Here is a 54427-nt window from a genome sequence, read left to right on the forward strand (position 1 = left end):
ACGCCGCCGCTCTGGGCCAGCCAGCCGAAGGTGTGGTCGAGCGCGGCGTGTTCCGAGGCGCAGTAGATCTCGGTGCGGTTGCAGGTGGAGATGATCGCGGCCTCGACCTGGGGATGGCGGCCGGAGGCGAAGGAACTGCGCAGGCTCTGCAGCGTGGGGGCGATCTGGTCGAGCGCGAACGCGAAACGACCGCGCAGATCGAGCGGCGCGGTCGTGTGGTTCAACCCGAGGGCCCAGACTGACATGCCCATGATTATAAAATCAGCAGCCTTGCGGGGCTTGACGAGGGACAAATGGCTTTCCCTATGACAGCCATAACCCCAGCCGAATGTTCCTGCCCCCGCGCCACCCCTCCCGATGGACCTGCCGGCCCTTCTCGACCACCTTCTCAACTTCGTCGCCCCTGCCGCCTTCATGGCGCTGGTGCTGGCCTTTGTCGGGCGTTTCCTCGGCGGCCGGCGCGACGGCGCCCCGCGCTGGTGGGTGCAGTGGGCGCTGACCTTCGCGGCCGGCGTGGCGGTGCTGGCGGCCGGGCTGGCCGTGTTCGGGCGCGACGGGGCGATGGCGACCTATGCCGCGCTCGTCGTGGTCTGCGGCACGGTCCAGTGGCTGGCGATGCGCGGCTGGCGCCGCTGAAGGGGCCGCCGCCCGCTCAGCCGAGCCGGCGGATCATGTAGACCGACTCGCCCGGGTAGGTGGCCAGCCGGGCCTGCTGTTGCGGGCCGTCGGGCAGCGCGGCCGCATAGCCCTGACGCTCCCAGAATCCCACCGAGGATTGCACCGACACCAGCGTCGACTGCCGCCAGCCGGCCTGCAGCGCATGAGCCCAGGCATGGCGCACCAGCAGCGGCCCCAGCCGGAGGCCCGAGGCGCCCGGGTGCACCGCAAGGTCGTGCAGATAGAGCGAATCGGGCTGCTGTGCCACCTCGAACTCGCCGTGCAGCGGCGTCAGCTTGCCGACCACCGACGGATAGCCCGCCAGGTAGGCCCGCACGCCGCCTTCGTGTTCCACCACCCACCCGGTATGGGGCGCGGCAGCGAGCCGCCTCGCGATGAGCGCGCCGTCTTCCACGAAGCCCGCGCCGTAGCAGGCGAGCTGGATCGCCAGCACCGCGTCGAGGTCGGCGGCGCGCATGCCGCGCACGAAAGGCGTCGCCATCAGGCCAGCAGCAGCTTGTCGTCGTCGAGCTTCTCGCCGCGGGTCTGCTCGAACATGCGCAGCAGGTCGGGCACATCGAGCCCCGAGCGCTGCGGCCCGGCTACGTCGAGGATCACCTGGCCCTCGTGCAGCATCACCGTGCGCGAGCCGTAGTCCAGCGCCTGGCGCATGCTGTGCGTGACCATCATCGCGGTGAGCTGGCCGGCCTCCACGATCTTCGCGGTCAGCTCCAGCACGAAGGCGGCGGTCTTGGGATCGAGCGCGGCCGTGTGCTCGTCGAGCAGCAGGATGCGCGAGGGCCTGAGCGATGCCATCAGCAGGCTCACCGCCTGCCGCTGCCCGCCCGAGAGCAGGCCGATGCGGTCGGCCAGGCGGTTCTCCAGCCCCAGCTTCAGGATCGACAGCTTCTCGCGGAACATCTCGCGCAGGTTGCGGTTGAGCGCGAAGCCGAAGGCCCGGCGCTCGCCGCGCTTCCAGGCCAGCGCCATGTTCTCCTCGATGGTCAGCGCCTCGCAGGTGCCGGCCATCGGGTCCTGGAACACGCGCGCCACCATGCCCGAGCGCTGCCAGGCGTTCATGCGCGTCACGTCCTTGCCGTCGATCTCGATGCGGCCCTTGTCGACGATCAGGTCGCCGCTCACCGCATTGAGGAAGGTCGACTTGCCCGCGCCGTTCGAGCCGATCACGGTGACGAACTGGCCCGTCGGAATCTCCAGGCTCAGGCCGCGCAGCACGCGGTTCTCGATCGGCGTGCCCGGGTTGAAGGTCATCTCGAGTTGTTGGGCACGCAGCATCAGTTCTTCCCCTTGAACAGGCCACCCAGCCTGCGCTTGTAGGCGGGCACCAGCAGCGCGAAGGCCACCAGCACGGCGGTCACCAGGTTCAGGTCCTGCGCCTGCAGTCCCATGAAGTCGGTGTTCAACGCCATCGCGATGAAGAAGCGGTAGAGCAGTGCACCCAGCACGCAGGCCAGCGTGGTGATGACCATGCTGCGCGCCGGAATCAGCGTCTCGCCGATGATCACCGCGGCCAGGCCGATCACGATCGTGCCCACGCCCATCGAGATGTCGGCCGTGCCCTGGCTCTGCGCGAACAGCGCGCCGGCCAGTGCCACCAGCGCGTTCGACAGCGCCAGGCCGGCCATGGTGTGGAAGTCGGTGGAAATGCCCTGCGCCCGCGCCATGCGCGCGTTGCCGCCGGTGGCGCGCATCGCGAGGCCGGCCTCGGAAGCGAAGAACATGTCGACCACGATCTTCGCGACGACCACGATCAGGAGCAGCAGAAGCGGCTTGGCCCACTGCTCGGGCATGCCGCCGAAGCTGGCCATGCTGAACACCGTGGGTTCGGTGATGAGCGCCACGTTGGGCTTGCCCATCACGCGCAGGTTGATGGAGTACAGCGCGATCATCACCAGGATGCTCGCGAGCAGCTGCATGATCTTGAGCTTGACGTTGAGCCAGGCCGTGACCCAGCCCGAGGCGGCGCCGGCTACGCAGGCCACCGCGGTGGCGGCGACCGGATTCCAGCCCGCCACGATCAGCGTCGCGGCCACGGCAGCGCCCAGCGGGAAGCTGCCGTCCACCGTGAGGTCGGGGAAGTTGATGATGCGGAACGACAGGAAGACGCCCAGCGCGACCAGCCCGAATATCAGGCCGATCTCGATGGCGCCCAGCGAAGCGATGAGCGACATGGGAAAGAGGAAGACGGGTTCGGCTTCTTACTTCGTGCTCACGACCTTGGCGGTCTTCAGCAGCTCGTCGGACAGCGTCACGCCCTGCAGCTTGGCCGCGCCCGGGTTCACCACCAGCTCGAAGTTGGCGCTGGTCTGCGACGCGATGGCGCCGGGCTTCTCGCCCTTGAGGATGCGCACCACGACCTTGCCGGTCTGGCGGCCGATGTCGGTGTAATTCAGGCCCAGCGCGGCCACGGCGCCACGCTCGACGGTGGCGGTGTCGGCAGCCACCACCGGCAGCTTGGCCTGCTGCGCCACCTTCACGATGCCCTCGAAGGCCGAGACCACGTTGTTGTCGGTGGGCGTGTAGATCACGTCGGCCTTGCCGACCAGGCTCTGCGCGGCGGTCGGGACGTCCACCGTGCGGGCCGCGGCGGCTTCCACCACCGTCATGCCGGCTGCCGAGGCCGCCTTCTTGAGCGAGTCGACGATGGCCACCGAGTTGGCTTCACCGGGGCTGTAGATCACGCCGATGCGCTTGGCGGCGGGCACCACCTGCTTGATGAGGGCGATGTGCTTTTCCAGCGGCGAGAGGTCGGACACGCCCGTCACGTTCGTGCCCGTGGGCTCCCAGCTCTTCACCAGCTTGGCCGCGACCGGGTCGGTGACCGCCGAATACACCACCGGAATGCTCTTGGTGGCCGCCACCATGGCCTGCGCCGACGGCGTGGCGATGGCGACGATCGCGTCGGGCTGGTCGCCCACGTACTTGCGGGCGATCTGTGCTGCGGTGCCCACGTTGCCCTGCGCGCTCTGGTAGGTGAACTTGAGGTTCTTGCCTTCCTCGTAGCCCGAAGCCTTCAGCTCGGCCTTCACGCCGTCGCGCACCGCATCCAGCGCGGGGTGCTCGACGATGGCGGTCACGGCCACCGACTTGGTGTCGGCCGCGAACGAAGGCGCTGCGGCCAGCATGCCGAGGGCCAGGGCCACTGCGCTGAAGGGGGTGCGAAGCAAAGCGTTTTTCACGGGAAAGGGTCTCCGGGTGGGGATTGGGATGCGTCTGAAGCCGCAGGCAGGTGCCGGCGGCAGGGGGTTCAGCGGCTGGACATCGCGTCGTGCGATCCGGGCGCCAGGGAGTCTAGATCGTACTTTGCACAATTAAGGTGCATGAAAGCCTCGGGCTTACCCCGCTTTGCGCCATAAAATTGCATCGACTTGGTGCATTGGGAGAAGAAATTGCATGACATCGCCCTCGACCGGATCGACCGGAGAATTCTCGAGCACCTGCAGGCCCACGGCCGTGCCACCAACCTGGAGCTGGCGGAAGCGGCCAATCTCTCGCCTGCCCAGTGCCTGCGGCGCCACAGGCGGCTGGAGGAACTGGGGCTGATCCATGGCTACGCGGCGCGGCTGAATGCCCGCCACATCGGCCTGGGCGTGACCGCCTTCATCCACGTGACCATGGCCCGCGGCCATGTCGATGAGCTGCCCAAGTTCCAGGACCTGATCGCCGACATGAAGCAGATCCTGGAGTGCTACTCGGTGACCGGCGACTTCGACTACGTGCTCAAGGTCGTCGCCCAGGACCTGGAGTCGCTCTCGCAGTTCCTGATGCACACCCTGATGCACATGCCGGCCGTCTCGGCGGTGCGCTCCAGCGTGTGTCTCAACGAGGTCAAGTTCACGACCGCGCTGCCGCTGGAGTGAACGCCTTCAACCCGCCACGCCGGGCGCCGGCGGCGGCGCCGTCATCACCATCGTCGGCACCGCCAGCGGAAGCGACGCCTTCTTCAGTTCGTCGAGGATGGTGAACAGCAGGTCGCTTCGCACGCCTCCCGCCAGCCGCGGGCTCGCCACGTAGGCGATCGCCTGGAAGATCAAGAGCCCGTTCTCGATGCCCTCCAGCGTGAGCGAGGGCGCCGGCGTCTCCAGCACGCCCTCGTGCCCCTTGCAGGCCGCGAGGATCAGCTCGCGCACGCGCTGCGCGTCGGTGGTCAGCGGCATCGGCAGGCGGATCAGCACGCGGCCCTCGGCGTTGGCCAGCGTCATGTTGCGCACGGTCTTGGTGATGAACTCCGAGTTCGGCACGATCAGCGTCGAGCGGTCGCCCAGCTGGATCTCGGTGGCGCGCACGTTGATGCGCCGCACGTCGCCCTCGGCCGTGCCCAGCACGACCCAGTCGCCCACCTTCACCGGCTGCTCGGCCAGCAGGATCAGCCCGGAGATGAAGTTCTGCACGATGGCCTGCAGGCCGAAGCCGATGCCCACCGACAGCGCGCTCGCCACCCACGCGATGCGCTCGATGCCGATGCCCAGCGCCGACAGCGAGAAGGCGATCACCAGGATGCCGCCCACGTAGCCCAGCAGCGTGGTGATGGAGCTCTGCATGCCCGGCTCGAACTTCGTGTTGGGCAGGTAGCTGCGCGCGAGCCAGCGCTTGAAGATCCGCAGCCCCACGAAGCCGATCACCGCCACCGCGATCGCGCTGAAGATCGCACCCGGCACCAGCTGGAACTCGCCCACCTTCACGCCGGTGCCGAACTTGCCGCTGCGCTGGAAAACCTCGCCCGGCCCCGTGCCCAGCGGCGCGGCCAGCGCCACCAGCATGTAGAAGAAGAGCGCCACGCGGCTGATCGCCGAAAGCACCGTGGCCGCCTGGTCCAGCGTCTGCGGTGCGAGGTTGAAGCTCTTCTGCAGCCGCTGCCCGAAGCCGGCGCGCGACGACACCGTGGCCATGAACACGTCGTCCGCGAACTTGAAGAGCACGTAGAAGGCCGCCGCGACGATGCCGCTCCAGGCCAGCTGCGATGCGAGGAAGCTGGCGAGCGCCACGTAGCCCACCGCCACCAGCACCCAGATCGCGATCATCAGCGCGCCGATCAGCGCCACCAGCATGCCGACCCACATCGGCCGCTCGGGCAGGCCGGCCTCGGCGGCGTCGGCGCGCAGCGGCTTCACCAGGTAGAGCACCGAGGCGACCAGCGCCGTCAGCACCAGCGCGGTGAGCACGTGCGTGGCCACCACCGCGGCGAAACTGGCGTCGATCAGCGCGTTGACCTCGGCCGGCGTCCACGCCAGCACCGCCACCAGCGCCACCAGCCAGGGCAGCGGTGCGAGCCGGGTGGCCATGGCGTCGGGGATGGGCGGCAGCCGCCACGAGGGCCGGCGCGTGGCCAGCAGCCCGCGGCCCAGCCCGATCACGAAGGCCATGAACACCAGCAGCTGCGCCGCCGACTGCAGCACCTTGCGCGCCTGCGGCTCCCAGGTGGCGAACTCCTTCAGCACCTCGACGAAGCCGTGCGCCGCCACCGCCACCAGCAGCACATGGCTGGCGACGATGCCGATCACCAGCAGCGAGCGCCGCAGCCGCCCTGCAGGCAGGTAGCGCGCGGCCAGCCAGGTGAGCAGCGCCTCGGCACCCCAGATGCCGAACACCGTGAGCAGCAGCGCCCCGACCAGCGCGGCGATCACCGGCAGGCGGGTCTCGGGCTGCGTGGCGGCCAGCAGGCCATCGTTCACCGACGAGGCCATCGCCTTCAGGCGCTCCAAGTCGTCGGGCCACGCCTCGCGCAGGCTGCTCCAGAACTCGCCCGTCAGCGGCGAGGCCGCGCGCTCGGTGAGCTGCGCCTCGAACAGTGCCCGGCGCTGCGTCACCAGCTCGGTGCCGCGCTGCCGCACGTCGACCGACAGCAGCCGCGCGAGGCGGATGTCGGCATCCAGCGCATTGCGCTCCTTCGTGAGGCGGGCGCGCTGGCGGGTGATGTCGGGGTCTTCGGTGGCGCCGGCGGCGGGCGGATTGCCGAGTTCGCCGAGCTTGGCGTTCAGGTCGGCCAGGTCGCCGGTGCGCGCTGCAACGAACTTGTCGGCCTGCACGCCGATGTCGTTGATCTGGGCGAGCAGCTTGCGCGCGTCGTCGTCCGTCTCGGCGGCGTTGCTGAGCTTGGTGAACTGCGCGCGCAGCTCGGCGATCGTGGGGGCGGGGGCTGCGGCAGCCGCGGCGGCACTGTTGCCGTTGTTTCCGTTGCCGATGTCCGGCTGCGCCTGGGCGCCACCGCAGATGAACAGGGCCGCGAGGCAGAAGCTCGCGAAGCGTTGGGTCCAACTCATGGCTGCATCATAGAAGCCGCCATTTCGTAAGGACTGGTAAGAACTCCGCGTCAGGCGGCTGGCGGAAAGAGATCGACCCTGTCGGTGATGATGCCGTCGGTGCCCAGCTCGAGCAGCCGCTGCGCGGTCCGGTCGTCGTTCACCGTGTAGCTCAGCGCGCGCATGCCGGCATCGTGCACCATCGAAACCACCGTGGCGTCCCACAGCGCGTGGTTGCAGACGATGGCGACGCAGCCTAGCTGCCTGGCGGCATCGAGCCAGCCGTCCCAGAGCTTGTCGAGCAGCAGGCCGCGCGGCAGCTCGGGCTGCACCGCCTGGGCGCCCTTGAGCGACTCGACCTGGAAGGATGTGAGCAGCGGCGGCACCGCCGCGCCCTGCCACAGCCGGGCCGCTTCGCGCGCCACCGCCTCGCCGGTTTCACGCTCGGTGCCCGGCGTGGGCTTGATCTCGATGTTGAGCAGATGGCCGTTGGCCAGGCAGAAGCGCGCCAGGTTCTCCAGCGTGGGCAGCGGCTCGCCCGCATAGGCCCGCGAGTGCCAGCCGCCCGCATCGAGCTGCGCCAGCGCGCTCCAGGGCTGCGCGCCGCCGATGCCGCGGCCGCTGGTGGTGCGGTCGAGCGCGGCGTCGTGCATCAGGAACACCACGCCGTCGGCGCTGAGCTTGGCGTCGCACTCGAACATGCGGTAGCCATGCGAGGCGCCGAGCCGGAAGGCGGCCAGCGTGTTCTCGGGCGCGAGCTTGCCGGCGCCGCGGTGGGCGACCCAGCGTGGGTAAGGCCAGGAATTCATGATCATTCTTTGAGTGAAGCCCCAGTTTCTTCGAGGAGCACCGCGGAACCGGCTTTGCCGGGCCGCCGGTGCCGCCCCCGGCAGGGGGTTGGCGACACGAAGTGCGCGCAGCCTGGGGGCGAGATTAATCAGCGCGCTTGCCGGAGCCGGCGTCGAACCAGTGCAGCTTGTCTTCGCGCGCCGCGATCTTCACCGTGTCGCCGGCCACGGGCGGATGGTCGGCCTCGTCGGTGCGCATGATGATCTGCTCGTCGCCGATGCGGCCGTACACCAGCCGTTCGGCACCCAGCAGCTCGACCTGCTCGACCTGCACCGACCAGCCGCTCTCGTCGAGCTTCAGGTGCTCGGGGCGGATGCCCAGGATCTGGCCCGGGCGCACGCCCGGCGCGTGCTTGAGCAGGTTCATCGGCGGCGAGCCGATGAAGCTCGCGACGAAGGTGGTGGCGGGGCGCGAGTACACCTCCTCGGGCGTGGCGAACTGGTCCATCACGCCGCCGTTCATCACGATGATGCGCTGCGCCAGCGTCATGGCCTCGACCTGGTCGTGCGTGACGAACAGCGAGGTGATGCCGAGCTCGCGGTGCAGCTTCTGGATCTCGAGACGGGTCTGGGCACGCAGCTTGGCGTCGAGGTTCGACAGCGGCTCGTCGAACAGGAACACCTGCGGCTGGCGCACGATGGCGCGGCCCATGGCCACGCGCTGGCGCTGGCCGCCCGAGAGCTCGCGCGGCTTGCGCTCCAGAAGGTGGCCCAGCTCGAGGATCTTCGCGGCCTTGTCGACGCGCACCTTGATCTCGGCAGGCGGCACCTTCGCGATCTTCAGGCCGTAGGCCATGTTCGCGTACACGCTCATGTGCGGATAGAGCGCGTAGTTCTGGAACACCATGGCGATGTCGCGCTCGGAGGGCTCCAGGTTGTTCACCACCCTGTTGCCGATGGCGATCTCGCCGGCGGAGACTTCCTCCAGGCCGGCCACCATGCGCAGCAGCGTCGACTTGCCGCAGCCCGAGGGCCCGACGATGACGATGAACTCGTGGTCGGCGATCTCGGCGCTCACGCCGTGGATGACCTGGTTGGCCTTGGGCCCGTGGCCGTAGCGCTTGATGACGTTGCGTAGGGAGAGGGAAGCCATGTCTATTCGAGTTCTCCGATGTTTTTCAGGAACACCGCGCAGCCGGCTCTGCCGGGCCGCAGGTGTTGCCCCCGGAAGGGGGTTGGCGCAGCGACACGAAGTGCGTGCAGCCTGGGGGCGAGCGTCATTTCTCAGTGTCCACGAGGCCCTTGACGAACCACTTCTGCATCAGAACCACCACCAGCGCCGGCGGCAGCATCGCGAGGATCGCGGTGGCCATCACCACGTTCCATTCGTTCTGGCCGTCGCCGCCGGCGATCAGCCGCTTGATGCCGACCACGATCGGGTACATGTCCTCGTTGGTCACCGCCAGCAGCGGCCAGAGGTACTGGTTCCAGCCGTAGATGAACTGGATCACGAAGAGCGCGGCGATGCTGGTCTTCGACAGCGGCAGCAGCACGTCAAAGAAGAAGCGCATCGGGCTCGCGCCGTCCATGCGCGAGGCCTCGGTGAGCTCCTCGGGCACCGTCAGGAAGAACTGCCGGAACAGGAAGGTGGCGGTGGCCGAGGCGATCAGCGGCACCGTGAGGCCCGCGTAGCTGTTGAGCATGCTCAGGTCCGACAGCACCTTGTAGGTGGGCAGGATGCGGACCTCCACCGGCAGCATCAGCGTGACGAAGATCGCCCAGAAGCAGATCTTCTTGAACGGGAAGCGGAAGTACACGATGGCGAACGCCGACAGCAGCGAGATCGCGATCTTGCCGACCGCGATGACCAGCGCCGTCACCAGGCTCACCCACATCATGTGGGCGACCGGGGCGTTGGAGCCCGCACTGCTCGCGCGGCCGAAGAGCGCGCCCTTGTAGCTCTCGAGCATGTGCGAGCCGGGCAGCAGCGGCATCGGCCGCTGCACGATCTCCTGTGCGGTGTGGGTGGACGCCACGAACGCGAGGTAGATGGGGAAGGCGACGATCAGGACGCCCAGGATCATCACCACGTGGGCCAGGATGCCCTGGGTGCTTCTTCTTTCAACCATGTCAGTACTGCACCTTCTTCTCGACGTAGCGGAATTGCACGATGGTCAGCGCGATCACGATCACCATCAGCACCACCGACTGCGCGGCCGAGCCGCCCAGGTCCAGGGCCTTGAAGCCGTCGTGGTAGACCTTGTAGACGAGGATCTCCGTGTCCTTGCCCGGGCCGCCCTCGGTGGCGGCGTGCACGATGGCGAAGGTGTCGAAGAACGCGTAGACCACGTTCATCACCAGCAGGAAGAAGGTGGTGGGCGACAGCAGCGGGAACTGCACCGTCCAGAAGCGCCGCCACGGGCGCGCGCCGTCGATGGCGGCAGCCTCGATCAGCGACTTCGGGATGGACTGCAGCCCGGCCAGGAAGAACAGGAAGTTGTAGGAGATCTGCTTCCACACGGCGGCCATCACGATCAGCGTCATGGCGTGCTTCGAGTTGAGCAGGTGGTTCCAGTCGATGCCGATCTTGCCCAGCGCATAGGCGACCACGCCCAGCGACGGGGAGAACATGAAGACCCACAGCACGGCGGCCACCGCGGGCGCCACGGCGTACGGCAGGATCAGCATGGTCTTGTAGAACATGCCGCCGCGCACGATGCGGTCGGCGAACACCGCCAGCGTCAGCGACAGCGTCAGTCCGATGCTGGCCACCAGCACCGAGAAAATGGCGGTGGTCTTGAACGACTCGGCATAGGCCGGGTCCTCGAAGAGGTCCTTGAAGTTCTGCAGGCCGACGAAATCGACCGAGGTGCCGAAGGCGTCCTGCTGCTGGAGCGACTGCAGCAGGGCCTGCCCCGCCGGCCAGAAGAAAAACACGAATATCACCGCCATCTGCGGTGCGAGCAGCAGCCACGGCAGCCAGCCCGAACGAAAGAAAACGCGTTTTTCCATGAACCCTCTACGTAAAAAATCCCGCCGCGCCCGCTCTTTCGCAAGAGCCGACGGGGGCGGGCGATATTAGCCGGACACGGACGCCGTCCGGCGGCCGGGCGTCAGCTCTTGTTGGCCTTCTGGAAGCGTTCGAGCTGCTCGTTGCCTCGGGTCACGATGGCGTCGAGGGCTTCCTTGGCGGTCTTCTTGCCGTTCCAGACCTGTTCGAGCTCTTCGTCCTCGATGGCGCGGATCTGCACGTAGTTGCCCAGGCGGATGCCGCGGCTCTTGTCGGTGACCTTGCGGATCATCTGCGTCACGGCCACGTCGGTGCCGGGGTTCTGCTTGTAGAAGCCGGAATCCTCGGTGAGCTTGTACGAGGCCGTGGTCACGGGCAGGTAGCCCGTGCGCTTGTGGCTGGCGGACTGCACTTCAGGCGTGGAGATGAAGCTGAAGAACTTGGCCACGCCCTTGTACTCGGCCGGCTTCTTGCCCGACATGACCCACAGGCTGGCGCCGCCGATCACGGTGTTCTGCGGTGCGCCCGGCACGTCCGGGTAGTAGGGCAGGGGAGCCAGGCCGTAGGCGAACTTGGCGTTCTTGGCCACGTTGCCGTAGAAGCCCGAGGAGGTGTTGATCATGGCGCACTCGCCCGACACGAACGAAGCCTCGGGCACGTTGCCGCGGCCCTTGTAGACGAAGAGGCCCTGCTTGGCCATGCTCGCCAGGTTCTCGATGTGGCGCAGGTGCAGCGGCGAATTGACCTTCAGGCGCGCGTCCAGGCCCGACAGGCCGTTGTTCTTGGACGCGAACTCGACGTTGTGCCAGGCCGAGAAGCTCTCGACCTGCGTCCAGTTCTGCCATGCCGTGGTGAACGGGCACTTGTGGCCGCTGGCCTTGAGCTTGGCGGCGGCGGCGACCACTTCGGGCCAGGTGGCGGGCGCCTTGTCGGTGGGCAGGCCGGCGGCCTTGAAGGCGTCCTTGTTGAAATAGAAGATGGTGGTCGAGCTGTTGAACGGGAAGCTCAGCATCTGGCCGTTGGGGGCGGTGTAGTAGCCGGCCACGGCAGGGATGTAGGCGGCCGGGTCGAATTTCTCGCCCGCGTCCTTCATGACCTGGCCCACCGGGACGATCGCGCCCTTGCTGGCCATCATGGTGGCGGTGCCCACCTCGAACACCTGCAGGATGTGCGGGGCGTTGCCGGCGCGGAAGGCCGCGATGGAGGCCGTCATCGATTCGTCGTAGGTGCCCTTGAACGTCGGGACGACCTTGTATTCCTTCTGGCTCTCGTTGAACTGCTTCGCCAGGTCGTTGACCCACTCGTTGTTGACGGCAGTCATGGAATGCCACCACTGGATCTCGATCTGGGCGTGCGCCACGTTGAAAAGCGTGGTGGCGGCCAGCGCCGATGCCAGAGCGAGCGTCTTGAATCGCATGAAGACTCCTGAAGGGAAAAATGGAAAGCGCGGATGCTAGGGCATGTGCATGACACAGCCGCGTCACATTGGCGCACGGGGGGCGGGTTTCTTCCAATCGGGGAAACCCCTTTGGGGCCTTCGGCTGCTCCTTGCCTTCCCTCGCGGATTTGGCCCTGTTCGCATCAGGCCCGGCACGGGTCGCTGCCCTTCTTGCTGCGCCGCACCATGCTAGCATCGCCCTCCCTTTTTTCGGCCTAGCCTGTCGCCGTGGCCGGGGCTTCGAAGAGAACCTCCATGAGCAGCAAAACCTCCCTCGACAAAAGCAGGATCAAGTTCCTCTTGCTCGAAGGCATCCATCCCTCGGCCGTGGAGGTGCTGCGCGCCGCCGGCTACACCAACGTGGAGTCGCTGCCCGGTGCGCTGCCCGATGCCGAGCTGAAGGAAAAGATCGCCGACGTGCATTTCCTGGGCATCCGCTCGCGCACCCAGCTCACCGCCGAGGTGTTCGCTGCGGCGCACAAGCTGGTGGCGGCAGGCTGCTTCTGCATCGGCACCAACCAGGTCGACCTCGAAGCCGCCCGCGAGCATGGCGTGGCGGTGTTCAACGCACCGTACTCCAACACCCGATCGGTGGCCGAACTGGTGCTTGCCGAAGCCATCCTGCTGCTGCGCGGCGTGCCCGAGAAGAGCGCGGTGGCTCACCGCGGCGGCTGGCTCAAGTCGGCCGACAACGCCTACGAGATCCGAGGCAAGACGCTGGGCATCGTGGGCTACGGCTCGATCGGCGCGCAGCTGTCGGTGCTGGCCGAGGCGCTGGGCATGCACGTGGCCTTCTACGACGTGGTCACCAAGCTTCCGCTGGGCAATGCGCGCCAGGTGCGCGACCTGCACCAGCTGCTGGCCCAGAGCGACATCGTCACGCTGCACGTGCCCGAGACCCAGGCCACCCAGTGGATGATCGGCGCGGCCGAGATCGCGGCGATGAAGCCCGGCGCCATCCTCATCAATGCCTCGCGCGGCACGGTGGTCGAGATCGAGCCGCTGGCCGAGGCCCTGAAGGCCCGCAAGCTGCTGGGCGCCGCCATCGACGTGTTCCCGGTGGAGCCGCGCAGCAACAAGGACGAGTTCCAGTCGCCCCTGCGCGGCCTGGACAACGTGATCCTCACGCCCCACATCGGCGGCTCGACCATGGAGGCGCAGGCCAACATCGGCCTGGAAGTGGCGGAAAAGCTGGTCAAGTACAGCGACAACGGCACCTCGACCTCGTCGGTCAACTTCCCCGAGGTGGCGCTGCCGGCGCACCCTGGCAAGCACCGCCTGCTGCACGTGCACCGCAACGTGCCGGGCGTGCTGTCTGAGATCAACAAGATCTTCTCGGACAACCACATCAACATCTCCTCGCAGTTCCTGCAGACCAACGAGAAGATCGGCTACGTGGTGATGGACATCGACGCCGCCTCGTCCGACCTGGCGCTGGAGAAGCTGGCGAAGGTCGGCGGCACGATCCGCAGCCGCGTGCTGTTCTGAGTTTTTCCGGAGATCCCCGGGGAGGGGCTCCCCGGAACCGGCGCCTACCACAAGGCCGAAGCAACCGCCACGCGGCAAGACCCCAGGCGCTGCAATAAAATCCACAGCCCGGCTATGGGCGCGCAGCGCCCGGCCGAGGCGCCCCACCCGATGAATGCTCCGACCGCGTTGAACGCGCTATTGGCACAGGCCGCAGAGCCGGTACGACTGCGCGAGATCCCCTACAACTACACCAGCTTCTCCGACCGAGAAATCGTGATTCGCCTGCTGGGCGAACGCGGCTGGGACCTGCTTCAGACCCTGCGCGCAGAGCGCCGCACCGGCCGATCGGCGCGCATGCTCTACGAGGTGCTGGGCGACATCTGGGTGGTCCAGCGCAACCCCTACCTCGTCGACGACCTGCTGGACAACCCGCGCCGCCGCGGCCAGCTGGTCGATGCCCTCAGGCACCGCCTTGCCGAGGTGCAGAAGCGCCGCACCCCCGACAGCGACCTGCCGCGCGACCAGCTCGTGGGCGAGCTCACCGCGCTCGTGGGCGAGGCCGTGGCCGCCTTCGACACCAAGTTCCGCGACGTCGCCGCCCTGCGCCGCAAGGCCACCCGTGTGCTGGGCCGCCTCACCGCCAAGGACAACATCAAGTTCGACGGCCTCTCGCGCGTGGCCCACGTCACCGACGCCACCGACTGGCGCGTTGAGTACCCCTTCGTCGTGCTGTGCCCCGACACCGAGGCCGAGATGGCGCTGCTGGTGAAGGGCTGCATCGAGCTGGGCCTGACCATCATCCCGCGCGGAGGCGGCACCGGCTACACCGGAGGCGCCATTCCGCTGACCTGGAACAGCGTCGTCATCAACACCGAGAAGCTCGAGGCGATGACCGAGGTCGAGCACGTCTCGCTGCCCGGCCTGGCCGATCCGGTGCCCACCATCTGGACCGAAGCCGGCGTGGTCACCCAGCGCGTGGCCGATGCGGCCGAGCGCGCGGGCTTCGTCTTCGCGGTCGACCCGACCTCCGCCGAGGCCTCGTGCGTGGGCGGCAACGTCGCCATGAACGCGGGCGGCAAGAAGGCCGTGCTGTGGGGCACGGCGCTCGACAACCTCGCCTCGTGGCGCATGGTCACGCCGCAGGCCGAATGGCTCGAGGTCACGCGCATCGGCCACAACCTCGGCAAGATCCACGACGTCGACAGCGCCGTGTTCGAGCTGCAGTACTACGCCGCCGACGGCAGGACGAAGCTGCGCAGCGAGCGCCTCGAAATCCCGGGCCGCACCTTCCGCAAGGAAGGCCTGGGCAAGGACGTGACCGACAAGTTCCTCTCGGGCCTGCCGGGCATCCAGAAGGAAGGCTGCGACGGTCTCATCACCAGCTGCCGCTGGGTGGTGCACCGCATGCCGGCGCACACGCGCACCGTGTGCCTGGAGTTCTTCGGCAACGCCAAGGACGCGGTGCCCAGCATCGTCGAGATCAAGGACTTCATGTTCGCCGAGCAGAAGCGCTCGGGCGTTCTGCTCGCCGGCCTGGAACACCTGGACGACCGCTACCTCAAGGCCGTGGGCTACGCCACCAAGTCGAAGACGCACGGCGGCCTGCCCAAGATGGTGCTGTTCGGCGACATCGCGGGCGACGACGCGAACGAAGTGGCGCGCGTCACCTCGGAAGTGGTGCGCATCGCCAACTCGCGCAGCGGCGAAGGCTTCATCGCCATCAGCCCCGAGGCGCGCAAGAAGTTCTGGCTCGACCGCAAGCGCACGGCCGCCATCAGCCGCCACACCAACGCCTTCAAGATCAATGAAGACGTGGTGATCCCGCTGCCGCGCATGGCCGAGTACAGCGACGGCATCGAGCGAATCAACATCGAGCTGTCGCTGCAGAACAAGCTCGCCCTCACCGACGAGCTCGAGGCCTTCCTCACGCGCGGCAACCTGCCGCTGGGCAAGACCGACGATGCGCACGAGATCCCCGCGGCCGAGCTGCTGGAAGACCGCGTCGCGCAGGCCGTGGCGCTGGTGCAGGAAACGCGCGCGCTGTGGGCCGGCTGGCTGAAGGATGTCGACACGCTGTTCCCGCAGCTGCAGGACCACTCGCTGCGCGCCAGCTGGAAGACCCAGCTGCGCCAGCCGCTGCAGGCCATCTTCACGGGTGCCGAGTTCGCGCCCATCCTGGCCGAGTGCGCCGCCATCCACAAGCGCGTGCTCAAGGGCCGCGTGTGGGTCGCGCTGCACATGCACGCGGGCGACGGCAACGTGCACACCAACATCCCCGTCAACAGCGACAACTACGACATGCTGCAGACCGCGCATGCCGCGGTGGTGCGCATCATGGCGCTGGCGCGCAGCCTCGACGGCGTGATCTCGGGAGAGCACGGCATCGGCATCACCAAGCTCGAGTTCCTGAGCGACGACGAGCTGCGTCCCTTCACCGAGTACAAGGCCAAGGTCGACCCCGAAGGCCGCTTCAACAAGGGCAAGCTGCTGCGCGCACCTGCCGGCACGCCGCAGACGCTGCATGCCGACCTGACCAACGCCTACACGCCGAGCTTCGGCCTCATGGGGCACGAGTCGCTCATCATGCAGCAGAGCGACATCGGCGCCATCGCCGACAGCGTGAAGGACTGCCTGCGCTGCGGCAAGTGCAAGCCGGTGTGCGCCACGCACGTGCCGCGCGCCAACCTGCTGTACAGCCCGCGCAACAAGATCCTCGCGACCTCGCTGCTGGTGGAGGCCTTCCTCTACGAAGAACAGACCCGGCGCGGCGTGAGCATCAAGCACTGGGAGGAGTTCGAGGACGTGGCCGACCACTGCACCGTGTGCCACAAGTGCCTCACGCCCTGCCCGGTGAAGATCGACTTCGGCGACGTGTCGATGAACATGCGCAACCTGCTGCGCAAGATGGGCCAGAAGAGCTTCCGCCCGGGCAATGCGGCCGCGATGTTCTTCCTCAATGCGACCAATCCGCAGACCATCAAGGCGGTGCGCGCGGGCATGGTCGGCGTGGGCTTCAAGGCGCAGCGCCTGGCCAACGACCTGCTGCGCGGCCTCGCGAAGAAGCAGACCTCGGCGCCGCCGGCCTCGCTGGGGCCCGCGCCCGTCAAGGAGCAGGTGATCCACTTCATCAACAAGAAGATGCCGGGCAACCTGCCGAAGAAGACGGCGCGCGCGCTGCTCGACATCGAGGATGCGGACTACGTGCCGATCATCCGCAACCCGAAGGCGACCACCTCCGAAACCGAGGCGGTCTTCTACTTCCCGGGCTGCGGATCGGAGCGGCTGTTCTCGCAGGTGGGCCTGGCCACGCAGGCGATGCTCTGGCATGCGGGCGTGCAGACCGTGCTGCCGCCGGGCTACCTGTGCTGCGGCTATCCGCAGCGCGGCAGCGGGCAGTTCGACAAGGCCGAGAAGATGATCACGGACAACCGCGTGCTCTTCCACCGCGTGGCCAACACGCTCAACTACCTCGACATCAAGACGGTGGTGGTGAGCTGCGGCACCTGCTACGACCAGCTGCAGGGCTACCAGTTCGACAAGATCTTCCCGGGCTGCCGGATCGTCGACATCCACGAGTACCTGCTCGAGAAGGGCATCACGCTCGCCGATGCGGCCGGCGGCGGCTACCTCTACCACGACCCCTGCCACTCGCCGATGAAGCAGCAGGATCCGATGAAGACGGTGAAGGCGCTGGTGGGCGACAACGTGCTCAAGAACGACCGCTGCTGCGGCGAATCGGGCACGCTGGGCGTGTCGCGGCCCGACATCTCCACGCAGATCCGATTCCGCAAGGAACAGGAGCTGAAGAAGGGCGAAGCCGCACTGCGCGAAGCCGGCAAGGTCGGCGAGAAGGAGAACGTGAAGATCCTCACCAGCTGCCCGAGCTGCCTGCAGGGCCTCTCGCGCTACGGCAACGACCTGAACAACGGCCTGCTCGAAGCCGACTACATCGTGGTCGAGATGGCCAACAAGATCCTCGGCGAAGACTGGATGCCCGACTACGTCGAAGCCGCCAACCGCGGCGGCATCGAGCGGGTGCTGGTGTGACGGCGAAGGTGCAGGGCTGCGTGCTGTGCGAGGGTCCGGGCGGGCGCCTCGTGTTCGAGGGCGCGAAGCTTCGCGTGATCCATGCCGAGGAGGCTGGCTTCCCGGCCTTCTATCGCGTGGTGTGGCGCGAGCACGCGCCGGAGTTCTCCGACCTCGACGCGGCCGATCGCACGTTGTGCATGGAAGCCGTGACGGTGGTGGAGCAGTGCCTGCGCGAGCACCTCAAGCCGGCGAAGGTCAACCTCGCCGCGCTTGGCAACATGGTCGCGCACCTGCACTGGCACGTGATCGCGCGCTTTCCGAGCGACAGCCACTTCCCGGGCTCGGTGTGGGCGCCCGTGCAGCGCGAGCGCAATGCGGCGCTGGAGGCGGACATCGTCGCGCGCCTGCCGGCCATCGAGGCTGCGATGATCGAGCGATTGGGCAACAGGAGCTTCTGATGGCAGGCTTGAAACCCGGCGCACCGACGCCGCAGTCGATCACCGTGCATGGGCAGTCGCGCGTGCTCGAGGTCGGCTTCTCCGATGGCGCGACCTTCCGCATTCCGTTCGAGCTGATGCGCATCTATTCGCCGTCGGCAGAAGTGCAGGGCCACGGCCCCGGGCAGGAAGTGCTTCAGACGGGCAAGCGCGATGTCGAACTCGTCGAGCTCGAGGCAGTGGGCAACTACGCGGTACAGCCGACTTTCAGCGACGGCCACAACACGGGCATCTACTCGTGGGACCTGCTCTACGAACTGGGCGAGAAGCAGGCCGAGCTGTGGGCTGCCTATGAGCGCAGATTGGTCGAGGCGGGTGTCGATCGCGACGCGCCGATGATCGAGAAGGGCGGCCACGCCTGCGGCAGCCATTGAGGCCTTCGGGACGGCGCAAAAGTCCGCCGCTGCTATTGAAAAGATAGCCCTACGCCCAGAAAGGGCGGGGCTGAAAAAGCAACAAATGTCCGCCGTGGTCGCGGGGTCGTCGACTTGATGTGAAGGCTTCCGGCCTAACATCGGTCGCATGAGTACCACACACTTCGGCTTCGAAACGGTCGACGAAAGCGAGAAGGCCCGCCGCGTTCGCGGTGTCTTCGATTCGGTCGCATCGCGCTACGACATCATGAACGACCTGATGTCGGCAGGCCTGCACCGCGCCTGGAAGGCGTACACCGTCATGGTCGCGAACGTGGGCGAAGGCTCGCGCGTCCTCGACATCGCAGGCGGCACCGGCGACCTCGCACTGGCCTTCGCCAAGAAGGTCGGCGCCAGCGGCCAGGTGGTGCACACCGACATCAACGAGGCCATGCTGCGCACCGGTCGCGACCGCCTGCTCGACGCCGGCGTGGTGCTGCCCACCATGGTCTGCGACGCGGAGAAGCTGCCTTTCCCCGACAACCACTTCGACGTGGTCACCGTGGCCTTCGGCCTGCGCAACATGACGCACAAGGACGTCGCGCTCAAGGAGATGAACCGCGTGCTCAAGCCGCGCGGCAAGCTGCTGGTGCTCGAGTTCTCGAAGGTCGCGAAGCCGCTCGCGAAGGCCTACGACTGGTACTCCTTCAACGTGCTGCCGAGGCTCGGCAAGCTCGTGGCTGGCGACGATGCGAGCTATCGCTATCTCGCCGAATCCATCCGGATGCACCCCTCGCAGGAGGAGCTCAAGACCCTCATGAAAGAGGGCGGTTTCGGACATGTGGACTATCACAACATGACTGGGGGCATCGCTGCCCTCCATGTTGGAATCAAGTGTTGATAAAGCGGATCTTTCGCTCGAGAGGAGACGACGATATGAAGAGTTTGGGTTCTTTGTTCCTGGCAGCCGCACTGGTCCTTGGCAGCGTGCAGGCAGAGGCTGCACGCATGGGTGGCGGCAAGTCGATGGGGCGCCAGTCGTCCAACGTGACGCAGCGCGAGTCCGCATCGCCATCGGCACCTTCGCAGCAGAGCGCGACCAATGCTGCAGCTGCGAAACCCGCGACACCTGCACCCGCTGCGGCCGCCGCGCCGAAGCGTCCCTGGGGTGCGATGCTGGGCGGTCTGGCCGCCGGCCTCGGCCTCGCATGGCTCGCGAGTTCGCTGGGCCTGGGCGCAGGCTTCGCCAACATCCTGCTGATCGGCCTGCTGGTGCTCGCCGGTGTGGTGGTGTGGCGCATGATCAAGTCGCGCTCGCAGCCCGCAGGCAACCGTCAGGGCGGCTTCGCCTTCCAGGGCGCGGGTGCCAGCCCGAGCAACGCGAGCTCTCCCGTGCAGTACAGCCCCGCCAACGTCGGCAACGATGCATCGGCGCGTCCCTGGGAGCGCAACAACGCGGCCTTCGACGCCACGCCGCACGGCAGCAGCCTCTCGGCGGCCGGTGCAGCGGCAGGCAGCAGCATGATCGGCTCCGCGCTCGGCGGTTCGCAGTCGTGGGGCATCCCTGCCGGCTTCGACGTCGACGGCTTCCTCGCTGCGGCGAAGCGCAACTTCGTGACGCTGCAGGACGCATGGGACCGCGCCGACGTGTCGACGCTGCGTTCGATGATGACCGACGGCATGGTCGACGAGATCCGCGCGCAGCTGGCCGACCGCGCCAGCCACACGGGCGGTGCCTCCAACAAGACCGAAGTGGTGATGCTCGACGCCAAGCTGCTCGGCATCGAGGAGCTGCCCGACGCCTACATGGCCAGCGTGGAGTTCTCCGGCATGATCCGTGAAGACGCCTCGGCCGGCCCGGGCCCGTTCCGCGAAGTGTGGAACATGACCAAGCCCGTCAGCGGCCACAGCGGCTGGCTGGTGGCAGGCGTGCAGGCTCTGCAATAGTTCACCCCAGGGCTCCGCGTACTTCGTGCCGCTTCTCCCGGCCCTCCCGCCCCCTGATTGGGGGCGGCACCAGCAGACGGGCAAAGCCGGTTCTGCGGTGTTTCTGGAAAAGGGCATGCAGTCCATGAGCCGCGGGGCGCTACAGTGACGGGATAATGGGGACATGGCCACACCATCGTCCCCATTCTCTTTTCTAGGCGACCTCTTCAACAGCATCGGAGAGCGCCTGCAGCCCCCGGACTGGGCGGTGCACGAGATACAGAACCGCGCGGTCCTGTTCCTCAACCACGTGCTGCAGCAGGAGCCCGAGGCCCAGCAGCGGCTGCTGCGCCAGCAGGGGCGGGTGGTGCGCTTCCAGTGGCGCTTCGTGACCATGGAATTGGTGGCCACCCCGGCCGGCCTGCTCGGCCTGGCCCCGGCCGGCTCGGTGCCCGAGCTGACGCTCACCGTCACCGATGAATCCCCCTTCGACATCGCACGCGCCGCGCTGCGCGGCGACAAGCCCGCCGTGCAGATCATCGGCGACGTGCAGCTGGCGGCCGAGGTCAACTGGCTGGTCGACCACGTGCGCTGGGACGTCGAGGACGACCTCGCCCGCGTGATCGGCGACGTGCCCGCGCACACGCTGGGCAATGCCGTGCGGCGAGTGGCGGACGCGCTGCGCAAGTTCGCCGGCAGCCGTAGCGGCGCCGGCAAGGCCGGCGGTTCGGCGGTCGGCCCGGCGGGCAACGCCGAATGAGGCGCTTCTACCGCGGCCTTTTCATCGTCTGGGTCGCGCTGCGCTACGGCCTCGACGAGCTGGTGCTCTCCAGCTTCCAGAAGCCCTGGGTGCGTGGGGTCACGCGCATTCTTTCCTTCGGGCGCAACCTCAATGCGCCGCGCGGCCAGCGGCTGCGCGAGGCACTCGAAAGCCTCGGTCCCATCTTCGTGAAGTTCGGCCAGGTGCTGTCGACGCGGCGCGACCTGCTGCCGCCCGACATCGCCGACGAGCTGGCCTTCCTGCAGGACCGCGTGCCGCCGTTTCCCTCGGCCGTGGCCATCGCGACCATCGAGCGGGCATTCCGCCGGCCGGTGAGCGACGTGTTCGTGCAGTTCGACGAGACGCCGATCGCCAGCGCCTCGATCGCGCAGGTGCACTTCGCGACCATCCGCACCAACGACGGCGAGGAGCGCGAGGTCGCGGTGAAGGTGCTGCGCCCCAGCATGCGCGGCGTCATCGAGAAAGACCTGGCGCTGATGGCCATGATGGCCGGCTGGCTCGAGAACCTCTCGGCCGACGGCAAGCGGCTGAAGCCGCGCGAGGTGGTGGCCGAGTTCGACAAGTACCTGCACGACGAGCTCGACCTGGTGCGCGAGGCCGCCAACGCGGCCCAGCTGCGCCGCAACATGGCCGAGCTCGACCTGGTGCTGATCCCCGAGATGTTCTGGGACTTCTGCCACCCCGAGGTCATCGTGATGGAGCGCATGAAGGGCGTGCCCATCGCACAGATGGACCGCCTGCGCGCTGCCGGCGTCGACATTCCCAAGCTGGCGCGCGACGGCGTGACGATCTTCTTCACGCAGGTGTTCCGCGACGGCTTCTTCCACGCCGACATGCACCCCGGCAACATCCAGGTGAGCCTGGAGCCCGAGACCTTCGGGCGCTACATCTCGCTGGACTTCGGGATCATCGGCACGCTGACCGAGTCGGACAAGGAATACCTCGCGCAGAACTTCGTGGCCTTCTTCCGGCGCGACTACAAGCGCGTGGCCGAGCTGCACCTCGAGAGTGGCTGGGTGCCGGTCGGCACCCGCATCGACGAGCTGGAGGCGGCGATCCGCACCGTGTGCGAGCCGTACTTCGACCGGCCGCTGAAGGAGATCTCGCTGGGCATGGTGCTCATGCGCCTCTTCCAGACCTCGCGGCGCTTCCACGTCGAGATCCAGCCGCAGCTGGTGCTGCTGCAGAAGACGCTGCTCAACATCGAGGGCCTGGGCCGCAACATCGACCCTGAACTCGACCTCTGGGCCACGGCCAAGCCCTTCCTCGAGAAGTGGATGGTCGACCAGATCGGCCCCAAGAAGCTGCTGCAGCAGCTCAAGGCGGAGGCGCCCAGGTACGCCAAATTGCTGCCCCAGTTGCCTCGATTGCTGCACGATTTCCTGGAAAATCGCCCGGTCGACAACCGCCGCGAGCTGCTCGAACTGCTGGCCGAACAGAAGCGCACCAACCGGTTGCTGCAGACCATCGTCTACGGTGGCATAGGTTTTGTATTGGGGTTGCTCGCCATGCAATTGCTGGTGCGCGTGCGTCTGTTCTAGAGGAGTTTGTGCCGTGTTGTTGACGCTGGTCATCGTCTATCTGCTTGTCACCATCGCGATCGGCCTCTACGCGGCCAAGCGGGTGAAGAACACCACCGACTTCGCCATCGCCGGGCGGCACCTGCCGCTCTACATGATCGTCACGACCACCTTCGCGACCTGGTTCGGCTCCGAAACGGTGCTCGGCATCCCGGCCAAGTTCATCGAGGGCGGGCTCAACGGCGTGGTGGAAGACCCCTTCGGCGCCGGCACCTGCCTGATCCTGGTGGGCCTGTTCTTCGCCGGCAAGCTCTACCGCATGACGCTGCTGACCATCAGCGACTACTACCGCGAGCGCTATGGCCGCGGCGTCGAGGTGGCCTGCTCGCTCATCATCATGCTGAGCTACCTGGGCTGGGTGTCGGCGCAGGTCACGGCACTGGGTCTGGTGTTCAACCTGCTGTCGGGCGGCGTGGTCAGCATCCCGGTGGGCATGGTGATCGGGGTGGTCTCGATCCTGGCGTACACGCTCTTCGGCGGCATGTGGTCGGTGGCCGTCACCGACTTCATCCAGATGATCATCCTGGTGGCCGGCCTGGCCGTGATCGCGATGTTCGCGGGCAACATGGCCGGCGGCGCCGACAAGGTGGTGGCCTTCGCGGTCAGCAAGGACCTCTTCAAGTTCTGGCCCGAGCCGAGCCTGCACGACATGGTGTTCTTCTTCGCCGCGGCCATCACGATGATGCTGGGCTCCATCCCGCAGCAGGACGTGTTCCAGCGGGTGATGTCGGCCAACAGCATCAAGGCGGCCCGGCGCGGCCCGGTGATCGGCGGGCTGGCGTACATCCTCTTCGCCTTCGTGCCGATGTTCCTGGTGGCCAGCGCGCTCCTCATCATGCCGGAGCAGACCTCCACGCTGCTGAAGGAAGACCCCCAGAAAGTGCTGCCCACGCTGGTGCTCGAGAAGATGCCCTTCGTGATGCAGGTGCTGTTCTTCGGCGCGCTGCTGTCGGCCATCAAGTCGACTGCATCGGCCACGCTGCTGGCTCCCAGCGTCACCTTCACCGAGAACATCTGGCGCCAGTTCCGCCCGGCCGGCACCGACCGCCAGAACCTGATGACCATGCGCATCACGGTGCTGCTCTTCAGCGCCGCGGTGCTCGCCTACGCGATCCGCATGCAGGGCACGTCAATCTACGAGCAGGTGTCGGGCGCCTACCAGGTGCCGCTGGTGGGGGCCTTCGTGCCGCTGGTCTGCGGCCTCTACTGGCGCCGGGCCACCACGCAGGGGGCGGTGGCCTCGATCGTCCTGGGCATCGGCGTCTGGCTGCTCTTCCTGGGGGTTTCGTCCTGGGGCGCCGTGTTCCCGGCCCAATTGGCCGGCGTGCTGTGCTCCTTCGCGGGCATGGTGGCCGGCTCGCTGCTGCCGCAATGGTTGGCGAACACTCACACGCCGCACCGCCCGCTGGCCACGGAACCGGCCTGAAGCCGGGGCTTGCCGCTCGGGCAGGGCGTCCCCTGGCGGGGGCGCCCCTATAATCGAGGGCTTTGCGAGCGGCCGCTGCGCCGCTTTTTTGACCTCATTTCCCCATGCCCATCTACGCCTACAAGTGCAGCGCCTGCGGCTTCGCCAAGGACGCTTTGCAGAAGATGTCCGACGCTCCCCTCACGGTGTGCCCGGCGTGCGGCGCGAGTGCGTTCGAAAAGCAGGTCACGGCCGCCGGCTTCCAGCTCAAGGGCTCCGGCTGGTACGTGACCGATTTCCGCGATGGCGGCGGCAAGAAGTCCGAGCCGGCCACGTCGTCCGCCTCCGGCGAATCTTCGTCCTCTTCCTCTTCTTCCACCACGACCGCCGCGCCGAGCCCCGCTCCGGCGCCCGCCGCACCGGCTCCCGCGCCGGCCGCGTCGAGCGGCGACTGAAGCCTTCCGACCGCCATGCTCGCCCTGCGCAAATGGTTGCTGTCCGGCCTGCTGGTCATCGTGCCGCTGGTCATCACGCTGGGCGTGCTGAACTGGATCATCGGCACGCTCGACCAGACGCTGTGGCTGCTGCCCGAGCAGTGGCAGACCTGGCTGAGCGACCACAAGGTACGGGGCCTGGGCGTGCTGCTCACGCTGGCGATCCTGCTGGTGGTGGGCGCCACGGCCAGCAACTTCGTCGGCAAGCGCCTGCTCGGCTGGGGCGATGCCGTGGTCCGTCGCATCCCGGTGGTGCGCTCGATCTACTCCAGCGTCAAGCAGGTGTCGGACACGCTGTTCTCCGAGAACGGCAATGCCTTCCGCACCGCGGTGCTGGTGCAATGGCCGCGCGAAGGCGTGTGGACCATCGCCTTCGTGACCGGCGCGCCCGGCAATGAGGTCGCCGCGCACCTTGGCGAGGGCGAGTTCCTCAGCGTCTACGTGCCGACAACGCCCAATCCCACGGGCGGCTACTTCGTGATGCTCAAGCGCAGCGACTGCATCGAACTGAAGATGAGCGTGGACGAAGCGCTCAAGTACATCGTCTCGATGGGGGTGGTCGTTCCAGGCGGCCCCGCTTCGGTGGCGGTGAAGTCTTCCAACTCATAAAAGAACGAACGCGCCCTCGAGGCGCCGGAATGGATTCCTATGGCCATGCGTACTCACTATTGCGGTCTCGTGACCGAAGCCCAGCTGGGCCAGACCGTCACCCTTTGCGGCTGGGTCAACCGTCGCCGCGACCACGGCGGCGTGATCTTTATCGACGTGCGTGACCGCGAAGGCTACGTGCAGGTGGTGTGCGACCCCGACCGCGCCTCCACCTTCGCCGTGGCCGAGAGCCTGCGCAACGAATACTGCGTGCAGATCACCGGCCTGGTGCGCGCTCGCCCCGAAGGCACGACCAACGATCAGCTCAAGAGCGGCAAGATCGAGGTGCTGTGCCACGAGCTGAAGGTGCTGAACCCCTCGGTCACGCCCCCCTTCCTGCTGGACGACGACAACCTGTCGGAAACCACGCGTCTCACGCACCGCGTGCTCGACCTGCGCCGCCCGGTCATGCAGCGCAACATGATGCTGCGCTACAAGGTGACGATGGAAACGCGCAAGTTCCTCGACGCCAACGGCTTCATCGACATCGAGACGCCGATGCTGGGCAAGTCCACGCCCGAGGGTGCGCGCGACTACCTCGTGCCCAGCCGCGTGCACGACGGCAGCTTCTTCGCGCTGCCGCAATCGCCCCAGCTCTTCAAGCAGCTGCTGATGGTGGCCGGCTACGACCGCTACTACCAGATCGTGAAGTGCTTCCGCGACGAGGACCTGCGCGCCGACCGCCAGCCCGAATTCACGCAGATCGACATCGAGACCTCCTTCCTCGCCGAGGAAGAGATCCGCGAGATGTTCGAAGGCATGATCCGCAACGTGTTCCGCAACGCCGCGGGCATCGAGCTGCCGGTGTTCCCGACCATGAGCTATGCGGACGCGATGTTCAAGTACGGCTCGGACAAGCCCGACCTGCGCGTGAAGCTCGAATTCACCGAACTCACCGAGCTGATGAAGCGCGTGGAATTCAAGGTGTTCTCCAACGCTGCCACCATGCCCGGCGGCCGTGTCGTGGCGCTGCGCGTGCCCGGCGGCGGTGCCGAGGGCGGCCTGTCGCGCGGCGAGATCGATGCCTACCAGGAGTTCGTCAAGATCTACGGCGCCAAGGGCCTGGCCTACATCAAGGTCAACGATGCCGCCGCCGGCCGCGAAGGCCTGCAGAGCCCGATCGTGAAGAACCTCGACGACAACGCCCTGGCCGAGATCATCGCCCGCACCGGCGCGCGCAACGGCGACATCCTGTTCTTCGGCGCCGACAAGGCGAAGGTCGTCAACGACGCCATCGGCGCGCTGCGCATCAAGATCGGCCACAGCGCCTTCGGCAAGAAGACGGGCCTGTTCGACGACCGCTGGGCGCCGCTGTGGGTGGTGGACTTCCCGATGTTCGAGTTCGACGAGGAAGGCCAGCGCTGGAGCGCCGTGCACCATCCGTTCACCGCGCCGAAGGACGGCCATGAGGACCTCATGGACACCGCGCCCGAGAAGTGCATCGCCAAGGCCTACGACATGGTGCTCAACGGCATCGAGATGGGCGGCGGCTCGGTGCGTATCCACCGCGAGGAAGTGCAGAGCAAGGTGTTCCGCGCGCTGAAGATCAGCGCCGAGGACGCGCAACTGAAGTTCGGCTTCCTGCTGGACGCGCTCCAGTACGGCGCGCCGCCGCACGGCGGCATCGCCATCGGCCTGGACCGCCTGGTCATGCTGATGACCGGCGCCGAGTCGATCCGCGACGTGATCGCCTTCCCCAAGACCCAGCGCGCACAAGACCTGCTGACGCAGGCGCCCAGCCCGGTCGACGAGAAGCAGCTGCGCGAGCTCCACATCAAGCTGCGCAACAATCCCCAGGCAGCAGCATGATGCTCGCCCCCAGGCTGCGCGCACTTCGTGTCGCTTCGCCAACCCCCTACCGGGGGCAACACCAGAGGCCCGGCAAAGCCGGTTCCTCGGTGTTTCGCGAAGAAGCCTGAGCACCGCACCTCCCATGACGACCAGCCCCCGGCCCTGGAAGATCCCGGAGTCGGTGCTGGTCGTGATCCACACGTCGGCGCTCGATGTGCTGCTGATCCGGCGTGCGGATGCCGAGACCGACTTCTGGCAGTCGGTCACCGGCAGCAAGGACGCGGCCGACGAGCCGCTCGCGCTCACCGCGGCGCGTGAGGTGGCCGAGGAAACCGGCATCCTGTGCGGCGAAGGCACGCCGCTGGCCTCGCTGCTCGTCGACTGGCAGCTGCGCAACGTCTACGAGATCTACCCGCGCTGGCGCGCCCGCTATGCGCCGGGCGTGACCCACAACACCGAGCACCTGTTCGGCCTGCGCGTGCTGGAACGCGTCGTGCCCACGCTCGACCCGCGCGAGCACACCGACTGGCGCTGGCTGCCCTACCGCGAAGCGGCGGACGCCTGCTTTTCCCCGTCGAATGCCGAAGCCATTCTGTTGCTGCCAGAATTTGTGCGATGACGAACCAGCCGGCAGCTACAGCCACAGCGATAGCGGTTCAGCAGAACCTGCGGGTCGCGACCTACAACATCCACAAGGGTGTGCAGGGCATCGGGCCCGCGAGGCGGCTCGAGATCCACAACCTCGGCCACGCCATCGAGCAGCTCGACGCCGACATCGTCTGCCTGCAGGAAGTGCGCAAGATGAACCGGCAGGCAGCGGCCCGATTCGCCCGCTGGCCCGAGCTGCCGCAGGCCGACTTCCTCGCGCCCGAGGGCTACACCGCCGTCTACGAGACCAACGCCGTCACGCGCCACGGCGAGCACGGCAATGCGTTGCTCACGCGCTGGCCGGTGCTGGGCACCAACCACCAGGACATTTCCGACCACCGCTTCGAGCAGCGCGGCCTGCTGCACGTGATGATCGAAGTGGAAGGGCGCCGGGTGCACGCCATCGTGGTGCACCTGGGCCTCATCAAGGGCAGCCGGGTGCGGCAGATCGCGCGGCTGCGCGAGTTCATCGACCGCGAGGTGCCGCCCGGCGAGGCGGTGGTGGTGGCCGGCGACTTCAACGACTGGGGCGCGCGCATGCGCTACGCCATGAACGCCATGGGCCTGCGCGACACCAGCGACCTGCGCGGTCCGCGCACGCTCACTTACCCTTCGCGCCTGCCGGTGACGCAGCTCGACTTCGTCTACGGGCGGGGCCTGGAGCCGGTGTCCTGCGTGGTGCCGCGCGGTCCCATCTGGGCCAGAATGTCCGACCACCTGCCGCTGGTGGCCGATTTTTCGCTCCTTGTTTGATAGCATCGCTCCAAGAAGGGATGGGCCTTGCGGCCCTGAATGTCTGGAGCCATTCACTGGTACGATCCCCGCCATGCTGAGGAAAACCGACGTCGAACCGCTGCCCGATCGAAAAGACGACGACGAGGGTACGCCCGTCTCCGTCAAGATCCGCGAGCGCATCACAGCGGCGCGCAAGCGCTTCAATGCCAACGACAACATCTCGGAGTTCATCGAGCCCGGCGAGCTCGAGAAGCTGCTCGACGAGGTCGAGGTCAAGATGAAGGACGTGCTCCAGAGCCTGGTGATCGACGTCGAGAACGACCACAACACCGACAACACCGCGCGCCGCGTCGCCAAGATGTATGTCAACGAGGTGTTCCGCGGCCGCTACGTGGCGGCGCCCTCGCTCACCGAATTCCCCAACGCCGAGCACCTGAACGAGCTGATGATCGTCGGCCCGATCACCGTGCGCAGCGCCTGCTCGCACCACTTCTGCCCGATCATCGGCAAGCTGTGGATCGGCGTGATGCCCAACGAGCACACCAACGTGATCGGCCTGTCGAAGTACGCGCGCCTGGCCGAGTGGGTCATGGGCCGTCCCCAGATCCAGGAAGAGGCCGTGGTGCAGCTGGCCGACCTGATCCAGGAGAAGACCCAGCCCGACGGCCTCGCGCTGGTCATGGAAGCCGAGCACTTCTGCATGGCCTGGCGCGGCGTCAAGGAAATGGACAGCAAGATGATCAATTCCGTGATGCGCGGCGTGTTCCTGAAAGATCCGAGCCTGCGCCGCGAATTCCTGTCCCTCCTGCCGCGAAAGGACTGAGCCATGCTGGTCCGACTCCTCTACGCCAGCCGCGCCGTCGACACCAGCCCCGAGGCCATCGAGTCGATCCTGACGCAATCGCGCTCCCACAACACCGCCTGCGGCATCACCGGCATCCTCTGCTACGGTGCGGGCACCTTCCTGCAGGCCATCGAAGGCGGCCGCATGGCCATCTCCGAGCTCTACGGCCACATCCAGCGCGATCCGCGCCACAAGGACGTGGTGCTGCTGCACTACGAAGAGATCTCCGAGCGCCGCTTCGGCGGCTGGACGATGGGGCAGGTCAACCTGTCGAAGCTCAACGCCTCGACGCTGCTGAAGTACTCCGAGAAGCCCGAGCTCAACCCCTATGCGGTGTCGGGCAAGGTCTCGCTGGCGCTGCTGGAAGAGCTGATGGCCACCGCAGCCATCGTCGGCCGCCACTGAAAGTGGTGGCCCCCACGCTCGGCACTTCGTGTCCTCGCTGCCCCCCGAGGGGGCCGCTCGCGCCTTGGGGCGGCCCGGCGGCGCCCGGTCTCGCATAGCTCGAGGTGCCGCTCTCCGCATTCGCCCTGATCCTGCTCGCCGGGATCATCCACGCCAGCTGGAACATCGCCGCCAAGAAGGCGAACGGCGACGCGCGCTTCAGCTTCCAGGCGAGCGTGTTCAACATGGTCATCTGGGCGCCGGTGGGCATCGTGCTGGGCTGGAACGTGGTGCCTGGGTGGGGGCGGGCGGAGTGGGGCTTCGTCGTGCTCAGCGGTGTGCTGCACGTCTTCTATTTCATCGTGCTGCTGCGCGGCTACCGCAAGTCGGACCTCACGGTGGTCTATCCTCTGGCGCGCGGCTCGGGGCCGCTGCTTTCGTCGCTGGTGGCGGTGCTCTTCCTGGGCGAGAAGATCAGCCCCGTCGGCGTGGCCGGCATCCTGGGCGTGGTGGCCGGCGTGTTCCTCATCGCCGGCGGCCCGCGCCTGTGGCAGAAGGCGCACGACCCGGCGCAGCGCGCGCGGGTGCACAAGGGTATGCGCTACGGCGTGCTGACCGGCGCCTTCATCGCGGCCTACACGGTGGCCGACAGCTACGCGGTCAAGTTCCTTGCGATGTCGCCGATCCTGCTCGACTACATGGGCAACCTCGTGCGCATCGTCCTGCTGATGCCCGCCGCGCTGCAGGACCGCGCGACCACCGTGCGCATGTGGCGCGAGCAGTGGAAATACGCGCTGCTGGTGGCGGCGATCAGCCCCGTGTCGTACGTGCTCGTGCTCTACGCGGTGCAGCAGGCGCCGATCTCGCACGTGGCGCCAGCGCGCGAGGTGTCGATGCTCTTCGCTGCACTGATCGGCGGCCACCTGCTGCGCGAGGGCGACCGGCTGCTTCGATTGATGGGCGCGACGCTCATCGCCGCCGGCGTGGTGGCGCTCGCGATGGGCTGAGGCCGTGCTGCTGTTCGGCTGCGACTTCTCCAGCGCGCCGACGGCACGCAAGCCCATCGTCGTCGCCACCGGCGGGCTGGGCGGCGCCGACTGCGTCGTGCTCCACGGTCTGCAGCGCTTCTCGACGCTCGACGCATGGGGCGATTGGCTGCGCGCCACGCCGGCGTGGACCGGCGGCTTCGACTTTCCGTTCAGCCTGCCGCGCGAGCTCGTGGAGCACCTGCGGTGGCCGCTGCAGTGGGAGCCGCTGATGGCCCACTACGCCGGCCTGAGCCGCGCCGAGATCCGCGAGACCTTCGCCGCCTTCTGCGCAGGGCGGCCGGTGGGCGGCAAGTTCGCGCACCGTGCGGCCGACGGGCCCGCAGGGTCCAGCCCCTCGATGAAATGGGTCAATCCGCCGGTGGCCTACATGCTCCATGCGGGCGTGCCGCGCCTGCTGGCCGCCGGTGCGCGCATTCCCGGCCTGCATGCCGGCAACGGTGCCGAACGCATCGCGCTGGAGGCCTACCCCGGCCTGCTGGCGCGTGAACTCATCGGCCGTCGCAGCTACAAGAGCGACGATCTCGCAAAGCAGACACCCGAGCGTCGCGCGGCGCGGGTCGATCTGCTGGCTGCGCTCGAAGCGGGTTCGCCCCGCCTCGGACTGAAGCTGGCCGTCACCGCGCCGCAGCGCGCGGAACTGCTGGCGGATGCGCGCGGCGACGACATCGACGCGGTGCTGTGTCTTCTGCAGGCCGCCTGGGGCCAGCAGCGCGCCCTGAGCCCCGGCCCGGGCCATGGGCTGCCGGAGGACATCGATCCGCTTGAAGGATGGATCGTCAGCGCCTGAGCCTCGTTGTCCTACAGCGCTTCGGGCTCCAGTCGGCATTCGCCGCCATCGGGCGGCCCTTAGATTGGCTCCAGTGGGTCATCCCGGCCCACTTTTCAGCATCACTCATCAGGAAGGAAGCGACATGAACAAGGACCAAGTGGCAGGCCGCGTCGAGGAAGCCAAGGGCAAGCTGAAGGAAGTCGCCGGCAAGGTCGTCGGCAACGAGAAACTGCAGGGCGAGGGCCTGGCGGACCAGGCCGCCGGCAAGGTGCAGAAGACCTACGGCGACGTGAAGGAAAAGACCAAGGACGCAATCAAGTCGGGCGCCGACAAGCTGTGATCCGAGCCGCGAAGGCTGCGTGCGCGCGTCGCACCCAGGCCTTCGCATGCGCTCTTTCCGTTCCGAGAAGCGACAGGAGGATTCCCATGAACACATCGAACATTCAACGCACGGGCCGTGCCCCGTACGCCAAGACCCTGAGCGCCGTGCTGCTGGCCGGCGCCGCGCTGGCCCTGGTCGGCTGCGACAAGGCCGACAACCGCACCGCCGGCGAGAAGCTCGACGGCGCGATCGCCAAGACCGAGCAGGCTGCCGACACGGCAGCCGCCAAGACGGGCGAGGCCCTCAAGGACGCCAAGGCCAAGGTCGAGTCGTCCAACACCACCGCCGAGGTGAAGGAGGGCGCCTCCAACGCCAAGGAAGCGCTCAAGGAAGCAGGCGCCGCCGTGAGCGCGACGATGGACGATGCCGCCATCACGGCTTCCGTCTCGGCCGGCCTCGCCAAGGACCCGGACCTGAGCGCCATCAAGATCGACGTCGACACCAAGGCCGGCGCGGTGAGCCTGAAGGGCCCGGCTCCCACGGCTGCTGCCAAGGCACGCGCCGAGGAGATCGCCAAGGGCGTACAGGGCGTGACCTCGGTGAGCAATCAGCTCGAGGTGAAGGGCTGATCCTTCCCTTCTCTGCTCGCCAACGAAAAAGCCCGGCAGCGCCGGGCTTTTCTTTTTCATGAGCGGAAGGTCTTCCGCTCGATGAGGCTCGACCGAGCCGTCTCAGTGGCCGAGCCAGTCCTTCAACTCGTCGGCGTGCTCTTCCTCGTCGGCCAGGATGCCTTCGAGCATGCGGCGGGTGGTCGGGTCCTTGTCGCCGATGAGCGAGATCATCTGGCGATACGACTCCACCGCGACGCGCTCGGCGATCAGGTTGGCGCGCACCATCGACTGCAGGTCGGTCGACTCGTCGTACTGGGCGTGGCTGCGCTCCAGGAGGTGGCCGGGGGCGAAGTCGGGTTCGCCGCCCAGTTGCACGATGCGCTCGGCGATCAGGTCGGCGTGGGCCGATTCCTCGTTGGCGTGCACCAGGAACTCGTCAGCGATGGCGGGCGACTCGACGCCGTTCGCGGTGAAGTAGTGGCGCTTGTATCGCAGCACGCAGACCAGCTCGGTGGCCAGGGCGTCGTTCAGCAGCTTCACCACGTCGTCGCGCCAAGGACCGTAGCTCGGGGTCACGGCACCGTCGTCCAGGCTGCTGCGGGCCGCATCCAGGCCGGCCTGGTCGAGCGCCAGGTGTTGGCGGCCGCCTTCCTTGGCGGAAGCCGAACGGGAAGAAACGTCGTTTTTCATGGAGTGTCCTTTCGTGGGGGGCGGGGTGAACTTGGGCTCTTGCTCATCAGCGTGGTGATGAGGTCGGCCACGTCGGATGTCTTCAGTACCGCCGCAAGCACCGCCGTCGCGGAGAGCAGGCGCCACGGCCTGACCAGCACCAGCAGCGAGCCGGTGGCGGCAGCCACGGCCATCACTTTGACCGGCTCCTTTCGCGCGTAGTGTTCGAGCATCGGCCGCGCCAGCTGGCCGACCGCATGCGCGGGATGCCTGCGCCACCAGCGTTCCAGCACGCTGCGGCCCACGGCGATCCAGACGTTCTGCGGCTTTCTCCTGCCGCGGCCTGCGCCGGCTCCTCTCTGCCCGCCCGGTTCTGCGTCTGCGGAGCCTTGCGGGTGGCCGGTGTGCAGGCCGTCCGGACCGGCCGCTGCATGCGCGTCGTGGTGCGCGTACTCCAGGTCGTCGTCATGAAGACGGGGACCATCCGTGCGATAGCGCCCGTCGTCGTCGTCTTCGACGCCGCCGTTGAGCTGGCGCACCAGCGCCCTTCGGGAGAGGGCCAGCCGCTCCTTCGGGGTGAGGTGCTGCCGGAGTTCGCGGTAGTCGTCAGCGGTCATGGCGTGCTCCGGCTTCGCGAAGGGCTTGCAGGTCGGCGTCGAGCTGCGATCGCAGGTCCTCGAAGGCGTAGGTCACGGTGGGGCGCATCGCGTACCAGATGCAGAAGGCCGCGATCACCACGGCCACGCCCGGCACGGCCACCAGCACCCAGTGGAAGCTGCCATGCATCACCCCGAGCAGCACCGCCACGCCGATCAGCCCCAGGGCCAGGGTGACGGTGGCGACGGCGAGCACCGCAGCGATGATGCGTCCGGCAATGCCGCGACCCGCCTGGGAGGACTCCTCCCTGACGAGCGCGGCGTAGTTGGCGAGATGTTCAGCGACGAGATCCGGATGCCCGAGCACCGTGGAAAAGATGGGATGGAGCATGGTGCCGGAATCGATCGATGACAGACGCCTTCAGCTTGATCAGTAGTCGTCCCGGCTGCGGCGGCTTGCCAGCACGATCAGCGCGGTGATGGCTGCGCCGGCGGCAGCGGCCAGGAGCACCGAGCGCACGGGCTGGTCCGAGATGTATCGGCCGGTGACGTCGGCGGCCTGCTCCAGGCGACGCTGTGCGCGGGCGCTGGTGGTGGAGGCGGCATCGAGGCCGCGCTGCACCGCCTGCTGCACGCGGGCGGCCAGCTGTTCGACGGCCGGCTCCGAATCGCGCCGCAGGTCACGGACCTTCTCGCCCGCCGCATTCACCGCGTTCTGTGCGTAGGCGCGGGTCGTCTCGACCGCGTCACGTGCGGTCTGGCGCGCTTCGTCGGCGAGTTGCGAGGGGGTCTTCGTCGTCGTGTTCATGTGAAAGTCCTTTCCGGAAAAGTGAAATGCGCAAGCCTGTTGATCGTAACGACGCTACTTGCGTCGTAGCAAGCCGGCAAGGAAGCTCGCCAGCGCGAGGATCACGAAGATCACGAAGAGGATCTTGGCGATGCCCACGGCGCTCGCCGCGATGCCGCCAAACCCGAAGAGGGCAGCGATCAGGGCGATGACCAGAAACACCACGGCGTAATGCAGCATGTGGAACTCCTTCGAGACTTGGCTCGTGTCTTGAAAACATCGCATCGGCAGTCCCGGAAGGGAAGTACCGATGCCATGGATGCAACCTTAAGTGGAGGCTCGTTGCAGACCTGTCAGCGGCCGGGGTTGGGGTGCGTAGGAGATGGCCGAGTGGTCTTGCGGCGGCGTGTGAAGGAATGCCCGCGGCCTCGTGGCAGGCCGGGGCCCTTCGTCGTCTCAGGCCGCCTTGACGATCGGCAGCATGGCGCTCAGCCGGGTGCCCTTGCCCGGTGCCGAAGACACCGTGAGCCGCCCGCGCGCGGCTTCCACGCGGTGCCGCATGCCCGCGAGGCCGTGGGTGGAAGGGCGCACGCGCTGGGTGTCGAAGCCCTTGCCGTTGTCGGCCACCTCCACCACCACGTGGTTGTCGTAGTTCTTCAGGACGATGGTGGCTTCGGTGGCCTCGGCGTACTTGCCGATATTGGTGAGGCTCTCCTGCACCATCCGGTAGATGGTGAGCTGGTGCGACTCGTCCATGGTCACCGGCTCGAGCACCATTTCCACCTGCAGGCCCGAGCGCTCGCCGAACTCGCGCCCCAGGATCTCCAGCGACGCGACCAGCCCCAGGTTGGACAGCGACGAGGGCCGCAGGTCCTCGATGATCCGGCGCTTGAGCGCGATGCCGCTGTTGAGCAGCTCGGTCAGATGCTGCAGCCGCTGGATCGCGTCGGGCGCGTCCGCCAGCCGCGACTTCAGCCGGGCCACGTCGAGCTTGGCGGCGGTGAGCAGCGAGCCCAGCTCGTCGTGCAGTTCGCGCGCGAGGAAGCCGCGCTCGGTCTCGCGCACGTCCTGCAGGTGGGTGGCCAGTTCGGCCAGCGAGGCGGTGCGCTCGCGCACTTCGTCCTCCAGGGCGTTGCGCTCGCGCTGCAGTGCCAGCTGCTGGCGCTCGCCGATGGAGCGCAGCACATGCGTCTGGCGCAGGTACAGGAAGAAGGCCAGCAGCGCGGCCAGCGCGACGATGGACGTGCCGATGCGCGCCAGCTTCAGCGACTGCAGCACCTGCGCCTGGCTCTGCTGCAAGGTGCCGTTGCTGAGCTTCACCAGGTCGCCCGCGGCGGCGCGGATGGCTTCCATCTCCTCCTTGCCCACGTCGGTGGTGATGACGAACTTCCAGGCGTCTTCCTTGCCGTCCTGGCGCAGGCGCACGCTCATGTCCATCTCGGCGATCTTGCGCAGCACGTGCTTCGAGAGCTCCGTCAGCCGGGCAAGCTCGGCCGGCCGGTCGGCGTAGAGGCGGCGCAGGGTGCCCAAGTGGCCGTCGACCTGCTTGACCGCGTCGTCGTAGGGCTTTCGGTAGCTCGCCTCGCCGGTCAGCAGGTAGCCTCTCTGGCCGGTTTCGGCGTCAAGCATGTTCTGCAGGAGCTGGTTGAGCGTGCCGCGCACCTGCTGCGCTTCGTCGATGTCGGCGAGCGCGCGGGTGGACTGCCGGTAACCGGCCTCGTTGATGCCGACGAGGGCCAGGGCGGCCAGCGCCGCGAGCAGCAGGCTCACGGCCATTTTTGGTGGGGCTAACCAGTGCATGAAACTTTCAAGGCTGCTTGTGGCGCAAGTTCGTGAATAATTGACAACAATCAGGGACCTGGCATGTTGCGACCCTCGCCTGCGCAACACAACGACGAAAGTAACAGATGATCAAAATCGGAATTGTGGACGACCACGCCATCGTGCGATCGGGCCTCCGGCAGTTCTTCTCCGAGCACGTGGACCTGCGCGTGGCGGGCGAGGCTGCCAGCGGCCGTGAAGCCATCGAACTGGTGCGCACCACGGAGCTGGACGTGCTGGTCATGGACCTTTCGATGCCCGGACAGAGCGGTATCGATGCGCTCGCCATGATCCGCGCCAAGGCGCCGGACGTCGGCATCCTGATCCTGAGCGGCTACCCCGAGGAGCACTACGCGATGAACCTGATCCGTCAGGGCGCGAGTGGCTACCTCAACAAGGAATGCGACCCCATCGAGATCGTCAACGCGATCCGCACCATCGCCCTGGGCCGGCGCTACATCACCCCCGCGGTGGCCGAACTGCTGGCCCGCCAGCTCGACCGCAAGGACGACGCCGCGCCGCACGAGCAGCTCTCCGAGCGCGAATTCCAGGTGTTCCTCAAGCTCGCCAAGGGCGAGACGGCCGGCGACATCGCCAAGACGCTGTCGCTGTCGGTCAAGACCGTGAGCACCTACCGCACGCGCCTGATGGAGAAGATGAACCTCTCCTCCAACAGCGACCTCACCTACTACGCGCTGAAGAACAAGCTGATCGATTGAGATCGGCCATGGGGCAAGGAAGGGGGCCGGGTCGATTTCCTCTTCCGGTCTTTCCTGCGCCCCTTCTTCTTCCAGTCTTTCTTCGTCCACGTCGTCTTTTCTTTCCTCAGCCCGCTTCGGACGAGGAGTGCGCAACACGGTTGCGTGCCTGCAGAAGGCAGAACTCCACCAGGGCTTCGATCTCGTTCGATTTGTCGAACACCGCGTCGACCCCGAATTCCGCGCAGCGCCTGCGGATGTCGGGCGTCGCATAGTTGCTGAGCACGACCACCTTCTGATCCGGCCTGCGGGCCTGGCAGGCCTGCAGCACGCCCAGACCGCTGCCCTGCTTGAGGAAGAGGTCGACGACGAGCAGGTCCCATTCGCCGTCGTGGCCGAGCAGCCATGCGCGCGCACCGCTCTCTGTTTCCGCGAATCCGACAACGGTACTGCAGGTGAGTTCTTCCAGCGTGCCAATGAGGTTTTCACGGATCGTGAGGTTGTCTTCGACAACATAAGTCTGCAATCTTGAATCCATGCCCAACCACTCTTCCTCTGAGGATGGCAGACGCATAAGCGCGCCTCCGTCGGCGTCAAGTGCCTGCGGAAGGACTTTGCTGCTTCTCCCATCCGCATCATGCAAGCTTCGGCGGTGGGAGGCTGTAGGTGGGTTCCGACGCATGGGACGCTTGGCCAGCTCAGTAGGCAATACCTCACGATGTCTGCGGTCGGCGGCCGACCGCGGCGGGGCTTCCACATGGGTTACAAGAGCCCCATGGCAACGACGAACGCACCGATGAAAGGGGGCCGCCTGCGCGGCCTGCCGCTCTGGCAGAAGCTGCTGGCGAGCCTGGTGCTGCTGTTCGCGGTGCTGGCCGTGGTGCTCGCCTTCTTCCCCTGGGACGTGCTTCGCGAGCCGGTCAACCGCTACGTCAGCGAGAAGACCGGGCGCAAGTTCGAGATCACCCGACGGCTGGACGTGGGGCTCGGGTGGCGGCAGGCCACCGTCAGGCTCGACGGCATCGAGTTCGCCAATCCCTCGTGGGCGCGTGATCCCTATCTGGTGAAGGCGGAGCGGGCCGACTTCGACATCCGCCTCTGGCCGCTGATCTCGCGCAGCATCATCATTCCCAGGCTGGCGCTTTCCTCCCCGACTGTGGGCCTGCAGATGGAAGCTGACGGCCGCCGCACCTGGTCGCTGGGCAAAGAAGGCAAGGACAGCTCCGAAGGCGGCACCGTACCGACCATCGGACAGGTGCAGATCGACAGCGGCGCGGTCGATTTCCTCGCCAAGCACCTGGGTGTCGACCTGCACGCCGACCTGAACTACGACAGCAGCCGCGGCGAGATGCCCCTCGACTACCGCATCAAGGGCCGCTACAAGGGACAGCCGCTGACAGCCAGCGGGCGAACCGGCAACGTGCTGCAGATCGAGGCCTCGAACGCGCCGCCGTTTCCGCTGGAGATTCGGGCTGCCGCCGGTCAGACGCAGCTGAAGGCGGCCGGCACTGTCGCCCGCCTGTCCGACCTGGACGGCATCGACGCGAAGTTCGAGATCAAGGGCCAGACGCTGGGCGCGCTGTTCCCGCTGCTGGGCATCGCGCTGCCGCAGACCTCGCCTTACGCCCTCAGCGGCAAGCTCGACAAGAGCGGCAAGCTCTGGAAGGCCAGCGGGCTGCAGGGGCGCCTGGGCCTGTCCGACATCGCGGGCGACATGCGTTTCGACCAGTCGGGCAAGCTGCCGCACCTGGCGGGCGACCTTCGCTCCAAGGTGATGGACATGGACGACCTCGGCCCGCTGATCGGCCTGCCGCCCACGGCGCGCACCGCCGCCACGGTGGAGGGCGTCGCGCCGCCGCCCACCGTTACCCAGGTCAGGCGGCCCGGCGGCAAGGTGCTGCCCACGGCACCGCTGGACTTCGAGCGCCTGCGCGCCATGAATGCCGACGTGAAGTACACGGCCGACCGCATCCGCAACGTGCGAGACGTGCCGCTGGAGCGCGGCAGCGTGCAGGTGAAGCTGAACGAGGGCGTGCTCACTCTCGATCCGCTCGACCTGGGCGTGGCCGGCGGCACGCTGGCCGGCGCGATCCGCATCGACGGCTCGAAGAACCCCGCCGACATCCGCGCCTCGCTCGACGCCCGCGCCATGCAGCTCGCGCGCCTCTTCCCGAAGCTGGAGACCACCGGCAACAGCGTGGGGCGGCTGGACGGGCGCATCAATCTCTCGGGTTCGGGCAGCACCGTCGCCAACTGGCTGGGAGGCGTCTCGGGCGACGTGGCGGTCATCTCGGGGCGCGGGCAGTTCGGCAACCTGCTGCCGGTGTTCGCGACCCTGGTGGGCGGCGACATCATCAAGTTCATCCTGCGCGGCGACCGCAACGTGGAGCTGCGCTGCGCGGCGCTGGCCTTCGATGTCAACAAGGGCCTGATGACCGGCCGCACCCTGGTGGTGGACACCACCAACGCCGTCTTCATCGCCACAGGCCAGGCCAACCTGGCGACGGAGGGGCTGGATTTCGTGATCCGTCCGGAGCCCAAGAGCAAGAACATCCTCTCGATCCGCACCCCGCTGGTGGTGAGCGGCACATTCGGCGATCCCAAGGGCGGACTGGAAGTCGGGCCGCTGGCCGGACGCGGGCTGGCTGCGCTGGCGCTGGGGGCGGTCAATCCGCTGCTCGCGCTGGCCGCGACCATCGAGACGGGGCCGGGCGAGGATTCCGACTGCAAGGGCGTGATCGCGCAGGCGAACAAGCCCACGGCAGGCGCCGCCGCGACCGGCGCAGCCCGCGCGAAGGGCGCGAAGCAGAAGAACTAGGCGGAAGGCGGGGCGGTGCGCTGCGCACAGACGCTGCAGTGCGGGTCGCGCGCCACGCGCAGCGTGTCGAAGGAGGTGCTGCGCCCGTCGAACATCAGCAGCCTGCCGGCCAGCGACGGGCCGATGCCGGCCAGCAGCTTCAGCGCCTCGCTGGCCTGCAGCGTGCCGATGGTGCCCACCACCGGGCCGAACACGCCGAGCACCGCGCAGCGGGTTTCCTCGAAGCTCGCCTCCGGCGGAAACAGGCAGGCGTAGCAGGGCGAGGCTGCGTCGCGGGTGTCGTAGACGCTCAGCTGGCCGTCGAAGCGGATCGCCGCGCCCGCCACCAGCGGCCTGGCATGCGCCACGCAGGCGCGGTTGACGGCCTGGCGGGTCGCGAAGTTGTCGCAGCAATCGACCACCACGTCGGCCTCGGCGACGAGGCGAGACAGCAGCGCCTCGTCCGCGCGCAGCGCATGGGTTTCGATGGAGATCTCGGGGTTGATGTCGCGCATGGCCTGCGCCGCGGATTCGACCTTTGGCAGGCCGACGCGTGCATGGGTATGGGCGACCTGCCGCTGCAGGTTGGTGAGGTCGACCTCGTCGTCGTCGACCAGCACGATGTGGCCCACGCCCGCCGCCGCGAGGTAAAGGGCGACCGGCGAGCCCAGCCCGCCGGCGCCTATGACCAGGACGCGCCCGGCACTGACGCGGGCCTGCCCGTCGATGCCGAACTCTTCGAGGAGGATGTGGCGCGAATAGCGCAGCAGCTGGTGATCATTCATGCTCGCCCCCAGGCCGGCCCGCTCGGTGCGGCCGCCCACCCCCTGCCGGGGTCGATACCGGCGGCCCGGCGAGGCCGGCGCCGCGGTACTCCTGAACTGAACCGACTTGCCCGGTTCAGTTCTCCTTCTTCTCTTCCTTGTTGTCGACGATGACCTGCGTCTTGCTCACGAGCACCGGCTGGCCCTTCAGGCGGTTGAGCGCCTGCACGAGCGGGAAGTCCTTGTCGGAGCCGAATTCGGGCACCTTGCGGTCCTGCGGCGGCTTCTTGGCCTCTTCCTCGAGGCGCTTGCGGGCCTCGTCGCGGGCCTTCTCGCGTTCCGGGTCCTTGACTTCGGGACCCTGGCCGCTGGCCAGGTGCTTCTCGAGGTCGGCCTCGCGCATGCGCAGGGCGGCGAAGGGGCTGCCCTCGGCGCTTTCGTCGACCAGCACGTTCGGCACGATGCCCTTGGCCTGGATCGAGGTGCCGCTGGGCGTGTAGTAGCGTGCAGTGGTGATCTTCAGGCCGGTGTCGGGGCCGAGCGGGCGGACCGTCTGCACCGAGCCCTTGCCGAAGGTCTGGCTGCCCATGATGGTGGCGCGCTTGTGGTCCTGCAGCGCGCCGGCGACGATCTCGCTGGCCGATGCCGAGCCTTCGTTCACGAGCACCACCAGCGGCACCGTCTTGAGCGCGGCCGGCAGGCTGCGCAGCGGGTCGCTGCCCGAGCGGCGCTGGTAGAACTCCGGCGCAGCCTTGTAGACCGCCTTGCTCTCGGCCAGCTGGCCGTCGGTGGTCACCACGGTGACGTTCTCGGGCAGGAAGGCCGACGACACCGCCACGGCCGCGTCGAGCAGGCCGCCCGGGTCGTTGCGCAGGTCGAGTACCAGACCCTTGAGGTTCGGGTCTTCCTTGTACATCTCGTCGATCTTCTTGACGAAGTCGTCGACGGTGCGTTCCTGGAACTGCGACAGGCGGATCCAGCCGTAGCCCGGCTCGATGATCTTGCCGCGGACCGACTGCGTGCGGATTTCCTCGCGCGTGATGGTCACGGGGAAGGTGCGGCTCTCGTCCTTGCGGAAGATGGTCAGCAGCACCTTGGTGTTGGCTTCGCCGCGCATGCGCTTGACCGCCTCGTTCAGCGACAGGCCGCGCACGGCGGTGTCGTCGATCTTGGTGATCAGGTCGTTGGGCTTGAGGCCCGCGCGGAAGGCCGGGGAGCCCTCGATGGGCGAGACGACCTTGATGAGGCCGTCTTCCTGGGAAATCTCGATGCCCACGCCGACGAATCGGCCCGTGGTGCCTTCCCTGAATTCCTTGAAGGACTTCTTGTCGAAGTACTGGGAGTGGGGGTCGAGCCCGGCGACCATGCCGGAGATGGCGTCGGAGATGAGCTTCTTCTCGTCGACCGGCTCCACGTAGTCGCTCTTGACCATTCCGAAGACGGCGGCGAGCTGCTGCAATTCCTCGAGCGGCAGGGGCGCGAGCGAGCCGCGCGCGACGGTCTGCAGCGAGACGGTGGTCAGGACGCCTGCAACGGCGCCGGCGGCGACCCAGCCGGTGATCTTGAGTTTCTGGCCCATCATGAGTGGTTGTCCTTGTCGGCGGCTGTCAGTCCAATATACACAGCTTGGAAGCAAATTGTTTGCCGGGGTTCCACGGGTGGAGCGCCGGACGGGGGCTTTTTCTGGGCGCTCCTGGCGGGCCTTGTCAGCCCTTGCCCTGCGATGCCACCGCGGCGGCAGCCTTCTCGGCGGCCGCGGCATCGCCGAGGTAGTAGTGGCGCAGGGGCTTGAGGTCGTCGTCGAGCTCGTACACCAGCGGGATGCCGTTGGGGATGTTCAGCCCGACGATGTCGTCGTCGGAGATGCCGTCGAGGTACTTCACCAGGGCGCGGATCGAGTTGCCGTGGGCCGCCACCACCAGCCGGCGGCCGGTGCGGATGGCCGGCGCCATCGATTCGTTCCAGAAGGGCAGCACGCGCGCCACCGTGTCCTTCAGGCACTCGGTCAGCGGGATCTGCTCGGGCGAGAGCTTGGCGTAGCGCACGTCGCCGCGCTCGCTGCGCGGATCGTCGGCTTCCAGCGGCGGGGGGGGCGTGTTGTAGCTGCGGCGCCAGATCAGCACCTGCTCGTCGCCGTATTTCTTGGCGGTCTCGGCCTTGTTCAGGCCCTGCAGGCCGCCGTAGTGGCGCTCGTTCAGGCGCCAGGAATGCACCACGGGCAGCCAGGTGCGGTCGAGTTCGTCGAGGGTGTGCCAGAGGGTGCGGGTGGCGCGCTTGAGGACGCTCGTGTAGGCGACGTCGAAGTCGTAGCCCTCGGCCTTGAGCAGCCGGCCGGCCTGCTTGGCCTGTTCGACGCCGGTTTCGGTCAGGTCGACGTCGGTCCATCCGGTGAAGCGGTTTTCGAGATTCCAGGTCGATTCGCCGTGACGGATCAATACCAGTTTGTGCATGTGGGAGGCCTTTGGCTGCGCTTGCGAAACCCCGCATTCTAAAATCCCCGGTTTGCCATTCAAGGAACCCCCGTGAAATTGATCGAATTCGTCACCGCGAACTGGATGCTGATCCTGATCGCGCTCAGCTCGGGCGCCATGCTGGCCTGGCCGCTGGTGCGGGGGGCGGGCGGCGGAACGCTCACGGCACAGGGCGCCGTGCAGCTCATCAACCGCGAGCGCGCGGTGCTGGTCGACGTGCGCGAGCCCGAGGAGTTCGCCACCGGCCACATGATCGGCGCCAAGAACGTTCCCCTGAACCAGCTCGAGGAAAAGCTCGCCGGCGCGGTCAAGAACAAGAACGTGCCGCTGCTGCTGGTGTGTGCCACCGGTGCCCGCGCCCAGCGCGCGGTGGCCGTGGCCAAGAAGCTGGGCTACGAACAGGCCCAAGCGGTATCCGGCGGGCTGAAAGCCTGGAAAGACGCTAACCTGCCTGTCGAAAAAGCCTGAATATCGACTCGTCCCCAGGCTTCGCGCACTTCGTGGCGCTGCGCCAGCCCCCTGCCGGGGGCAACGTACGCGTTCCGGCCAAGCCGGTTCCGCGGCTTTCCCCCAAGGGCCGGTGGGCGAGTTGAATAAATGAAACTTTCCCCAAGGTAGAGCGCATGCAAGCCGTCAAGATGTACACCACCGCCGTTTGCCCTTACTGCATCCGCGCGAAACAGATCCTGAAGTCCAAGGGCGTCGAGCAGATCGAGGAGATCCGCATCGACACCGACCCCCAGGCCCGCAACACCATGATGGAGATCACCCAGCGCCGCACGGTGCCCCAGATCTTCATCGGCGACACCCACGTGGGCGGCTGCGACGACCTGATGGCGCTTGACAGCCGCGGCGGCCTGGTTCCGCTGCTGCAGGGCGCCTGAATCCGGCCCTGCCCCGGAGCCGTCTTCCGGCCGGGCCATAATCGCCAGTTCACTCATCTGCAGCCCGCTGCGGGAGCCCCTCCCCGGCGGGCATTGTTTTGATCCTCGAAAGTTCAGCCATGGCCGACCAGCAAGCCCAAGATCCCGTGTTCCAGATCCAGCGCGTCTACCTCAAGGACCTGTCGCTCGAGCAGCCCAATTCGCCCGCGATCCTGCTGGAGCAGGAGCAGCCCACCGTCGACATCCAGCTCGGCGTGGACGCCCAGCCCGTGGCCGAAGGCATCTTCGAGATCACCGTGGCCGCCACCGTGCAGACCAAGATCGGCGACAAGACCGTGTTCCTGGTCGAGGCCAAGCAGGCTGGCATCTTCGAGATCCGCCACCTGCCCGAAGAGCAGATGGGCGCCATCCTCGGCATCGCCTGCCCGCAGATCGTTTACCCGTACCTGCGCGGCAACGTGGCCGACGTGATCCAGCGCGGCGGCTTCCCGCCAGTGCACCTGGCCGAAATCAACTTCCAGGCCATGTACGAGCAGCAGCAGGCACAGGCCGCCGGCCAGGCTGCGCCCTCGCTGGCACAGTAATCGCGGCACTGCAGCCGTAGCAGCCACTAACGCCGATGAAGATCTGCGTTCATGGCGCCGGCGCCTGGGGCACGGCGGTCGCCGTCAATGCGGCGGCCCGCCACGAAGTCACGCTCTGGGCGCGCGATGCCGCCCAGGCCGACGCCATGTCGGCCGCGCGAGAGAACTCCCGCTACCTGCCCGGGCTGGCCCTGCCGGCCTCGCTGGCCGTGCGCGCCGGCGACATCGGCCAGGCGCAGGCCGGCGCCGACCTCGTCATCGTGGCCACGCCCATGGCGGCCCTGCGTGCGCAGCTCGTTGCGCTGCGCGGCACCAGCGCCGCGGTGGCGTGGCTGTGCAAGGGCGTCGAGCCCGCGCTCGACACGTCGTCCCCCGCATCCTTCGGCCTGCTGGCCCACGAGATCTGGGGCCAGGTTGCTCCTGAATTGAGAGCGGGCGTGCTCAGCGGCCCCAGCTTCGCGCAGGAGGTCGCCGAAGGGCGGCCGACCGCGCTGGTGGCCGCCAGCCCGCACGCCGCCGTGCGCGACATGCTGGTCGACGCCTTCCACGGCCCCGCGCTGCGCGTCTACGCCAACGAGGACATCGTCGGCGTGGAGGTGGGCGGCGCGGTCAAGAACGTGCTGGCCATCGCCACCGGGCTGTGCGACGGCCTCGCGCTCGGGCTCAACGCCCGCGCGGCGCTCATCACCCGCGGCCTTGCCGAAATGACGCGCTTCGGCCTCGCGCTGGGCGCGCGCGCCGAGACCTTCATGGGCCTTTCGGGCCTGGGCGACCTGGTCCTTACTTCCACCGGCGACCTGTCGCGCAACCGCAAGGTCGGCCTGCTGCTCGCGCAGGGCCGCACGCTGGCGCAGGCCGTCGATTCGCTCGGCCATGTGGCCGAGGGCGTCTACTGCGCCCGCACCGTGGTGCAGCGCGCCCGGGGCCTCGGCATCGAGATGCCCATCGCCGAAGGCGTGGTCGCGCTGCTCGACGGCCGCGTGAGCCCGCAGGACGCCGTGGCGGCCCTCGTCGGCCGCGAGCCGGTGCCCGAATCGGTGCAGCTCCAGCAAGCGGGCGCCGCCGCTTCCCCTCGTCAATCCTCCTGAGAAAAACGCAGAGACAAAGAGAGCCATGAGCCTTCGCTTTGATTTTTCAGCGTCGGCCGTGGCCGCGCTGGCCCTGTCCGATGCCACCCGCGCATTGCAGGAAGACGTCGCCGACGGCGACCTCACCGCCTCGCTGGTCGATCCGGCCCGCAGCTCCCGCGCCCGCGTGCTTGCGCGCGAAGCCGCCGTCGTGTGCGGCGCCCCGTGGGTCGAGGCCACGCTGCGGCAGCTCGATCCGCAGGTGCGCATCCAGTGGCTGTGCGCCGAGGGCGAGCGCTGCGAGGCCGGCCAGACCGTGCTCGAGATCGAAGGCTCGGCTCGCGCGCTGCTGACGGCGGAGCGCACTTCGCTCAACTTCCTGCAGCTGCTGAGCGCCGTCGCCACCAAGACCGCCCTCTACGCCGACGCCGTGCGCGGCACCCGCGCGCGCATCGTCGACACCCGCAAGACCATTCCCGGCCTGCGGCTTGCGCAGAAATACGCCGTGCGCACCGGCGGCGGCCTGAACCACCGCATCGGCCTGTACGACGCGGTGCTCATCAAGGAAAACCACATCGCCGCAGCCGGCGGCGTGGCGGCCGCCCTGCGTGCGGTGGCACCCGCCGCCGCGAAGGCGGAGTTCGTCGAGGTCGAGGTCGAGACGCTGGCCCAGCTGCGCGAGGCGCTCGACGCCGGGGCGCGCATGGTGCTGCTCGACAACATGGACCTGCCCACGCTGCGAGAGGCCGTGCGCATCAACGACGAGGCCGGCGAAGACCGCAAGGCCGTGCTCGAGATCTCCGGCGGCGTCACGCTGGACGGCCTGCGCGCCCTGGCCGAAACCGGCGTCGACCGGATCTCCGTCGGTGCCCTGACCAAGGACGTCAAGGCGATCGACTACTCGATGCGTTTCCAGGAAGGCTGATCCGCCCATGTCGTCCACGGTCATCGACGTCGACTACGAGCAGCCCGCCGAAACCAGGGCCGGCGCCATCTGCGACACCCGCCACGCCTGGGCGCGCGTGCCGCCCGAGCCATCGCCCGACGAGCGCATCGCGCTGAAGGAGCGCATCCGCCGCCTGCTGCGCGAGCGCAATGCGGTGATGGTGTCGCACTTCTACGTGCATCCCGACCTGCAGGACCTCGCCGAGGAAACCGGCGGCATCGTGAGCGATTCGCTCGAAATGGCGCGCTTCGGCCGCGACCACGCCGCGCAGACGCTGGTGGTGTCGGGCGTGCGCTTCATGGGCGAGACCTCGAAGATCCTCTCGCCCGACAAGCGCGTGCTGATGCCCGACCTCGACGCGAACTGCTCGCTCGACCTGGGCTGCCCGGTCGACCAGTTCAGCGCCTTCTGCGACCAGCATCCCGACCGCACCGTGGTCGTCTACGCCAACACCAGCGCAGCCGTGAAGGCGCGCGCCGACTGGCTGGTCACCTCCAGCTGCGCGCTCGACGTGGTGAACGCGCTGCATGCGGCGGGGCAGAAGATCCTCTGGGGGCCCGATCGCCACCTGGGCGACTACATCCGCCGCCAGACCGGCGCCGACATGGTCAGCTGGAACGGCGCCTGCATCGTGCACGACGAGTTCAAGGCGCTGGAGCTCGAGCTGCTCATGAAGGAGCACCCGAAGGCCAAGGTGCTGGTGCACCCCGAGTCGCCCTCGGACGTGATCGCGCTGGCCGACGCGGTGGGCTCCACCTCGGCCATCCTGAACGCGGCGCAGCGCATGGACGCCAGGGAGTTCATCGTCGCCACCGACAGCGGCATGCTGCACAAGCTGCGCACGCTGAACCCCGGCAAGGTCTTCATCGAGGCGCCGACGGCCGGCAACGGCGGCACCTGCAAGAGCTGCGCGCATTGCCCGTGGATGGCGATGAACGGGCTGGTGGAGCTCGCGAATGCCCTGGAGACGGGCGCGGGGGAAATCCACGTCGATCCGGCGCTGGGGCTGCGGGCGCGGGTGCCGATCGATCGGATGCTGGCGTTCACGGCCGGGCTGAAGAACGGGCAGGCGCCGGGGAGCCTGGTGGCGGGCATCGGCGCGGCCTGACCCCGCTTCGCTCCTTCCCCCCGCTGGGGGAAGGTTGGGATGGGGGCGGGCAGAGCGCTCGATGGTGGCGCCGCGTGCCCCCACCCCGGCCCTCCCCCAGCGGGGGAGGGAGAAAAACCTAGAAATCGACGGTACAGCTGTCCCCCAGCGCCTCCCGCCACACCTTCACGCGCGCCAGCGAGGCCCGCAGGTCCGGCAGCGCATCGGCGATGAACACGCAAAGGTTCTCCAGCGTCGGCGGGTGCAGCCCCGCCACGTCGTCCAGCAGGTGATGGTCGAGCTGCTCGCGCACATCCTCCAGCCGGCGGCGCAGCAGCCCCAGGTCGATCACCATCCCCGTCACCGGGTCGCGCTCGCCCGTGAGCCACACCTCCGCGTGGTAGGTATGTCCGTGGATACGGCGGCTGCCTTCCACTTCGATCTCGCGCTTGAGCGTATGGGCGGCGTCGAAGAAAAAGCGTTGGCTGATGGTGAATCGCATTGTCGAAAGAGAAACTCGGGAAAAAAAGCGGCCCCCGCCTCAGCGGATGCCGGTGATCTTGTGCGTCTGAACGCTGAGCCGCCACACGGGCTGCTTCATGCATTCGGCGATGCACAGCTCGGTGTTCGCGACGCGGTCGGGTCCGTCCATGGGCTGCAGGAAGCGGTGCGTGAACTCGCCGGTGCGCGCCATGGCGTCGAGGTCGATGCCCTGCTGCGGCCACACCAGCTTGAGCTCCTGGCCGCGCCGCTGCACCCATTGCGCGCCGGCCTTGGGGCTGATGCACAGCCAGTCGATGCCCTCCGGCGCCTCGACCGTGCCGTTGCTCTCGACCGCGATGCGGAAGCGGCGCGCGTGCAGCGCGTCGACCAGCGCAGCGTCCACCTGCAGCAGCGGCTCGCCGCCGGTCAGCACCACCAGCCGGTGGTCTGCGTCGGCAGCGGGCCATTGGGCGGCGATGGTGTCGGCGAGCAGGTCGGCGGTCCTGAACTTGCCGCCCAGCGTGCCGTCGGTGCCGACGAAATCGGTGTCGCAGAAACGGCAGACGGCGCTGGCGCGGTCTTCCTCGCGGCCGCTCCAGAGGTTGCAGCCCGCGAAGCGGCAGAACACCGCGGGCATGCCGGCCTGTCCGCCTTCGCCCTGCAGCGTGTAGAAGATTTCCTTGACGCTGTATGTCATGGGGCGGCCGTTTCGATCTCGAGGTTGTCGATCAGGCGCGTGGCGCCCAGGCGCGCGGCGGCCAGCGCCACCAGCGCGTCGCCGGCGGCGGGCGCCTGCAGGTCGCGGCGGCGGCGCAGCACCAGGTAGTCGGGCTGCCAGCCGCGCGCGGCCAGCGTCTGCATGGCGCGTGCCTCGATGGCGCCCAGGTCGCGCTCGCCCGAGCGCACCGCCTCGGCCATCGCCTTCAGCGCCTTCGACAGCTGCACGGCCTCGGCGCGCTCGCTCTCGCTCAGGTAGCCGTTGCGCGACGAGAGCGCGAGGCCATCGTCGGCGCGGAAGGTCTCGCCGCCCACGATCTCGATCGGCAGCGCGAACTGCCGGACCATGTGGCGGATCATCATCAGCTGCTGGTAGTCCTTCTTGCCGAACACCGCCGCGCGCGGCTGCACGCACTGGAAGAGCTTCATCACCACCGTGCACACGCCGACGAAGAAGCCGGGGCGGAAGTGGCCTTCGAGGATGTCGGCCAGCGCCGGGTCGGGGTGCACCTTGCAGGTCTGGGGCTCGGGATAGAGCGCCTTCTCGTCGGGCGCGAACAGCACGTCGCAGCCGGCCGAGCGCAGCTTCTCGCAGTCGCTCTCCCAGGTGCGCGGGTAGGTGTCGAAATCTTCGTGCGGCAAGAACTGCAGGCGGTTCACGAAGATGCTGGCCACGGTCACCTCGCCGAGCGGCTTCGCCTGCCTCACCAGGGCCAGGTGGCCGTCGTGCAGGTTGCCCATGGTGGGGACGAAGGCGGGGCGCCCGAAGGCGGCCAGGTGGCTGCGCAGGTCGTCGATGGTGTGCGCGATGTACATGGGTTGGTTTCCTTTTCCTTGTCTGCCTACCAGGCGTGGAGGCGGTCGTCGGGGAAGCTGCCGTCCTTGACGGCCTGCACGTAGGCCTTGAGCGCGGGCAGCAGGCCCGGCGCGTCGGCCATGAAGTTGCGCACGAACTTCGGCATCTTCCCGAGGTTGATGCCCAGCATGTCGTGCAGCACGAGCACCTGTCCGGCGGTGGCCCTGCCTGCACCGATGCCGATGGTGGCGCAGTGCTTCAGCTCGCCGGTGAGCTCGGCGGCCAGCGCGGCCGGCACCATCTCGAGCACCAGCATCGCGGCGCCCGCGTCCTGCAGCTCGTGGGCCTGCTGCTTCAGCAGCGCGCCGGCCGTGTCGCCCTTGCCCTGCACGCGGTAGCCGTCGAGCGCGTGCACCGTCTGCGGCGTGAGGCCGAGGTGGGCGCACACCGGAATGCCGCGCTCGACCAGGAAGCGCACCGTGTCGGCGGTCCAGCCGCCGCCTTCGAGCTTGACCATGTGCGCGCCGGCCTGCATCAGCACGGTGGCGCTGCGCAGCGCCTGTTCGCGCGACTCCTGGTAGCTGCCGAAGGGCAGGTCGGCGATGAGCCAGGCCGTGCCCTGCACGCGGCGCAGGCCGCGCGAGACGCTGTCGGTGTGATAGCGCATGGCCTCCAGGCTCACTCCCACCGTGCTGTTCAGGCCCTGGCAGACCATGCCGAGCGAATCGCCGACCAGCAGGCAGTCGACACCGGCTGCGTCGGCCATGGCGGCGAAGGTGGCGTCGTAGGCCGTCAGCATCGCGATCTTCTCGCCGCGCGCATGCATGTCGGCCAGGCGCGGCAGGCTCACGGGCTTGCGCGACGCGGGCGGGGAAGCCGGCGGCAGCGTGCCGTAGGGCGAGGCCGGCGGTGCTTCAGTGGCGGCGGTGGTGGGCGTGGTGTGCGACATGGTTGGGTTTCTCCCTGCGGGCGTCGGTGGCCGGGCATCCTTGAGTGAAGAAAAACGAACGGTGAGGGTTATCGGTCTGCCGGAGGCACCAGCACCGTGGGTGCGGTGGGCTCGGCGAGCGAGGGGTAGTCGCGGCTGAAATGCAGGCCGCGGCTTTCGTGGCGGGCCTGCGCGGAACGCACGATCAGCTCGGCCACCTGCACCAGGTTGCGCAGTTCGAGCAGGTCGCGCGTGACGTGGAAGTTCGCGTAGAACTCCTGGATCTCGGCCTGCAGCAGCGCGATGCGATGACTCGCGCGCTCCAGGCGCTTGTTGGTGCGCACGATGCCGACGTAGTCCCACATGAAGCGGCGCAGCTCGTCCCAGTTGTGGGAGATGACCACGGCTTCGTCGGCGTCGGTGACGCGGCTGTCGTCCCAGGCTGGCAGTTCGGCGAGCTCGCGCGCGGGCGCCGAGGCGATGGCCCCGGCCGCGGCGCGCGCGAACACCATGCATTCGACCAGCGAGTTGCTGGCCAGCCGGTTCGCTCCGTGCAGGCCGGTGCAGGCGGTCTCGCCGATGGCGTAGAGGCCCGGGATGTCGGTGCGCCCGCTCAGGTCGCTGAGCACGCCGCCGCAGGTGTAGTGCGCGGCCGGCACCACCGGAATCGGCTCGCGCGTGATGTCGATGCCCAGTTCCAGGCAGCGCGCCAGGATGTTGGGGAAGTGCTCCTTGAGGAACGCGGCCGGCTGGTGCGAGATGTCGAGGTAGACGCAGTCCAGGCCGTGCTTCTTCATCTCGAAGTCGATGGCGCGGGCCACCACGTCGCGCGGCGCGAGCTCGGCGCGCTCGTCGTGCTTCGGCATGAAGCGCGTTCCGTCGGGCAACTTCAGCAGGCCGCCTTCGCCGCGCACCGCCTCGCTGATGAGGAAGGACTTCGCGTGCGGGTGGTACAGGCAGGTCGGGTGGAACTGGATGAACTCCATGTTCGACACCCGGCAGCCCGCGCGCCACGCGGCGGCGATGCCGTCGCCGGTGGCGGTGTCGGGATTGGTCGTGTAGAGGTACACCTTGCCCGCGCCGCCCGTGGCCAGGATGATGTGCGGCGCGCGGAAGGCCAGCACCTCGTCGGTCTGGTCGTCGAGCGCGTAGAGACCCAGGCAGGCGGGGTCGTCGAGCCCGACCTTCGGGCCGGTGATGAGGTCGACCAGCGTGTGGTGCTCGAAGAGCGAGATGTTCGGCGTGCGCCGTACGCGCTCGATCAGCACCTGCTGCACCGCCGCGCCGGTGGCGTCGGTCACGTGCACGATGCGCCGCTGGCTGTGGCCGCCTTCGCGCGTCAGGTGCAGGCCGCCGCCAGCCTCCTCGGACTCTTCGGAGAAAGGCACGCCCAGTTCGCGCAGCCAGCCGATGGCCTCGGGCGCGTGCTCCACCACGAAGCGCGTGGCCTCGGGGTCGCACAGGCCGGCGCCGGCAATCAGCGTGTCTTCGACGTGCGCATCGAAGCTGTCGCCTGCCGCCAGCACCGCCGCGATGCCGCCCTGCGCCCAGGCGCTGGAGCCGTCGTTCAGCGCGCGCTTGGTCAGCACGGCCACGCGGTGCGTGGGCGCCAGGTGCAGCGCGGCGGAGAGGCCGGCCAGTCCGCTGCCGACGATGAGGACGTCGAAGTCGCGCACGGGATGGATCAGGAAGGTGAGTACGCCAGCCGGACGTAGATGGGAGCAAAGGCTTCCGCCTGCGTGATCTCGATCAGCGTCTCCTTCGCGAGCTCCAGCATCGCGATGAAGGTGACGATCAGCACCGGCACGCCGCGCGACACGTCGAAGAGCTTCTCGAACTCCACGAAGCGCTGCCCCTGCAGGTGGCGCAGCACGATGCTCATGTGCTCGCGCACGTTGAGCTCCTCGCGCGAGATCTTGTGGTGCTGCACGAGCTTGGCGCGCTTCATGATGTCGGCCCACGCGTCGCGCAGCTCGATCACGTCCACGTCGGGAAAGCGCGGCTTCAGCGACTGCTCGATGTAGACCTGCGCCTTCCAGAAGTCGCGCCCGTACTGCGGCATGGCGCTGATGGCGGCGGCCTGCAGCTTGGTCTGCTCGTACTCGAGCAGGCGGCGCACGAGTTCGGCGCGCGGGTCTTCGGCCTCTTCGCCGTCGGCCACCTTCTTGGGCGGCAGCAGCATGCGCGACTTGATCTCGATCAGCATCGCGGCCATCAGCAGGTACTCGGCCGCGAGCTCGAGGTTGCTCTGGCGGATCTCGTCGACGTAGCTCAGGTATTGCCGCGTGAGCCCCGCCATCGGGATGTCGAGGATGTTGAAGTTCTGCTTGCGGATCAGGTAGAGCAGCAGGTCGAGGGGGCCCTCGAAGGCCTCCAGGAACACCTGCAGCGCCTCGGGCGGGATGTACAGGTCCTTCGGCATCGCGAAGAGCGGCTCTCCGTAGAGCCTCGCGAGCGCGACCTGGTCGACCACCTCGGGCATGTCGACCACCAGCGTGCCGTTGTCCTCGTCGCTGTTCATTGTGCCGGTGCTACCGTTTCAATAGCGGCCGACGCAATGCGGACGGGGATTTGCTGCCAATTCGGCATCGGCTGATAGGTTACTTGGTGCGGGTCTGGTAGACGTAGGGCTGCTGGGGCACGCGGGCTTCGCTGTACTCCTGCAGCAGGCTGCGGTCGAGGTGCTTGTCCCACAGCAGGGCGCGGCCGGCGCGCTGTTCGGCCTCCAGCGTCGGCTTCTTTTCCTTCATCTCCTCGATGAAGTTCGTGATCTCGGAGGTGTAGTGGGGGCGGCGGAAGATGGACATAGACTGGACCTTTGTTGGCGCGAATTTTACCGGGGACGGCATGAAGCAAATTCGAGGATGGCGGATCGGCATGGCAATCGGGTGCCTGGCGGCAGCAATCGGGCTCGCCGCGTGCGACTCGAAGAACATCAGCGAGCTGGAGGAAGGCGTCTCCACCGAGGCCGACGTGCGGGCCCGTTTCGGCCAGCCCGAGAACATCTGGGACGGCGCGGGCGGCGCCCGCGTGTTCGAGTACAACCGCCAGCCCGCGGGCCAGAAGAACTACATGATCACCATCGGCACCGACGGAAAGATGAGCGCCCTGCGCCAGGTGCTCACGCCCGAGAACTTCGCGAAGGTGCACCCCGGCATGATGATGGAAGACCTGCGCAAGATGCTGGGCAAGCCCGCGAAGGTCACGCCCTACGCGCTGCGGCGCGAGACCGAATGGGAATGGCGCTGGGTGCAGCCGCCGAATTCGCCGATGGTCTTCACCGCCACGCTCGACGACGATCAGCGCGTGGTGCGCAGCGGCTCCTCGCCCGACAGGGGCACCGAGGCGCCCTAGCGATCCGTCCGATCGCGCCTCGCCACCGAGGATCAGGCCGCCTGCGCGTGCAGGAGGTCTTCGGCCGACGGTTCCCGCGGCCACAGCGCGAGCCCGCCCGACAGGCTCCAGGCCTGTGAATGTCCCAGCCTGCGCAGCGCCCTGGCGGCCTGCGCGCTGCGGTTGCCGCTGCGACAGAAGAACACCACCGGCGTCTCCTCGGGCAGCGCGAGCCAGCCTGGCAGGGCATCGGGCAGCCTCGACAGCGGCACTGCCTGCGTTTGGGCCGCCGCATCCAGCACCGGAGCGTGGCCGACGCGCTGCTCGTAGGGCTCGCGCACGTCGACCAGCACCAGGCCGGGGTGCGCCTGCTGCAGGGCTGCCAGAGCCTCGGGCTTCAGGTCGACGGCGGGGCCTGCGGTGCAGGTGTCGACCCGGGCGCCGCAGGCCATGGTCTGGTACGCCGTGAGCGCCAGGCCGCGCTCCAGTGTTTCCTTGGCGCTTGCGAAG

General features: G+C 67.8%; 59 protein-coding genes and 1 pseudogene (1 of these 60 cut by a window edge). 31 read left to right on the plus strand and 29 right to left on the minus strand.

The genetic code is table 11. The annotated features are described in order from the left end of the window. Nucleotides 1-245, minus strand: a pseudogene (locus FHY06_RS20485) (glutamyl-tRNA reductase); the annotation flags it as partial. A 112-nt stretch (nucleotides 246-357) separates the two neighbouring features. Between FHY06_RS20485 and FHY06_RS20490 the strand changes: the two are divergent. Beyond that, nucleotides 358-636: a hypothetical protein gene (locus FHY06_RS20490; protein WP_019656557.1), complete on the plus strand. Its 279-nt coding sequence runs from the start codon at nucleotides 358-360 to the stop codon at nucleotides 634-636. A 16-nt stretch (nucleotides 637-652) separates the two neighbouring features. On the opposite strand, the gene FHY06_RS20495 is transcribed toward FHY06_RS20490, so the two are convergent. Genes FHY06_RS20495 through FHY06_RS20510 form a run of 4 tightly spaced genes read right to left on the minus strand, consistent with a single transcriptional unit; the run spans nucleotide 653 to nucleotide 3803 of the window. Then, nucleotides 653-1159 (minus strand): GNAT family N-acetyltransferase, encoded by a 507-nt coding sequence (locus FHY06_RS20495; protein ID WP_019656558.1) that lies wholly within the window; start codon nucleotides 1157-1159, stop codon nucleotides 653-655. Next, nucleotides 1159-1953 carry an ABC transporter ATP-binding protein gene (locus FHY06_RS20500; protein ID WP_126024692.1) on the minus strand — a complete coding sequence of 265 codons (795 nt, stop codon included), beginning with the start codon at nucleotides 1951-1953 and terminating at the stop codon, nucleotides 1159-1161. The genes FHY06_RS20495 and FHY06_RS20500 overlap by 1 nt, the downstream gene beginning before the upstream one ends. After that, a complete protein-coding gene (locus FHY06_RS20505) occupies nucleotides 1953-2849 on the minus strand; it encodes an ABC transporter permease (RefSeq protein ID WP_019656560.1) in 897 nt (298 codons plus the stop codon). The genes FHY06_RS20500 and FHY06_RS20505 overlap by 1 nt, the downstream gene beginning before the upstream one ends. A gap of 27 nt (nucleotides 2850-2876) precedes the next feature. After that, complete coding sequence (locus FHY06_RS20510) at nucleotides 2877-3803, minus strand: ABC transporter substrate-binding protein (RefSeq protein WP_126183433.1); 927 nt, start codon at nucleotides 3801-3803, stop codon at nucleotides 2877-2879. A gap of 264 nt (nucleotides 3804-4067) precedes the next feature. Here FHY06_RS20510 and FHY06_RS20515 point away from each other — a divergent pair, with 264 nt between their 5' ends. Further along, nucleotides 4068-4538: an Lrp/AsnC family transcriptional regulator gene (locus FHY06_RS20515; RefSeq protein ID WP_126183056.1), complete on the plus strand. Its 471-nt coding sequence runs from the start codon at nucleotides 4068-4070 to the stop codon at nucleotides 4536-4538. Nucleotides 4539-4544: 6 nt separating this feature from the next. Here FHY06_RS20515 and FHY06_RS20520 read toward each other — a convergent pair whose 3' ends face one another. The 6 genes from FHY06_RS20520 to ugpB form a co-directional block, all read right to left on the minus strand. Further along, nucleotides 4545-6938, minus strand: a complete 2394-nt coding sequence (locus FHY06_RS20520) for a DUF3772 domain-containing protein (protein WP_184606194.1) — start codon at nucleotides 6936-6938, stop codon at nucleotides 4545-4547. A 50-nt stretch (nucleotides 6939-6988) separates the two neighbouring features. After that, nucleotides 6989-7732 (minus strand): glycerophosphodiester phosphodiesterase, encoded by a 744-nt coding sequence (gene ugpQ / locus FHY06_RS20525; RefSeq protein ID WP_184606195.1) that lies wholly within the window; start codon nucleotides 7730-7732, stop codon nucleotides 6989-6991. Nucleotides 7733-7850: 118 nt separating this feature from the next. After that, nucleotides 7851-8858, minus strand: a complete 1008-nt coding sequence (ugpC, locus tag FHY06_RS20530) for a sn-glycerol-3-phosphate ABC transporter ATP-binding protein UgpC (protein WP_126183059.1) — start codon at nucleotides 8856-8858, stop codon at nucleotides 7851-7853. A gap of 124 nt (nucleotides 8859-8982) precedes the next feature. Continuing rightward, nucleotides 8983-9834, minus strand: a complete 852-nt coding sequence (ugpE, locus tag FHY06_RS20535; protein ID WP_019656566.1) for a sn-glycerol-3-phosphate ABC transporter permease UgpE — start codon at nucleotides 9832-9834, stop codon at nucleotides 8983-8985. Between the two features lies 1 nt (nucleotide 9835). After that, a complete protein-coding gene (gene ugpA, locus FHY06_RS20540) occupies nucleotides 9836-10717 on the minus strand; it encodes a sn-glycerol-3-phosphate ABC transporter permease UgpA (RefSeq protein ID WP_019656567.1) in 882 nt (293 codons plus the stop codon). 101 nt (nucleotides 10718-10818) lie between these two features. Continuing rightward, a complete protein-coding gene (gene ugpB, locus FHY06_RS20545; RefSeq protein WP_019656568.1) occupies nucleotides 10819-12132 on the minus strand; it encodes a sn-glycerol-3-phosphate ABC transporter substrate-binding protein UgpB in 1314 nt (437 codons plus the stop codon). A gap of 276 nt (nucleotides 12133-12408) precedes the next feature. Here ugpB and serA point away from each other — a divergent pair, with 276 nt between their 5' ends. The 20 genes from serA (at nucleotide 12409) to FHY06_RS20645 (ending at nucleotide 32507) form a co-directional block, all read left to right on the plus strand. Next, nucleotides 12409-13641: a phosphoglycerate dehydrogenase gene (serA, locus tag FHY06_RS20550; protein WP_019656569.1), complete on the plus strand. Its 1233-nt coding sequence runs from the start codon at nucleotides 12409-12411 to the stop codon at nucleotides 13639-13641. 150 nt (nucleotides 13642-13791) lie between these two features. Further along, nucleotides 13792-17670: a DUF3683 domain-containing protein gene (locus tag FHY06_RS20555; RefSeq protein WP_026346579.1), complete on the plus strand. Its 3879-nt coding sequence runs from the start codon at nucleotides 13792-13794 to the stop codon at nucleotides 17668-17670. After that, complete coding sequence (locus FHY06_RS20560; RefSeq protein WP_184606196.1) at nucleotides 17667-18110, plus strand: HIT family protein; 444 nt, start codon at nucleotides 17667-17669, stop codon at nucleotides 18108-18110. The genes FHY06_RS20555 and FHY06_RS20560 overlap by 4 nt, the downstream gene beginning before the upstream one ends. Then, on the plus strand, nucleotides 18110-18523 hold the full coding sequence (locus FHY06_RS20565; RefSeq protein WP_019656572.1) for a gamma-butyrobetaine hydroxylase family protein: 414 nt from the start codon (nucleotides 18110-18112) through the stop codon (nucleotides 18521-18523). The genes FHY06_RS20560 and FHY06_RS20565 overlap by 1 nt, the downstream gene beginning before the upstream one ends. Nucleotides 18524-18671: 148 nt before the next feature. Continuing rightward, nucleotides 18672-19403 carry a bifunctional demethylmenaquinone methyltransferase/2-methoxy-6-polyprenyl-1,4-benzoquinol methylase UbiE gene (ubiE, locus tag FHY06_RS20570; protein ID WP_019656573.1) on the plus strand — a complete coding sequence of 244 codons (732 nt, stop codon included), beginning with the start codon at nucleotides 18672-18674 and terminating at the stop codon, nucleotides 19401-19403. 35 nt (nucleotides 19404-19438) lie between these two features. Beyond that, nucleotides 19439-20449, plus strand: coding sequence for a Tim44 domain-containing protein (locus FHY06_RS20575; RefSeq protein ID WP_019656574.1), 1011 nt, complete (start codon nucleotides 19439-19441; stop codon nucleotides 20447-20449). A 163-nt stretch (nucleotides 20450-20612) separates the two neighbouring features. After that, the gene (locus FHY06_RS20580; RefSeq protein ID WP_019656575.1) at nucleotides 20613-21188 is read left to right on the plus strand and encodes a ubiquinone biosynthesis accessory factor UbiJ; all 576 of its coding nucleotides are present in this window, start codon (nucleotides 20613-20615) and stop codon (nucleotides 21186-21188) included. Beyond that, nucleotides 21185-22750, plus strand: coding sequence for a ubiquinone biosynthesis regulatory protein kinase UbiB (gene ubiB, locus FHY06_RS20585; protein ID WP_019656576.1), 1566 nt, complete (start codon nucleotides 21185-21187; stop codon nucleotides 22748-22750). Before FHY06_RS20580 ends, ubiB begins: the two co-directional genes overlap by 4 nt. 13 nt (nucleotides 22751-22763) lie before the next feature. Beyond that, nucleotides 22764-24215 carry a high affinity choline transporter 1 gene (locus FHY06_RS20590; RefSeq protein ID WP_019656577.1) on the plus strand — a complete coding sequence of 484 codons (1452 nt, stop codon included), beginning with the start codon at nucleotides 22764-22766 and terminating at the stop codon, nucleotides 24213-24215. A 104-nt stretch (nucleotides 24216-24319) separates the two neighbouring features. After that, nucleotides 24320-24649, plus strand: coding sequence for an FmdB family zinc ribbon protein (locus FHY06_RS20595; RefSeq protein ID WP_132753987.1), 330 nt, complete (start codon nucleotides 24320-24322; stop codon nucleotides 24647-24649). Between the two features lie 15 nt (nucleotides 24650-24664). After that, nucleotides 24665-25297 (plus strand): DUF502 domain-containing protein, encoded by a 633-nt coding sequence (locus FHY06_RS20600; RefSeq protein WP_019656579.1) that lies wholly within the window; start codon nucleotides 24665-24667, stop codon nucleotides 25295-25297. Nucleotides 25298-25336: 39 nt separating this feature from the next. Next, nucleotides 25337-27145, plus strand: a complete 1809-nt coding sequence (gene aspS, locus FHY06_RS20605) for an aspartate--tRNA ligase (RefSeq protein ID WP_019656580.1) — start codon at nucleotides 25337-25339, stop codon at nucleotides 27143-27145. 124 nt (nucleotides 27146-27269) lie between these two features. After that, entirely contained in the window at nucleotides 27270-27746 is a 477-nt protein-coding gene (gene nudB / locus FHY06_RS20610) for a dihydroneopterin triphosphate diphosphatase (RefSeq protein WP_184606197.1), read from the plus strand. Then, a complete protein-coding gene (locus FHY06_RS20615; protein WP_019656582.1) occupies nucleotides 27743-28528 on the plus strand; it encodes an endonuclease/exonuclease/phosphatase family protein in 786 nt (261 codons plus the stop codon). The genes nudB and FHY06_RS20615 overlap by 4 nt, the downstream gene beginning before the upstream one ends. A 73-nt stretch (nucleotides 28529-28601) precedes the next feature. Further along, nucleotides 28602-29333, plus strand: coding sequence for a GTP cyclohydrolase I (gene folE, locus FHY06_RS20620; RefSeq protein WP_019656583.1), 732 nt, complete (start codon nucleotides 28602-28604; stop codon nucleotides 29331-29333). Nucleotides 29334-29336: 3 nt separating this feature from the next. Continuing rightward, entirely contained in the window at nucleotides 29337-29759 is a 423-nt protein-coding gene (locus tag FHY06_RS20625) for a BLUF domain-containing protein (RefSeq protein ID WP_019656584.1), read from the plus strand. 104 nt (nucleotides 29760-29863) lie between these two features. After that, nucleotides 29864-30745: an EamA family transporter gene (locus tag FHY06_RS20630; protein WP_184606198.1), complete on the plus strand. Its 882-nt coding sequence runs from the start codon at nucleotides 29864-29866 to the stop codon at nucleotides 30743-30745. A gap of 4 nt (nucleotides 30746-30749) precedes the next feature. After that, nucleotides 30750-31574, plus strand: coding sequence for a DUF429 domain-containing protein (locus FHY06_RS20635; RefSeq protein ID WP_132753979.1), 825 nt, complete (start codon nucleotides 30750-30752; stop codon nucleotides 31572-31574). 124 nt (nucleotides 31575-31698) lie between these two features. Next, nucleotides 31699-31896, plus strand: a complete 198-nt coding sequence (locus FHY06_RS20640; protein ID WP_019656587.1) for a CsbD family protein — start codon at nucleotides 31699-31701, stop codon at nucleotides 31894-31896. Between the two features lie 86 nt (nucleotides 31897-31982). After that, entirely contained in the window at nucleotides 31983-32507 is a 525-nt protein-coding gene (locus FHY06_RS20645; RefSeq protein ID WP_145760913.1) for a BON domain-containing protein, read from the plus strand. A gap of 102 nt (nucleotides 32508-32609) precedes the next feature. Here FHY06_RS20645 and FHY06_RS20650 read toward each other — a convergent pair whose 3' ends face one another. From FHY06_RS20650 to FHY06_RS20675, 6 genes are all read right to left on the minus strand, one after another. After that, nucleotides 32610-33179 carry a ferritin-like domain-containing protein gene (locus tag FHY06_RS20650; RefSeq protein WP_019656589.1) on the minus strand — a complete coding sequence of 190 codons (570 nt, stop codon included), beginning with the start codon at nucleotides 33177-33179 and terminating at the stop codon, nucleotides 32610-32612. Further along, entirely contained in the window at nucleotides 33176-33775 is a 600-nt protein-coding gene (locus FHY06_RS20655) for a hypothetical protein (RefSeq protein WP_184606199.1), read from the minus strand. The genes FHY06_RS20650 and FHY06_RS20655 overlap by 4 nt, the downstream gene beginning before the upstream one ends. Beyond that, the gene (locus FHY06_RS20660) at nucleotides 33765-34145 is read right to left on the minus strand and encodes a phage holin family protein (RefSeq protein ID WP_019656591.1); all 381 of its coding nucleotides are present in this window, start codon (nucleotides 34143-34145) and stop codon (nucleotides 33765-33767) included. Before FHY06_RS20660 ends, FHY06_RS20655 begins: the two co-directional genes overlap by 11 nt. Nucleotides 34146-34184: 39 nt before the next feature. After that, a complete protein-coding gene (locus FHY06_RS20665; protein WP_019656592.1) occupies nucleotides 34185-34562 on the minus strand; it encodes a hypothetical protein in 378 nt (125 codons plus the stop codon). A 54-nt stretch (nucleotides 34563-34616) separates the two neighbouring features. Then, nucleotides 34617-34781: a DUF1328 domain-containing protein gene (locus tag FHY06_RS20670; RefSeq protein ID WP_019656593.1), complete on the minus strand. Its 165-nt coding sequence runs from the start codon at nucleotides 34779-34781 to the stop codon at nucleotides 34617-34619. Nucleotides 34782-34997: 216 nt separating this feature from the next. Beyond that, entirely contained in the window at nucleotides 34998-36317 is a 1320-nt protein-coding gene (locus FHY06_RS20675) for a CHASE3 domain-containing protein (protein WP_020723234.1), read from the minus strand. A 131-nt stretch (nucleotides 36318-36448) separates the two neighbouring features. Here FHY06_RS20675 and FHY06_RS20680 point away from each other — a divergent pair, with 131 nt between their 5' ends. Further along, entirely contained in the window at nucleotides 36449-37081 is a 633-nt protein-coding gene (locus FHY06_RS20680; RefSeq protein WP_019656595.1) for a response regulator, read from the plus strand. Nucleotides 37082-37187: 106 nt separating this feature from the next. On the opposite strand, the gene FHY06_RS20685 is transcribed toward FHY06_RS20680, so the two are convergent. After that, nucleotides 37188-37598: a response regulator gene (locus FHY06_RS20685; RefSeq protein WP_026346581.1), complete on the minus strand. Its 411-nt coding sequence runs from the start codon at nucleotides 37596-37598 to the stop codon at nucleotides 37188-37190. Nucleotides 37599-37835: 237 nt separating this feature from the next. Between FHY06_RS20685 and FHY06_RS20690 the strand changes: the two genes are divergently transcribed. Further along, entirely contained in the window at nucleotides 37836-39878 is a 2043-nt protein-coding gene (locus FHY06_RS20690) for an AsmA family protein (RefSeq protein ID WP_019656597.1), read from the plus strand. Here the strand turns inward: FHY06_RS20690 and FHY06_RS20695 are convergent. From FHY06_RS20695 to gpmA, 3 genes are all read right to left on the minus strand, one after another. Beyond that, entirely contained in the window at nucleotides 39875-40642 is a 768-nt protein-coding gene (locus FHY06_RS20695; RefSeq protein WP_019656598.1) for a HesA/MoeB/ThiF family protein, read from the minus strand. The two genes, FHY06_RS20690 and FHY06_RS20695, sit on opposite strands and share 4 nt — an antisense overlap. 115 nt (nucleotides 40643-40757) lie before the next feature. After that, on the minus strand, nucleotides 40758-42200 hold the full coding sequence (locus tag FHY06_RS20700; protein WP_026346582.1) for a S41 family peptidase: 1443 nt from the start codon (nucleotides 42198-42200) through the stop codon (nucleotides 40758-40760). A 127-nt stretch (nucleotides 42201-42327) separates the two neighbouring features. Next, nucleotides 42328-43071, minus strand: coding sequence for a 2,3-diphosphoglycerate-dependent phosphoglycerate mutase (gene gpmA, locus FHY06_RS20705; RefSeq protein WP_019656600.1), 744 nt, complete (start codon nucleotides 43069-43071; stop codon nucleotides 42328-42330). Nucleotides 43072-43176: 105 nt separating this feature from the next. On the opposite strand from gpmA, the gene FHY06_RS20710 reads away from it, so the two are divergent. The 6 genes from FHY06_RS20710 (at nucleotide 43177) to nadA (ending at nucleotide 47681) form a co-directional block, all read left to right on the plus strand. Further along, nucleotides 43177-43560 carry a rhodanese-like domain-containing protein gene (locus FHY06_RS20710; RefSeq protein WP_221404345.1) on the plus strand — a complete coding sequence of 128 codons (384 nt, stop codon included), beginning with the start codon at nucleotides 43177-43179 and terminating at the stop codon, nucleotides 43558-43560. 155 nt (nucleotides 43561-43715) lie between these two features. After that, complete coding sequence (grxC, locus tag FHY06_RS20715) at nucleotides 43716-43976, plus strand: glutaredoxin 3 (protein WP_126024726.1); 261 nt, start codon at nucleotides 43716-43718, stop codon at nucleotides 43974-43976. A 119-nt stretch (nucleotides 43977-44095) separates the two neighbouring features. Further along, nucleotides 44096-44560: a protein-export chaperone SecB gene (secB, locus tag FHY06_RS20720; protein WP_093198195.1), complete on the plus strand. Its 465-nt coding sequence runs from the start codon at nucleotides 44096-44098 to the stop codon at nucleotides 44558-44560. Between the two features lie 35 nt (nucleotides 44561-44595). Continuing rightward, nucleotides 44596-45648, plus strand: a complete 1053-nt coding sequence (locus FHY06_RS20725) for an NAD(P)H-dependent glycerol-3-phosphate dehydrogenase (RefSeq protein WP_184606200.1) — start codon at nucleotides 44596-44598, stop codon at nucleotides 45646-45648. Nucleotides 45649-45673: 25 nt separating this feature from the next. Then, nucleotides 45674-46552, plus strand: a complete 879-nt coding sequence (gene nadC / locus FHY06_RS20730; RefSeq protein WP_184606201.1) for a carboxylating nicotinate-nucleotide diphosphorylase — start codon at nucleotides 45674-45676, stop codon at nucleotides 46550-46552. A gap of 7 nt (nucleotides 46553-46559) precedes the next feature. After that, a complete protein-coding gene (nadA, locus tag FHY06_RS20735) occupies nucleotides 46560-47681 on the plus strand; it encodes a quinolinate synthase NadA (RefSeq protein ID WP_184606202.1) in 1122 nt (373 codons plus the stop codon). Between the two features lie 118 nt (nucleotides 47682-47799). Here the strand turns inward: nadA and FHY06_RS20740 are convergent, their stop codons facing one another. The 7 genes from FHY06_RS20740 to FHY06_RS20770 form a co-directional block, all read right to left on the minus strand. Further along, entirely contained in the window at nucleotides 47800-48162 is a 363-nt protein-coding gene (locus FHY06_RS20740) for a 6-pyruvoyl trahydropterin synthase family protein (protein ID WP_019656607.1), read from the minus strand. Nucleotides 48163-48201: 39 nt separating this feature from the next. Then, a complete protein-coding gene (gene queE, locus FHY06_RS20745) occupies nucleotides 48202-48840 on the minus strand; it encodes a 7-carboxy-7-deazaguanine synthase (RefSeq protein WP_126183076.1) in 639 nt (212 codons plus the stop codon). Beyond that, a complete protein-coding gene (panC, locus tag FHY06_RS20750; RefSeq protein ID WP_184606203.1) occupies nucleotides 48837-49676 on the minus strand; it encodes a pantoate--beta-alanine ligase in 840 nt (279 codons plus the stop codon). The genes queE and panC overlap by 4 nt, the downstream gene beginning before the upstream one ends. A 26-nt stretch (nucleotides 49677-49702) precedes the next feature. Continuing rightward, entirely contained in the window at nucleotides 49703-50605 is a 903-nt protein-coding gene (gene panB, locus FHY06_RS20755; RefSeq protein ID WP_184606204.1) for a 3-methyl-2-oxobutanoate hydroxymethyltransferase, read from the minus strand. Between the two features lie 68 nt (nucleotides 50606-50673). Beyond that, a complete protein-coding gene (gene nadB / locus FHY06_RS20760) occupies nucleotides 50674-52260 on the minus strand; it encodes an L-aspartate oxidase (RefSeq protein ID WP_184606205.1) in 1587 nt (528 codons plus the stop codon). Between the two features lie 8 nt (nucleotides 52261-52268). After that, nucleotides 52269-53105 (minus strand): segregation and condensation protein A, encoded by an 837-nt coding sequence (locus FHY06_RS20765; protein ID WP_019656612.1) that lies wholly within the window; start codon nucleotides 53103-53105, stop codon nucleotides 52269-52271. 79 nt (nucleotides 53106-53184) lie between these two features. Continuing rightward, the gene (locus FHY06_RS20770) at nucleotides 53185-53391 is read right to left on the minus strand and encodes a DUF3460 family protein (RefSeq protein WP_019656613.1); all 207 of its coding nucleotides are present in this window, start codon (nucleotides 53389-53391) and stop codon (nucleotides 53185-53187) included. A gap of 70 nt (nucleotides 53392-53461) precedes the next feature. Here FHY06_RS20770 and FHY06_RS20775 point away from each other — a divergent pair, with 70 nt between their 5' ends. Further along, a complete protein-coding gene (locus tag FHY06_RS20775) occupies nucleotides 53462-53938 on the plus strand; it encodes a hypothetical protein (protein WP_019656614.1) in 477 nt (158 codons plus the stop codon). Between the two features lie 32 nt (nucleotides 53939-53970). On the opposite strand, the gene FHY06_RS20780 is transcribed toward FHY06_RS20775, so the two are convergent. Further along, a protein-coding gene (locus tag FHY06_RS20780) for an aminotransferase class V-fold PLP-dependent enzyme (RefSeq protein WP_184606207.1) crosses the window boundary here: on the minus strand, nucleotides 53971-54427 show its 3' portion. It continues 1814 nt past the right edge of the window; the window shows 457 of its 2271 coding nt (coding positions 1815-2271); its start codon lies off the right edge, out of view; the stop codon is at nucleotides 53971-53973.

The sequence above is a fragment of the Variovorax atrisoli genome (assembly GCF_014195185.1).
Taxonomy (GTDB): Bacteria; Pseudomonadota; Gammaproteobacteria; order Burkholderiales; family Burkholderiaceae_C; genus Variovorax; species Variovorax atrisoli.

Bases quoted from the DNA above. Each gene is read 5' to 3' on its own strand.
- FHY06_RS20660 (WP_019656591.1), bottom strand. From the start codon at position 34,145: ATGCTCCATCCCATCTTTTCCACGGTGCTCGGGCATCCGGATCTCGTC.
- ugpE (WP_019656566.1), bottom strand. From the start codon at position 9,834: ATGGTTGAAAGAAGAAGCACCCAGGGCATCCTGGCCCACGTGGTGATG.
- FHY06_RS20500 (WP_126024692.1), bottom strand. From the start codon at position 1,953: ATGCTGCGTGCCCAACAACTCGAGATGACCTTCAACCCGGGCACGCCG.
- panC (WP_184606203.1), bottom strand. From the start codon at position 49,676: ATGTACATCGCGCACACCATCGACGACCTGCGCAGCCACCTGGCCGCC.
- nadC (WP_184606201.1), top strand. From the start codon at position 45,674: ATGAGCCTTCGCTTTGATTTTTCAGCGTCGGCCGTGGCCGCGCTGGCC.
- FHY06_RS20505 (WP_019656560.1), bottom strand. From the start codon at position 2,849: ATGTCGCTCATCGCTTCGCTGGGCGCCATCGAGATCGGCCTGATATTC.
- ugpC (WP_126183059.1), bottom strand. From the start codon at position 8,858: ATGGCTTCCCTCTCCCTACGCAACGTCATCAAGCGCTACGGCCACGGG.
- FHY06_RS20595 (WP_132753987.1), top strand. From the start codon at position 24,320: ATGCCCATCTACGCCTACAAGTGCAGCGCCTGCGGCTTCGCCAAGGAC.
- FHY06_RS20690 (WP_019656597.1), top strand. From the start codon at position 37,836: ATGGCAACGACGAACGCACCGATGAAAGGGGGCCGCCTGCGCGGCCTG.
- panB (WP_184606204.1), bottom strand. From the start codon at position 50,605: ATGTCGCACACCACGCCCACCACCGCCGCCACTGAAGCACCGCCGGCC.
- FHY06_RS20665 (WP_019656592.1), bottom strand. From the start codon at position 34,562: ATGAACACGACGACGAAGACCCCCTCGCAACTCGCCGACGAAGCGCGC.
- secB (WP_093198195.1), top strand. From the start codon at position 44,096: ATGGCCGACCAGCAAGCCCAAGATCCCGTGTTCCAGATCCAGCGCGTC.
- ubiE (WP_019656573.1), top strand. From the start codon at position 18,672: ATGAGTACCACACACTTCGGCTTCGAAACGGTCGACGAAAGCGAGAAG.
- aspS (WP_019656580.1), top strand. From the start codon at position 25,337: ATGGCCATGCGTACTCACTATTGCGGTCTCGTGACCGAAGCCCAGCTG.
- FHY06_RS20770 (WP_019656613.1), bottom strand. From the start codon at position 53,391: ATGTCCATCTTCCGCCGCCCCCACTACACCTCCGAGATCACGAACTTC.
- FHY06_RS20650 (WP_019656589.1), bottom strand. From the start codon at position 33,179: ATGAAAAACGACGTTTCTTCCCGTTCGGCTTCCGCCAAGGAAGGCGGC.
- FHY06_RS20710 (WP_221404345.1), top strand. From the start codon at position 43,177: ATGCTGATCCTGATCGCGCTCAGCTCGGGCGCCATGCTGGCCTGGCCG.
- FHY06_RS20520 (WP_184606194.1), bottom strand. From the start codon at position 6,938: ATGAGTTGGACCCAACGCTTCGCGAGCTTCTGCCTCGCGGCCCTGTTC.
- nadA (WP_184606202.1), top strand. From the start codon at position 46,560: ATGTCGTCCACGGTCATCGACGTCGACTACGAGCAGCCCGCCGAAACC.
- FHY06_RS20680 (WP_019656595.1), top strand. From the start codon at position 36,449: ATGATCAAAATCGGAATTGTGGACGACCACGCCATCGTGCGATCGGGC.
- FHY06_RS20640 (WP_019656587.1), top strand. From the start codon at position 31,699: ATGAACAAGGACCAAGTGGCAGGCCGCGTCGAGGAAGCCAAGGGCAAG.
- FHY06_RS20765 (WP_019656612.1), bottom strand. From the start codon at position 53,105: ATGAACAGCGACGAGGACAACGGCACGCTGGTGGTCGACATGCCCGAG.
- FHY06_RS20725 (WP_184606200.1), top strand. From the start codon at position 44,596: ATGAAGATCTGCGTTCATGGCGCCGGCGCCTGGGGCACGGCGGTCGCC.
- gpmA (WP_019656600.1), bottom strand. From the start codon at position 43,071: ATGCACAAACTGGTATTGATCCGTCACGGCGAATCGACCTGGAATCTC.
- serA (WP_019656569.1), top strand. From the start codon at position 12,409: ATGAGCAGCAAAACCTCCCTCGACAAAAGCAGGATCAAGTTCCTCTTG.
- FHY06_RS20615 (WP_019656582.1), top strand. From the start codon at position 27,743: ATGACGAACCAGCCGGCAGCTACAGCCACAGCGATAGCGGTTCAGCAG.
- FHY06_RS20685 (WP_026346581.1), bottom strand. From the start codon at position 37,598: ATGGATTCAAGATTGCAGACTTATGTTGTCGAAGACAACCTCACGATC.
- FHY06_RS20675 (WP_020723234.1), bottom strand. From the start codon at position 36,317: ATGGCCGTGAGCCTGCTGCTCGCGGCGCTGGCCGCCCTGGCCCTCGTC.
- FHY06_RS20670 (WP_019656593.1), bottom strand. From the start codon at position 34,781: ATGCTGCATTACGCCGTGGTGTTTCTGGTCATCGCCCTGATCGCTGCC.
- ugpQ (WP_184606195.1), bottom strand. From the start codon at position 7,732: ATGATCATGAATTCCTGGCCTTACCCACGCTGGGTCGCCCACCGCGGC.
- FHY06_RS20565 (WP_019656572.1), top strand. From the start codon at position 18,110: ATGGCAGGCTTGAAACCCGGCGCACCGACGCCGCAGTCGATCACCGTG.
- FHY06_RS20645 (WP_145760913.1), top strand. From the start codon at position 31,983: ATGAACACATCGAACATTCAACGCACGGGCCGTGCCCCGTACGCCAAG.
- FHY06_RS20490 (WP_019656557.1), top strand. From the start codon at position 358: ATGGACCTGCCGGCCCTTCTCGACCACCTTCTCAACTTCGTCGCCCCT.
- queE (WP_126183076.1), bottom strand. From the start codon at position 48,840: ATGACATACAGCGTCAAGGAAATCTTCTACACGCTGCAGGGCGAAGGC.
- FHY06_RS20510 (WP_126183433.1), bottom strand. From the start codon at position 3,803: ATGCTGGCCGCAGCGCCTTCGTTCGCGGCCGACACCAAGTCGGTGGCC.
- FHY06_RS20740 (WP_019656607.1), bottom strand. From the start codon at position 48,162: ATGCGATTCACCATCAGCCAACGCTTTTTCTTCGACGCCGCCCATACG.
- FHY06_RS20580 (WP_019656575.1), top strand. From the start codon at position 20,613: ATGGCCACACCATCGTCCCCATTCTCTTTTCTAGGCGACCTCTTCAAC.
- FHY06_RS20600 (WP_019656579.1), top strand. From the start codon at position 24,665: ATGCTCGCCCTGCGCAAATGGTTGCTGTCCGGCCTGCTGGTCATCGTG.
- FHY06_RS20575 (WP_019656574.1), top strand. From the start codon at position 19,439: ATGAAGAGTTTGGGTTCTTTGTTCCTGGCAGCCGCACTGGTCCTTGGC.
- nudB (WP_184606197.1), top strand. From the start codon at position 27,270: ATGACGACCAGCCCCCGGCCCTGGAAGATCCCGGAGTCGGTGCTGGTC.
- ubiB (WP_019656576.1), top strand. From the start codon at position 21,185: ATGAGGCGCTTCTACCGCGGCCTTTTCATCGTCTGGGTCGCGCTGCGC.
- FHY06_RS20775 (WP_019656614.1), top strand. From the start codon at position 53,462: ATGGCAATCGGGTGCCTGGCGGCAGCAATCGGGCTCGCCGCGTGCGAC.
- ugpB (WP_019656568.1), bottom strand. From the start codon at position 12,132: ATGCGATTCAAGACGCTCGCTCTGGCATCGGCGCTGGCCGCCACCACG.
- ugpA (WP_019656567.1), bottom strand. From the start codon at position 10,717: ATGGAAAAACGCGTTTTCTTTCGTTCGGGCTGGCTGCCGTGGCTGCTG.
- FHY06_RS20655 (WP_184606199.1), bottom strand. From the start codon at position 33,775: ATGACCGCTGACGACTACCGCGAACTCCGGCAGCACCTCACCCCGAAG.
- FHY06_RS20695 (WP_019656598.1), bottom strand. From the start codon at position 40,642: ATGAATGATCACCAGCTGCTGCGCTATTCGCGCCACATCCTCCTCGAA.
- FHY06_RS20495 (WP_019656558.1), bottom strand. From the start codon at position 1,159: ATGGCGACGCCTTTCGTGCGCGGCATGCGCGCCGCCGACCTCGACGCG.
- FHY06_RS20625 (WP_019656584.1), top strand. From the start codon at position 29,337: ATGCTGGTCCGACTCCTCTACGCCAGCCGCGCCGTCGACACCAGCCCC.
- grxC (WP_126024726.1), top strand. From the start codon at position 43,716: ATGCAAGCCGTCAAGATGTACACCACCGCCGTTTGCCCTTACTGCATC.
- FHY06_RS20700 (WP_026346582.1), bottom strand. From the start codon at position 42,200: ATGGGCCAGAAACTCAAGATCACCGGCTGGGTCGCCGCCGGCGCCGTT.
- FHY06_RS20555 (WP_026346579.1), top strand. From the start codon at position 13,792: ATGAATGCTCCGACCGCGTTGAACGCGCTATTGGCACAGGCCGCAGAG.
- folE (WP_019656583.1), top strand. From the start codon at position 28,602: ATGCTGAGGAAAACCGACGTCGAACCGCTGCCCGATCGAAAAGACGAC.